The organism is Photobacterium ganghwense, assembly GCF_017329545.1.
GTDB classification, from domain to species: Bacteria; Pseudomonadota; Gammaproteobacteria; order Enterobacterales; family Vibrionaceae; genus Photobacterium; species Photobacterium ganghwense.
Window position 1 is genome coordinate 1726517 of the sequence record NZ_CP071325.1, and the last position, 57671, is coordinate 1784187.

51 protein-coding genes and 1 pseudogene (1 of these 52 cut by a window edge) are annotated in these 57671 nt (G+C 48.6%); 25 read left to right on the plus strand and 27 right to left on the minus strand.

Annotated elements, in window-relative coordinates; translation table 11 throughout:
* From FH974_RS08000 to FH974_RS08015, 4 genes are all read right to left on the minus strand, one after another.
* Window positions 1-639: the 5' portion of a lipocalin-like domain-containing protein gene (locus FH974_RS08000; protein ID WP_047886705.1), read on the minus strand. The gene continues 27 nt to the left of window position 1, outside the view; the window shows 639 of its 666 coding nt (coding positions 1-639); it begins with the start codon at window positions 637-639; the stop codon falls past the left edge of the window.
* A 237-nt stretch (window positions 640-876) separates the two neighbouring features.
* On the minus strand, window positions 877-2877 hold the full coding sequence (gene prc, locus FH974_RS08005) for a carboxy terminal-processing peptidase (RefSeq protein WP_047886704.1): 2001 nt from the start codon (window positions 2875-2877) through the stop codon (window positions 877-879).
* 17 nt (window positions 2878-2894) lie between these two features.
* A complete protein-coding gene (gene proQ / locus FH974_RS08010; RefSeq protein WP_047886703.1) occupies window positions 2895-3542 on the minus strand; it encodes an RNA chaperone ProQ in 648 nt (215 codons plus the stop codon).
* 109 nt (window positions 3543-3651) lie between these two features.
* A complete protein-coding gene (locus FH974_RS08015; RefSeq protein ID WP_047886702.1) occupies window positions 3652-4110 on the minus strand; it encodes a GAF domain-containing protein in 459 nt (152 codons plus the stop codon).
* A gap of 83 nt (window positions 4111-4193) precedes the next feature.
* On the opposite strand from FH974_RS08015, the gene FH974_RS08020 reads away from it, so the two are divergent.
* From FH974_RS08020 to FH974_RS08045, 6 genes are all read left to right on the plus strand, one after another.
* Window positions 4194-6026, plus strand: coding sequence for an ABC transporter ATP-binding protein (locus FH974_RS08020; RefSeq protein WP_047886739.1), 1833 nt, complete (start codon window positions 4194-4196; stop codon window positions 6024-6026).
* 139 nt (window positions 6027-6165) lie between these two features.
* Window positions 6166-7395, plus strand: coding sequence for a paraquat-inducible protein A (locus FH974_RS08025; RefSeq protein WP_047886701.1), 1230 nt, complete (start codon window positions 6166-6168; stop codon window positions 7393-7395).
* Window positions 7343-9970, plus strand: a complete 2628-nt coding sequence (locus FH974_RS08030) for a PqiB family protein (RefSeq protein ID WP_047886700.1) — start codon at window positions 7343-7345, stop codon at window positions 9968-9970. The genes FH974_RS08025 and FH974_RS08030 overlap by 53 nt, the downstream gene beginning before the upstream one ends.
* A 118-nt stretch (window positions 9971-10088) precedes the next feature.
* Window positions 10089-11519, plus strand: coding sequence for a 16S rRNA (cytosine(1407)-C(5))-methyltransferase RsmF (gene rsmF / locus FH974_RS08035; protein WP_047886699.1), 1431 nt, complete (start codon window positions 10089-10091; stop codon window positions 11517-11519).
* 507 nt (window positions 11520-12026) lie between these two features.
* Entirely contained in the window at window positions 12027-12614 is a 588-nt protein-coding gene (locus tag FH974_RS08040; RefSeq protein WP_047886698.1) for an FMN-dependent NADH-azoreductase, read from the plus strand.
* Between the two features lie 210 nt (window positions 12615-12824).
* Window positions 12825-13301 (plus strand): hypothetical protein, encoded by a 477-nt coding sequence (locus FH974_RS08045; RefSeq protein ID WP_047886697.1) that lies wholly within the window; start codon window positions 12825-12827, stop codon window positions 13299-13301.
* A gap of 109 nt (window positions 13302-13410) precedes the next feature.
* On the opposite strand, the gene FH974_RS08050 is transcribed toward FH974_RS08045, so the two are convergent.
* Complete coding sequence (locus tag FH974_RS08050) at window positions 13411-13722, minus strand: DUF496 family protein (RefSeq protein ID WP_047886696.1); 312 nt, start codon at window positions 13720-13722, stop codon at window positions 13411-13413.
* A gap of 460 nt (window positions 13723-14182) precedes the next feature.
* Here FH974_RS08050 and cspE (FH974_RS08055) point away from each other — a divergent pair, with 460 nt between their 5' ends.
* From cspE (FH974_RS08055) to FH974_RS08070, 4 genes are all read left to right on the plus strand, one after another.
* Window positions 14183-14392 (plus strand): transcription antiterminator/RNA stability regulator CspE, encoded by a 210-nt coding sequence (gene cspE, locus FH974_RS08055; RefSeq protein ID WP_047886695.1) that lies wholly within the window; start codon window positions 14183-14185, stop codon window positions 14390-14392.
* 373 nt (window positions 14393-14765) lie between these two features.
* The gene (cspE, locus tag FH974_RS08060; RefSeq protein WP_047886694.1) at window positions 14766-14972 is read left to right on the plus strand and encodes a transcription antiterminator/RNA stability regulator CspE; all 207 of its coding nucleotides are present in this window, start codon (window positions 14766-14768) and stop codon (window positions 14970-14972) included.
* Between the two features lie 423 nt (window positions 14973-15395).
* Window positions 15396-16976, plus strand: a complete 1581-nt coding sequence (locus FH974_RS08065; RefSeq protein ID WP_047886693.1) for a bifunctional metallophosphatase/5'-nucleotidase — start codon at window positions 15396-15398, stop codon at window positions 16974-16976.
* Between the two features lie 87 nt (window positions 16977-17063).
* A complete protein-coding gene (locus FH974_RS08070; RefSeq protein WP_146149648.1) occupies window positions 17064-18761 on the plus strand; it encodes a hypothetical protein in 1698 nt (565 codons plus the stop codon).
* Between the two features lie 59 nt (window positions 18762-18820).
* Here FH974_RS08070 and FH974_RS08075 read toward each other — a convergent pair whose 3' ends face one another.
* From FH974_RS08075 to FH974_RS08095, 5 genes are all read right to left on the minus strand, one after another.
* Complete coding sequence (locus tag FH974_RS08075) at window positions 18821-19171, minus strand: ethanolamine utilization protein EutQ (RefSeq protein WP_047886690.1); 351 nt, start codon at window positions 19169-19171, stop codon at window positions 18821-18823.
* A complete protein-coding gene (locus FH974_RS08080) occupies window positions 19168-20484 on the minus strand; it encodes an NAD(P)/FAD-dependent oxidoreductase (RefSeq protein ID WP_047886689.1) in 1317 nt (438 codons plus the stop codon). Before FH974_RS08080 ends, FH974_RS08075 begins: the two co-directional genes overlap by 4 nt.
* Before the next feature lie 11 nt (window positions 20485-20495).
* A complete protein-coding gene (locus FH974_RS08085; protein ID WP_047886688.1) occupies window positions 20496-21968 on the minus strand; it encodes an FAD-dependent oxidoreductase in 1473 nt (490 codons plus the stop codon).
* Between the two features lie 208 nt (window positions 21969-22176).
* Entirely contained in the window at window positions 22177-23610 is a 1434-nt protein-coding gene (locus FH974_RS08090; protein WP_047886687.1) for an aldehyde dehydrogenase family protein, read from the minus strand.
* A 2-nt stretch (window positions 23611-23612) separates the two neighbouring features.
* The gene (locus tag FH974_RS08095) at window positions 23613-24800 is read right to left on the minus strand and encodes an aromatic ring-hydroxylating oxygenase subunit alpha (protein WP_047886686.1); all 1188 of its coding nucleotides are present in this window, start codon (window positions 24798-24800) and stop codon (window positions 23613-23615) included.
* 322 nt (window positions 24801-25122) lie between these two features.
* Between FH974_RS08095 and FH974_RS08100 the strand changes: the two genes are divergently transcribed.
* Window positions 25123-26883, plus strand: a complete 1761-nt coding sequence (locus FH974_RS08100) for a BCCT family transporter (protein ID WP_047886738.1) — start codon at window positions 25123-25125, stop codon at window positions 26881-26883.
* 133 nt (window positions 26884-27016) lie between these two features.
* Here FH974_RS08100 and FH974_RS08105 read toward each other — a convergent pair whose 3' ends face one another.
* From FH974_RS08105 to FH974_RS08115, 3 genes are all read right to left on the minus strand, one after another.
* Window positions 27017-27943, minus strand: coding sequence for a LysR substrate-binding domain-containing protein (locus FH974_RS08105; RefSeq protein WP_047886685.1), 927 nt, complete (start codon window positions 27941-27943; stop codon window positions 27017-27019).
* Between the two features lie 336 nt (window positions 27944-28279).
* A complete protein-coding gene (locus FH974_RS08110; RefSeq protein ID WP_207103664.1) occupies window positions 28280-28690 on the minus strand; it encodes an OsmC family protein in 411 nt (136 codons plus the stop codon).
* Window positions 28691-28921: 231 nt separating this feature from the next.
* Window positions 28922-29131, minus strand: a complete 210-nt coding sequence (locus tag FH974_RS08115; RefSeq protein ID WP_047886683.1) for a DUF3955 domain-containing protein — start codon at window positions 29129-29131, stop codon at window positions 28922-28924.
* Window positions 29132-29552: 421 nt separating this feature from the next.
* On the opposite strand from FH974_RS08115, the gene FH974_RS08120 reads away from it, so the two are divergent.
* The gene (locus tag FH974_RS08120) at window positions 29553-30101 is read left to right on the plus strand and encodes an AAA family ATPase (protein WP_047886682.1); all 549 of its coding nucleotides are present in this window, start codon (window positions 29553-29555) and stop codon (window positions 30099-30101) included.
* A gap of 188 nt (window positions 30102-30289) precedes the next feature.
* Here the strand turns inward: FH974_RS08120 and FH974_RS08125 are convergent, their stop codons facing one another.
* Window positions 30290-31126: an MBL fold metallo-hydrolase gene (locus FH974_RS08125; RefSeq protein WP_047886681.1), complete on the minus strand. Its 837-nt coding sequence runs from the start codon at window positions 31124-31126 to the stop codon at window positions 30290-30292.
* 454 nt (window positions 31127-31580) lie between these two features.
* Between FH974_RS08125 and FH974_RS08130 the strand changes: the two genes are divergently transcribed.
* From FH974_RS08130 to FH974_RS08170, 9 genes are all read left to right on the plus strand, one after another.
* Window positions 31581-32027, plus strand: coding sequence for a hypothetical protein (locus tag FH974_RS08130; protein WP_047886680.1), 447 nt, complete (start codon window positions 31581-31583; stop codon window positions 32025-32027).
* 612 nt (window positions 32028-32639) lie between these two features.
* Window positions 32640-33071 carry an SRPBCC family protein gene (locus FH974_RS08135; RefSeq protein WP_047886679.1) on the plus strand — a complete coding sequence of 144 codons (432 nt, stop codon included), beginning with the start codon at window positions 32640-32642 and terminating at the stop codon, window positions 33069-33071.
* A gap of 343 nt (window positions 33072-33414) precedes the next feature.
* Window positions 33415-34839: an exodeoxyribonuclease I gene (gene sbcB, locus FH974_RS08140; protein WP_047886678.1), complete on the plus strand. Its 1425-nt coding sequence runs from the start codon at window positions 33415-33417 to the stop codon at window positions 34837-34839.
* Window positions 34840-35170: 331 nt separating this feature from the next.
* Complete coding sequence (locus tag FH974_RS08145) at window positions 35171-35698, plus strand: hypothetical protein (RefSeq protein ID WP_053061916.1); 528 nt, start codon at window positions 35171-35173, stop codon at window positions 35696-35698.
* A gap of 103 nt (window positions 35699-35801) precedes the next feature.
* Window positions 35802-36143: a CidA/LrgA family protein gene (locus FH974_RS08150; protein WP_047886676.1), complete on the plus strand. Its 342-nt coding sequence runs from the start codon at window positions 35802-35804 to the stop codon at window positions 36141-36143.
* Window positions 36140-36820: a CidB/LrgB family autolysis modulator gene (locus FH974_RS08155; RefSeq protein ID WP_047886675.1), complete on the plus strand. Its 681-nt coding sequence runs from the start codon at window positions 36140-36142 to the stop codon at window positions 36818-36820. Before FH974_RS08150 ends, FH974_RS08155 begins: the two co-directional genes overlap by 4 nt.
* A 284-nt stretch (window positions 36821-37104) precedes the next feature.
* Window positions 37105-37992 carry a cytidine deaminase gene (gene cdd, locus FH974_RS08160; RefSeq protein ID WP_047886674.1) on the plus strand — a complete coding sequence of 296 codons (888 nt, stop codon included), beginning with the start codon at window positions 37105-37107 and terminating at the stop codon, window positions 37990-37992.
* Window positions 37993-38148: 156 nt separating this feature from the next.
* A complete protein-coding gene (locus tag FH974_RS08165) occupies window positions 38149-39048 on the plus strand; it encodes a DMT family transporter (protein WP_047886673.1) in 900 nt (299 codons plus the stop codon).
* A gap of 303 nt (window positions 39049-39351) precedes the next feature.
* The gene (locus FH974_RS08170) at window positions 39352-40326 is read left to right on the plus strand and encodes a TAXI family TRAP transporter solute-binding subunit (RefSeq protein WP_047886672.1); all 975 of its coding nucleotides are present in this window, start codon (window positions 39352-39354) and stop codon (window positions 40324-40326) included.
* Between the two features lie 263 nt (window positions 40327-40589).
* On the opposite strand, the gene FH974_RS08175 is transcribed toward FH974_RS08170, so the two are convergent.
* On the minus strand, window positions 40590-40994 hold the full coding sequence (locus FH974_RS08175; RefSeq protein ID WP_047886671.1) for a hypothetical protein: 405 nt from the start codon (window positions 40992-40994) through the stop codon (window positions 40590-40592).
* 404 nt (window positions 40995-41398) lie between these two features.
* Here FH974_RS08175 and purT point away from each other — a divergent pair, with 404 nt between their 5' ends.
* Entirely contained in the window at window positions 41399-42574 is a 1176-nt protein-coding gene (gene purT, locus FH974_RS08180) for a formate-dependent phosphoribosylglycinamide formyltransferase (protein WP_207103170.1), read from the plus strand.
* 228 nt (window positions 42575-42802) lie between these two features.
* On the opposite strand, the gene FH974_RS08185 is transcribed toward purT, so the two are convergent.
* Together FH974_RS08185 and FH974_RS08190 are read right to left on the minus strand one after the other, a co-directional pair.
* Window positions 42803-43444, minus strand: a complete 642-nt coding sequence (locus FH974_RS08185) for a thiopurine S-methyltransferase (RefSeq protein WP_047886669.1) — start codon at window positions 43442-43444, stop codon at window positions 42803-42805.
* A 425-nt stretch (window positions 43445-43869) separates the two neighbouring features.
* The gene (locus FH974_RS08190; RefSeq protein WP_039461086.1) at window positions 43870-44163 is read right to left on the minus strand and encodes a hypothetical protein; all 294 of its coding nucleotides are present in this window, start codon (window positions 44161-44163) and stop codon (window positions 43870-43872) included.
* A gap of 219 nt (window positions 44164-44382) precedes the next feature.
* Here FH974_RS08190 and FH974_RS08195 point away from each other — a divergent pair.
* A pseudogene (locus tag FH974_RS08195) lies at window positions 44383-44784 on the plus strand (nitrous oxide-stimulated promoter family protein); the annotation flags it as partial.
* Between the two features lie 168 nt (window positions 44785-44952).
* Here the strand turns inward: FH974_RS08195 and FH974_RS08200 are convergent.
* Window positions 44953-45318: a hypothetical protein gene (locus FH974_RS08200; RefSeq protein ID WP_053061915.1), complete on the minus strand. Its 366-nt coding sequence runs from the start codon at window positions 45316-45318 to the stop codon at window positions 44953-44955.
* 199 nt (window positions 45319-45517) lie between these two features.
* Here FH974_RS08200 and FH974_RS08205 point away from each other — a divergent pair, with 199 nt between their 5' ends.
* On the plus strand, window positions 45518-47035 hold the full coding sequence (locus FH974_RS08205) for a multiheme c-type cytochrome (protein WP_242551805.1): 1518 nt from the start codon (window positions 45518-45520) through the stop codon (window positions 47033-47035).
* 250 nt (window positions 47036-47285) lie between these two features.
* Here FH974_RS08205 and FH974_RS08210 read toward each other — a convergent pair whose 3' ends face one another.
* The 5 genes from FH974_RS08210 to FH974_RS08230 form a co-directional block, all read right to left on the minus strand.
* Window positions 47286-47867, minus strand: coding sequence for a GNAT family N-acetyltransferase (locus FH974_RS08210; protein ID WP_047886735.1), 582 nt, complete (start codon window positions 47865-47867; stop codon window positions 47286-47288).
* A gap of 117 nt (window positions 47868-47984) precedes the next feature.
* Entirely contained in the window at window positions 47985-48539 is a 555-nt protein-coding gene (locus FH974_RS08215) for a GNAT family N-acetyltransferase (RefSeq protein ID WP_047886667.1), read from the minus strand.
* 50 nt (window positions 48540-48589) lie between these two features.
* Window positions 48590-49684 carry an ABC transporter permease gene (locus FH974_RS08220; RefSeq protein WP_207103699.1) on the minus strand — a complete coding sequence of 365 codons (1095 nt, stop codon included), beginning with the start codon at window positions 49682-49684 and terminating at the stop codon, window positions 48590-48592.
* A gap of 35 nt (window positions 49685-49719) precedes the next feature.
* Window positions 49720-50649: an ABC transporter ATP-binding protein gene (locus tag FH974_RS08225; protein ID WP_207103172.1), complete on the minus strand. Its 930-nt coding sequence runs from the start codon at window positions 50647-50649 to the stop codon at window positions 49720-49722.
* Window positions 50642-51595 (minus strand): HlyD family secretion protein, encoded by a 954-nt coding sequence (locus tag FH974_RS08230; protein WP_047886664.1) that lies wholly within the window; start codon window positions 51593-51595, stop codon window positions 50642-50644. The genes FH974_RS08225 and FH974_RS08230 overlap by 8 nt, the downstream gene beginning before the upstream one ends.
* Window positions 51596-51915: 320 nt before the next feature.
* Between FH974_RS08230 and pdxY the strand changes: the two genes are divergently transcribed.
* On the plus strand, window positions 51916-52770 hold the full coding sequence (gene pdxY, locus FH974_RS08235; protein ID WP_207103173.1) for a pyridoxal kinase PdxY: 855 nt from the start codon (window positions 51916-51918) through the stop codon (window positions 52768-52770).
* Window positions 52771-52902: 132 nt separating this feature from the next.
* Here the strand turns inward: pdxY and FH974_RS08240 are convergent, their stop codons facing one another.
* The 4 genes from FH974_RS08240 to FH974_RS08255 form a co-directional block, all read right to left on the minus strand.
* A complete protein-coding gene (locus tag FH974_RS08240; protein ID WP_207103174.1) occupies window positions 52903-53364 on the minus strand; it encodes a methyltransferase family protein in 462 nt (153 codons plus the stop codon).
* Window positions 53365-53573: 209 nt separating this feature from the next.
* Window positions 53574-53999, minus strand: coding sequence for a hypothetical protein (locus FH974_RS08245; protein WP_207103175.1), 426 nt, complete (start codon window positions 53997-53999; stop codon window positions 53574-53576).
* 158 nt (window positions 54000-54157) lie between these two features.
* Window positions 54158-55438 carry an SGNH/GDSL hydrolase family protein gene (locus FH974_RS08250; protein WP_207103176.1) on the minus strand — a complete coding sequence of 427 codons (1281 nt, stop codon included), beginning with the start codon at window positions 55436-55438 and terminating at the stop codon, window positions 54158-54160.
* A 117-nt stretch (window positions 55439-55555) separates the two neighbouring features.
* A complete protein-coding gene (locus FH974_RS08255; protein WP_242551806.1) occupies window positions 55556-57454 on the minus strand; it encodes an RICIN domain-containing protein in 1899 nt (632 codons plus the stop codon).
* Window positions 57455-57671: the final 217 nt, after the last annotated feature.

Genomic DNA, 57671 nt, shown 5'->3' on the forward strand with positions numbered 1-57671 from the left:
CCCGAACAGCTTGTTAGTCAGAGTCAGGGTGTTACTGCCTAACCGGAATTGACTGTCGTGCTGGCCGTCTTCAAAAATCAGCACGATTTGATCATCTTCGATGTAGTAAATTCCGCGATGTTCGATTTTCTTGCCATTTTTGCCAGACACTTCTGCTGAAAACAAAAAGTCAGGACGAAGCGATAATGATAACTGAGTGACAGCATCTCCCACATCCTGGCCGCTGATGCGCGATGAACGCCAGTTGCCCGCCAGATGTTCAGGAGCCAGTTTTGTGAATCGCGCACCATCTAATAAAAACTGGTTGTAGCTCAGCATGTAAGTATGCTGTTGCTCAGGCTGGCCGCGACTGCGAAAGGTTACTGTTGATTCATCAATGTCGTAAATGCCGCTCCATTCTTCAACATTTCCGTCTACCTGCAACAGACGAATCACATAATGGTAGTCTGATTTAAACTTGATGTTCATTGCACGATAGCTGCTCCCTTCGCTTTCTACGCCCTCTTCCGTGTTGCTAAACCAGTACCAGTCACCAAGCAGCAACGGGTAATCAAATTCTGTCAGGTCAGCCTTTGCCTGCGCGGTGCCAGTCAAGGAAGCCAATAACATTGATACTGCCACTAACAATGATCTCACCATAGCGATTCCCTCGTGCAGAGTAAAACGGCCAGAATTTTGACATCTACCTTTTAACCCTAGCCTTCATTGCCAGGAATGGATGAGAAATATGATTAATATCACGGTTATTAGGCAAGGCGTCTCAGCTATGAGACATGGTTTTAAAATAAAAATCGGACAAGAAAGTCTGATAAATCAAATAGAAAAGCGGCACCCTAAGGTACCGCTTTCGAAGGTTATACAGAATCTGTATGCCGTTTAGCTCTGTACGCTGACAAGATCAGCGGTTACAGCAAGGGCTTCGTCCAGATACGCATCCGGCGCTTCGTAGTCTTTCGGCACATCATCCAGTTTGGCAAACGGCTGCTTGCCAAGTGCTTTCTGACGCTCGTTCAGACGAGTCAGACGCTCAGTATCTTCTTTATTCTGCTCCGCAATACGCTTCTTCTCGTTCAAAGAGATGGTGTTAATGTCCTTCTCTTCTTTATAACGATCGATGTCTTCCTGAATAAAGCCGAACTCCATATCCTTGTCGATACGTTTTTCGTGCTTGGTTTTCAGTGAAGGCAGAATCGGCGAAAAGTTATACATCTTCGAGTATTGCGCCGCTTTGATGCTGTCCCACGGAAGTGCGTTATCTTCGACGCTTTCACCGGTTTCAGACGGATCTACCGCCGTCGGGAATGGCACATCCGGAACAACACCCAGATTTTGTGTACTACCGCCGTTGATACGGTAGAACTTCTGAATGGTGTACTGAACGTGACCCAGCGGTTTATCAAACAGATCATAGATATGGTTCAGCGAACGGTGTTGCTGCACCGTACCCTTACCAAATGACTGCTCACCCAGAATGACCGCTCGTCCGTAGTCCTGCATCGCAGCTGCAAAAATCTCGGATGCTGACGCACTGTAGCGGTTAATCAGCACCGTCAGAGGACCATCGTAGTAAACACGATCATCTGAATCACCGTTGACTTTAACCCGGCCATAGCTGTCACGCACCTGTACAACCGGTCCGCTGTTCATGAACAACCCGGTCAGTGCCGTCGCTTCCGTCAGTGCACCGCCCCCGTTGTTACGCAGGTCGATCATCACCGCATCCACTTGCTCATCGCTAAGCTTCGCCAGCTCTTTCTTGGTATCTTCTGCCAAACCCACATAGAAGCTTGGGATTTCAATCACCCCAATCTTACGGCCGTGCGAGATTTTCACCTCTGACTTGGCTGCACGGTCTTCCAGACGGATTTTGTCACGGACAATTGTGACATCGTAACTTTTGGCATTGTTACCTTCAGGCAGGATCTCAAGCTTAACCTTGCTACCTTTAGGGCCTTTGATCAACTGCACAACATCATCAAGACGCCAGCCAATCACGTCCACCATGTCTTTGCCGTCCTGCGCCACGCCGATAATGCGATCACCGGCGGCCAGTTTCTTCGAGGCTGAAGCCGGACCACCAGCCACCAGCGAACGAATCACGGTGTAATCATCGACGACTTGCAGAACCGCCCCAATCCCTTCCAGAGACAGATTCATTTCTGACTGGAATTGTTCGGCGTTACGAGGAGACAAATAACTGGTATGCGGATCGACCTGACGCGCAAAAGCGTTCATGTAGATCTGGAATACGTCTTCACTGTGACTCTGAGTCAACCGCTTCAGCGCATTGTTGTAGCGCTTCTCAAGCGTTTCTTTGATATCAGGCCACTCTTTACCGGTCAGTTTCAGGTTCAGCGCGTCGTATTTAACGCGTTTGCGCCAAATCTCATTCAGTTCATTACGGTCTTTCGCCCAGTCCAGCTTGGAACGGTCGATCACCATGTCTTCATCGATATCAAATTTGATCTCACGATCAAGCTGATTCAATGCAAACTGGTATCGGTCATAACGACGCTTGAGCAGCGTATTGAACATATCAAAGGCAGCAGAGGTTTCGCCCCGTTTCAACTGATCATCGAGTTGGGTTTTCCACTTTTCAAACTGCTTGATATCTGAAGCGGTAAGGAAGCTTTTGTTGAAATCCAGCATTTCGAGATAACGATCAAACATGCCGGCAGAAAAGTTATCATCAAGTGAGAATTGCTTGTAGTGAGAACGAGTAAAGCGAGAAGCAACCCGCTTACTGGCAGTCGCATGCTGCTTTTCGGGTTCTAACTGAGGAATGTCACTTAATGAGTATTTGGCCTCAAGGGCCTGAGCTGAAGCTGCCAGCATCATGCCGGCAGCAATCAGTGAGAAACGGTATCGACATTTCATGCGTCGAACATTCTCCTTTATGAACGAAGGTGCTCCGCTTTCACTACCATGGTCAGACCATTTGATAGTCGCACTCGCACGTCGTCCTTACTAATTTCAACGATAGTCGCCGGCATGTTTCCGTTGCCCATGTTCACACTAACGTCTTTGCCGACAACAACTTCATCAGCAGCCAGTGCACGGGTCGTTTCTGCAGGCTTTTTATTTAGCTTAGTCGTTTTTTGCTTGGTGTTCTTTGGTTTAGCAGTTTTGGCGCGAATTTTTTTCGCTTTAGCTTCACCGTCTTTCTCACCCGCTGCCGCTTTCGCTTCAGCTTGTGCTTTACGACGTTCACGAACCTTGGCTTTGCTTTCTTCAAGTGCCTTTTGCGCGTGCTCAACATGTTCTTGTTCTAGCACACCGCACTCGTTGCCATCAAGGTCTACACGACTTACGCCTGCTTTCACACCGTGAAGATAACGCCAGGAAGAAGTGTATTGACGAAGCGCTGTACGCAGCTGAGTCTTGCTTACCTTCGGGTCATCACTAAGGCGCTCAGCCAGATCCTGGAAGATACCAATCTTCAGAGGCTTGGCTTCACCTTCAACAGTAAAACATTTCGGGAAACGCTCAGCAATATAGGCAATCACTTCTTTACTGTTCGTTAGCTTTTCAGAGTTTTCCATGGACTTTCCTGACACATGCGAGTCTTCCCCGCAGTTAGTACATAAATCAAAAAGAAATTGTTCCGCTATTATAATTACCTAACGCCGAAAAACCACCGAAAGCATCTAATTAGAGTCTTTTTTGTAGTTCTTCCAACATATATACCAAACCGTCTTCATCGGATTGGCTAAATCTTGATAATTTTGGACTATCAATATCCAATACACCGTATAGCTCACCATTCACATGAAGTGGAATGACAATTTCGGAATTGCTGGCTGCGTCACAAGCAATGTGGCCTTCAAACTGATGAACATCTTCAACACGCTGCACTTTGTCTTCCGCAATCGCAGTACCGCAAACACCACGGCCAACAGGAATACGTACACATGCCGGTTTACCCTGGAACGGCCCCAGAACAAGTTGATCCTCTTTCAGAATATAGAAACCTACCCAGTTAATATCTTCTAACTCCATCGCCAGCAGCGCACTAATATTAGACATATTAGCGATCAAATCAGGTTCACCTTCAACCAGCGCGACGGCTTGCTTCGTTAGTGTGTCGTAAAACCTCGTTACATTTTCCATGGCTTACTCCTTATATAGCCGTTAAAATGACACCAATATTAGTAATAGGAATCATTATCATTGTGAAAGAAAATTCGAAACAAATGATTAACTGGTCTTGGCTGATAAAGCAAGCAAAACATCATAAATCAAGACTGGTTGCTGCAAACGTTATCGCTCTTGCTGCGACTCTGATCAGTGTCCCTATTCCGCTATTGATGCCATTGATGGTGGATGAAATTTTATTGGGTAAGCCCGCCGACGGTATCCGCTTTCTGAACCTGTTTCTTCCTGAGTCCTGGCAGCAACCCACCGCTTACATTTTACTGGTTCTGCTGTTTGTAGTGCTGATGCGCATTTCCAGCCAGGCGCTGAACATTTTACAAAGCCGTCAGTTCACCCTCGTAGCGAAAGATATTACCTATAAAATGCGCCGCCACCTGATCGACAAATTGGGTCGCATCAGTATGCGTCAGTACGAAGAACGCGGCAGTGGTGGGATCACCTCTCACCTGGTAACCGATGTGGAGACCATCGACAAGTTTGTAGGTGATACTCTGAGCCGCTTCCTGATTGGTTTACTGACCGTCATCGGCACAGCCATTATTCTGCTGTGGCTCAACTGGCAATTGGGGCTGTTTATTCTGCTGGTTAACCCCCTTGTTGTTTATGCCTCTAAGCTGATGGGCAACCGCGTAAAAACGCTGAAGAAACAAGAAAATCAGTCCTTTGAGCGTTTCCAGCAGCGGCTGGTTGAAACCCTTGACGGTATTTATCAGCTTCGTGCTGCAAACCGCGAACGTGATTTTCTGGCTCAATTGAAAAGCAGCGCCAATGACATTCGCCGCGATGCCGATAAATATGCCTGGCAATCTGAAGCCGCCGGGCGTATTTCCTTCCTTTTATTCCTGGTCGGTTTTGAACTGTTCCGGGCAATGGCAATGATCATGGTGCTGTTCACCGATTTGACCGTGGGTCAGATGTTCGCCGTGTTTGGTTACCTCTGGTTTATGCTTGGGCCGGTTCAGGAACTGCTGGGCATTCAGTTTGCCTGGTACAGTGCATCCGCAGCGATGCAACGCCTGAATGGCCTGCTGTCTATAGAAGAAGAACATCGTCCGGTGCAGAAAGTCTCACCGTTTAATCGTGACAAACTGGTGGATATCGACGTCCGGAATCTACGTTTTTCATACGATGAAGATAAAGAAGTACTGCGAGGGCTGAACCTGACTATCCCTGCCGGCAAACGTGTTGCTCTGGTGGGCTCTTCCGGTGGTGGCAAGTCGACGCTGATTCAGCTGTTACTCGGTATCTACCAGAAAGACGGTGGCGAGATTCTGGTGAACGGCCATCCGATCGAAGATGTCAGCTACGAAGCCCTGCGTGACAGGATGGCAGTGGTCTTACAACATCCTGTTCTCTTTAATGATACGATGCGCCACAACCTGACTCTGGGTGGTGAGTATAGTGACGAGCAGTTGTGGCAAGCTCTGAAAATTGCCCAAATGACCGACGTAACCCAGCGCCTGACCGAAGGGCTGGATACGATCATTGGCCGTCAGGGCATCAAGCTTTCCGGCGGGCAACGCCAGCGATTGGCTATCGCACGTATGATTCTGACCGATCCTGAGTTTGTGATTCTGGATGAAGCGACTTCTGCCCTGGACACCGCGACGGAAGCGGCACTGCACACAGCACTGAATCAGTTTTTGGCGGGTCGCACGACGCTGATTGTGGCGCACCGTTTATCTGCCGTTAAACAAGCCGATGTAATCTATGTGCTGGAAGATGGTCAGGTCAGTCAAAGTGGTACCCACTATGAACTGGTCAACCGGGAAGGGCTGTATCAGACCCTGTATGGCAGCGTTCAGTCTGCTGAGCCGGTAAATTCTGAGTCACCGGCCACACTCTCAGTAGCCAGAGCTAACTTAAAATAATAATATAGCGTTCATTTTTAAGGGCTTAGTCCATTATTGTTTTACCAGTACTGATAAATCGAATGATGGGCAGGCCCTTTTTGATAAAAATTGCCCAAGCCTTAACCAAATTTTGGGATTGTTAAAGGATTAAACCCTCATGACAACAGCGAGACGATGTCCCGGTTGCGACCTGCCCGTTATGCCGCAAGTTGCCCGACACGGACAAAGCGCTTACTGCCCGCGATGCCAGACCCGGCTTTATCGCGGCAGTACTGTTCGCTTTACCGGCGAACTCGCTATTGCCTGCGCCTGCCTGATACTGTTCATTCCGGCGCATTTTTTTCCGTTGATCACCATTCGTCTGTTCGGGGTTATGATTCCGGCAACACTGCCATCCGGCACCCTGACGTTGGCCAGTGATTTTCCGGCGGTTGCTTTACTGATCCTGTTTTGCAGCTCGATTGCCCCATTTCTGGTCAGCACTGCGGTTATTACTGCCCAGCTTGGCCTGAAGTTTCGCAAGTTCGGCTTATTCCATCGCTCACTGTGGATTCTGGAACATCTCAAGCACTGGGCCATGTTCGATGTCTTTCTGGTCAGCCTGGGCGTCTCCTGCTTTAAAGTGCAGGATTATGCCGATATTTTTGTCGGCCCTGGTTTGTACTCTCTTGTGCTCCTCCAGTTACTGATGGGGATATTACTGGCGCGTCTAAGCGTCAATCGCTACTGGGAAGCCTGGCAGCCTGAGACCGACCATAAGCAAACCGAGTTTTCGTTACATTGTCACAGCTGTCATATGACACAGGGCGACCACAGCCATTGTGTGCGCTGTGGTGAATCTCTTTACAAACGTATGCCCCATTCCATCCAGAAAACCTGGGCATATTTACTGGCCGCTACCGTCTTTATTTTTCCGGCCAACCTGTATCCGATTTCAATCTTCCTCAATAACGGTAAACGTGTTGAAGACACCATTTTTTCGGGAGTCGCGACACTGGTAAAAACCGACATGGTGGGCATCGCCATCATCATTTTTGTTGCCAGTATCGTGGTACCTGTCGCCAAGATCCTTGGGCTAGGATTCATTCTGCTGACCATCCAGTTCAAGCGCAAAGTTAACCATCTGCAACGAATGAAGCTCTACCGCTTTATTCAGTGGATTGGGAAATGGTCGATGATGGACTTGTTTGTTATCTCGATCATGGTGACGCTGATTGACCGCGACCAACTCCTGGATTTCACGCCCGGCCCGGGGGCAATTGCCTTTGGTGTCGTAGTGGTGCTAACCATGCTTGCCGCTGAAAGCTTAGATTCTCGTCTGATATGGGACAACTATGAACAACGGACTCAACAACCAACAACCCGAACCGGTCAACATCAAGCGTGATCGGGGCATCTCGCCGCTGTGGATATTACCGTTACTGGCATTAATGCTGGCCGGATGGCTGATCTATCAGGCGGTCAACGACGCCGGTGAGCGCATTCGTATTCACTTCAACGATGCCGCCGGTCTGGTCGCCGGGCGCACGACGATCCGCTATCAGGGGCTTGAAGTGGGTATCGTCCGGGATGTTAACCTATCTGATGACCTGCAAAGCATTTATGTTGAGGCCGATATTTATCCTGAAGCCGTTCAGACCCTCAAAGAAGGCACCCGTTTCTGGCTGGTGAAACCCAAAGCGTCGATAACCGGTATTTCGGGGCTCGATGCACTGGTTTCCGGTAACTACATTGCCCTTCAGCCGGGTCAGGGAAAATTCGCCAATGAGTTTAGCGCGCTGGACAGCCAACCGGCAGATACCCCGGTAGGCGAAGGACTGAAAATCCAATTACGCGCCCCTAGCCTCGGTGCACTGACTATTGGTTCCCAGGTACTGTACAAACAGATCCCGGTTGGTGAAGTGTTCAACTATACCCTGAGCAAAGACCGCAAGCGCGTGGTCATCGATGTGCTGATCAAACCGGCCTATGCGAGTCTGGTCACAAATAAAAGCCGGTTCTGGAATGTCAGCGGTATGAGCGCGAACATCGACTTTAATGGTGTCGATATTCAGTTTGAAAGCCTGTCAGCCATGCTCAGCGGCGCAATCGCATTTGACTCGCCTGACGAAGGACTGGCCATTGAGGCTAATCACCTTTTCCGTCTCTACCCGGATCTCAACACTGCCGGTCGTGGTATTGCGATCAGCGTGGCTCTGCCTGAAGACAACAACATCAGTGCCAGTGGCGCACCGATTGTTTACCGTGGACTGAAGATTGGACAGATCTCAGATGTTCGTCTTGACCACGACCGCAAGAAAATCATTGCTCAGGCGGCGATTGACCCAAGCATGAGCGATCTACTGACCACTGGTTCAAAAATGCTGCTGGAAGAAGCTGAGCTTTCTCTTAACGGAGTAAAAAACATCAGCAACCTGATCCGTGGCAATTACCTGACGCTGATTCCCGGCGCCGGTGAAAGTACCCGAAAATTCGTTGCTATCAGCCAGGATGAACTGCAGGAGCAGCAACCGGGCGTGGCCACCTTCTCACTCTACGCTGAAGACAGCTATGGGATTAAGCGCGGCACCAAGATCCGCCACCGCGGCCTGGAAGTGGGTCGGGTGAAATCTGCCCGTCTGCAAGGTGATCGCGTACGTTTTGACGTGATTATCATGCCGGAATACACCGCACTGGTTCGCTCCGGCAGCCGCTTTTACATTGACGGCGGTATTCAGGCTAACCTGAGCACTCGCGGGCTGGACGTGAACATCCCGCCAGCCGATCAGCTCATTAATCAGAGCATTTCGTTTACCACCAGCGGGAGCCATAAAATTCAGTCAACGTACCCGCTTTACCGCAGTAAGCAACTGGCAACGCTGGCCGCAGAGAAAGCACAAGGATTCTCCAGCTTTACCCTGTTTGCCGAAGAGCTGCCGCCTGTTACGGAAGGTTCCCCGGTGTTGTACCGCAACATGCCAGTGGGTGAAGTGCAAAACTACGCCCTCACCCGTGACGGCGTCACCATTGGTGTTCGTATCAGTAACAGTTACCGGCATTTGATCACGCCTGACACCGTATTCTGGAATCGATCCGGCGTCGAAGTTGAAGCCGGATTATCAGGAGTGAAGCTAAAAGCCGCCCCTATTGCTGCTCTTGTTCAGGGTGGGATTGCCTTTGACAATATCAGCGGTGTGGCGAACCGGGTCGGCAACCGATACAAGCTGTACAGCAGCCTGCAGGATGCGCAGGATTTCGGCCTGCTGATTACCCTGACAGCCGACGATGCCAGAAATATCACGACCAACACCGATATTCGTTATCAGGGGGTCAATGTCGGTAAAGTGATTGAAACCCACCCGGATTTCAACACCGGCAAAGTGCTGATTAACGCCCGCCTGTTCCCGCAGTATGCGAAAACACTGGCGAAGAAAGACAGTTACTTCTGGGTTGTGACGCCAAAAATCAGTCTGAGCGGCACCAAAAACCTCGACTCTTTGCTGAGCAATTACATTTCGGTTGCCCCGGGTACCGGTTATTACGCCCAAGACTTTACCTTAGGTACATCGGAGCGCATCAATTCCGGGCTGACAGTAATTCTGGAAAGCGAAAAACGCAATTCAGTCTCTGTCGGAACCCCATTGCTATACCGTGATGTTCAGGTGGGCCAGGTGGTGGATGTTGCATTGGGCGATCTAGCAGACCGCGTGATCATTAAGGCCCATGTGGAGCCTGACTTCGATCATCTGGTACGCACCAATACCGTGTTCTGGAATGTCTCCGGTCTGGATGTGACAATCGGGTTGACCGGCGCATCCGTGCAGAGCGGTACCGTCGACAGCCTGATTAGAGGTGGCATCGCCTTTGCCACTCCGGAAGCGCAACCGCTGTTGCCGCGCGCCAAAGGTGATACCCACTATCTGCTGCATGACATTGCCAAACCGGAATGGCACACATGGCGAACTGCAATACCAAGACATTAAGTCCTTGGCATCTGTTCACATTTTATTGAAAAGGAGCGCACAGGCGCTCCTTTCTTTTACGACAAGCACCACAAGTGGTAGACTCTGCGGCCATTGCCAGATAACTGAGATTCCCATCTTGCATCCTAATATTTTTATCCCGGACGCTTTCATCGAACAAATTCGCCAGATCATGCCTGAGCACCTCAGCATGGATGAATTTATCGCTATCTGTAAAACCCCGCTTCGCCGCAGCATTCGAGTCAACACACTGAAAATCAGTGTCGACGATTTTCTAGCCCGCATAGCCGATAAAGACTGGACCCTGACGCCGGTTCCATGGTGTGACACCGGCTTCTGGATTGAACGCGAAGATGAAAACACCGTCTCACTGGGTAACACAGCCGAACACATGGCTGGCCTGTTCTATATTCAGGAAGCCAGTTCCATGATGCCGGTTGTCGCATTGCTCAAAGACAACGACCGTCTGGACTGCGTGCTGGACATGGCGTCTGCTCCAGGTTCAAAAACCACCCAAATTGCCTGTGCGATGCAAAATCGTGGCGCATTAGTGGCCAACGAACTGGCAGCCAGCCGTATTAAAGTGCTCCATTCCAACCTGCAGCGTTGCGGGGTTCATAATGCGGCGCTGACCCATTTTGACGGTTGTGTATTTGGTGGCTGGGCACCTGAAGCGTTTGACTCCATCCTGCTTGATGCTCCTTGCTCCGGTGAAGGAGCCATTCGCAAAGATGATGATGCAATGGAAAACTGGAGCCCGGAGCACGTAGAAGAAATCGCGGCCATTCAGCGCGATTTAATCATCAGTGGTTTTCAGGCGCTGAAACCGGGGGGCGTAATGGTCTATTCCACCTGCACCCTGAACCTGAGTGAGAATCAAAAAGTCTGTCACTTCCTGAAAGACACCTTCGGTGAAGCGGTGGAATTTGAATCACTGGCTGGACTGTTCGACGGTGCCGACAAAGCACTGACGGAAGAAGGCTTCCTGCATGTTTACCCACAAATTTATGACAGCGAAGGTTTCTTTGTTGCCCGTATTCGGAAGTTGGCTTCTGTCGAATCTCCGGAAGTGAAAAAACGCAAAGGCAAATTCCCGTTCAGCCAGGCCAGCCGCAAAGAGGCAGACGAGATTGCCAACCAGTTCAGGCTGGATTTGGATCTGTCGATTCCTGAGGACAGCGAAATCTGGCTAAGGGATAAAGAAGTCTGGCTGTTCCCAGCCAAACTGCATGCTCTTCTGAGTGAGATCCGTTTTCAACGTATCGGTATCAGGCTGGCAGAGACCCATAAGAAAGGCTATCGTTGGCAACATGAAGCCGTGATGACACTGGCTAGAGGCAATGAAAGCACCGCTGTGGCGCTTAATGCTGAGCAAGCCAAAGAGTGGTTCATGGGACGCGATATTCGCCCGGATATGCCTGCCGGCAAAGGCGAGGTTATTGTCACCTATCGCGACTACCCGATTGGCATCGGTAAATGGGTCAGCAACCGAATTAAAAATGGCCTACCGCGCGAGCTGGTGCGTGATACGAACTTATTTGAGATCTGATGTTCATTGCTGACACATAAAAATGCATGTTGTCACTGGCGGGTATACAGACAGTCAACAGAATCTGGCTATTAGGCTGAAATATTTGTTAACTATCAGAGTTGAATGACATTCTAAGCAGTGATACTGGCAAATTATACTGCTTGAACTACCATTGATAGTGTAATTGATCTCCATTTACTAACCAGTTAGCGCAAGGCTCTCACGAGCCATTCCCCTAAGCCCGAAACAGGAGTCGTTTCGGGCTATTTTTTACCTTGTCAGCCGCCCCCTAGCTATTCAGTTTTTTCCACCTCGTATCTGAAATCACATTAAAACGCTGTCTTGAAAACAAAATCCGCTGGGCCATCCGCCAAAAAATTAATTGAAAATCAGATAGCTACATGGATTGATTTGTAATTCAATTTTTTTGAACAAGTCGCGCGATTTTTTCCGCTATCATCCTCTGCGCCTGACTCTTATAGTGCTCATCAAGCACTACTGATTGAGATATTAAGGAATAACATCATGGCAAACGTACTCGTACTGAAATCAAGCATCCTGGGTGACTACTCACAATCAAACGGCCTGATTGATCACCTGGTTGATTCGTTACAAGGCAGCAGCATTGTAGAGCGTGATCTGGCCTCTAACCCACTGCCGGTACTGGATGGCGAGATTGCCTTTGGCCTGCGTGGCGGTGAAGAGCTGAGCCAGAAGCAGCAAGATGCATTGGCGCTGTCAGATACACTGATTGAAGAAATTAAAGCCAGCGACACCATTGTTATTGGTGCGCCAATGTATAACTTCTCTATCCCTACCCAGCTGAAAAACTGGTTTGATTTGATTGCACGCGCCGGTGTGACATTCAGCTACACTGAGAATGGACCAGTTGGTCTACTGACCGGCAAAAAAGTGATTGTGGTTACCACTCGTGGTGGTATGCACAAAGGCGGCGCAACGGATGTCATGGTGCCTTACCTGAAAACATTCCTGGGCTTTGTGGGCCTGACTGATGTTGACGTCGTGTACAGCGAAGCACTGAACATGGGTGAAGAATTGGCTGCCGAAGGCATCAAACAAGCCAAAGCAGAGCTGGATAAACTGACCGCGTAAATACGCAACACTTATCCCTCGCTATCCACCATTTTTCTATTAGGCTGAGCGTTCCATTTGCCATCGCCTTACCCGACCAGCTACCTAGCCAACATCATTCGGGTAAGGCTTTTTTCTTCCTCACTCGCAACTTTTCATTAACGCTCTACAACTTCTTCCGAAATCGTTTAAGGTCTTTCCCAATCACTAAACAAACGGAGAGCCCCATTCATGCTTTCAACCAATCCGTTTTCAGGTACTGACGCTGATCGTACCGCCATTTGGAATATGCTGGTACAGCGGGATATACAAGCTTACTGCCAGGCCAACTGGCAACTGGTAGAAAAGGACTTTTTGGCCAACGAATTCTTTGCCGTCAATGCCGGTAATCAAGCAGATCCCGGCAAATGGAACCTCGCGTTTTCAAGTCTGGAACATTACCGGGACGAATGGCTGCGTCAGGCTAAACTGGCATCAGACACTGAGTATGCTGAACCGCTGGAGGACGCTGTCCATGCTGCTACCCGGCTTGAAGAAATTGAAATTGCGGATGGCAGGGCGATTGCTCGGAAGCAGTTTAACGGCGAGATTAAGAAAACCAATGGTGAGGTAGACATTTTACTGTGGCAAACCCTGTACTATCTGAAGAAAACAGAAGACGGCTGGAAAATCTGTGGCTTTACCGGCTACCTGCCATATACGGCCTAACCACCCGCTGATTCATTGAAACAAAAAACCCGGCAACGGCCGGGTTTATTTAAGCGTTAAAGCAAGTCTCTACACGTGTATAAAAACAAGCCTCAAATTAGCGCCAGGCTTACACGTTGTGAGTGGCCAGATCAGCTTTCTTCAGCTCTTTAATGCTCTTGCTGACTTCACGGCGCTCTTTCGACAGCTCTGCACTGATGATGATGTGGTCATCCACACGATCTTCGTAATCCGCTTTCATGTTTTCGATGATTTCAACAATCTGATCGTGGGTCATGTCTGACTTGATGTAGTCCATCAGGTTTTCAAGAAGCTCAACACGCTTACGGTTGTCGCGAATTTTACGATCGTTATCCAGGATCTCGCGTTTCAGCTTGTTCTTACGGCGAGTTTGGCGAACTAGCTCTAGGATAGTGTTCATTGTTTGTCCTTATATGAATCTACAAAACCCAACTGACCCCGTTATAGCAGAAACCGCAGATGTTACTCAAGTCACATTTTAGCCAATCAGGCTGAATTTGCCCTATCTTTGATTTTTCTCAGAATTCATTAACAAATTTAATAATACCGTCTGATATCAAGTTTTTATGAAAAGGCTGTCTCTATATACAGTCTCAGGCATGGACTGTTTAACAATCTTGTATTTCCTCACTTTTATCCTGTGAATTTAAGCACAATTTTCTCAGAATTAGATTTGCATTTAGGCCGGGTATGCCTAGGCTTGAAGAGACCAGTAATGTTTGGCAGTGACGCAACACCGTTAAGAATCGCTTCATCTTGCAATACTTTCAGAAGTACAGAAGAGCAAAGGGATTCATCAGTTGTTTTCAAGGTTAAATAGTATTGGCATGTATGCAGATGTAAGTTATTCAGGAGTCACCATGTCTAAAGCAACAGGTACCGTTAAGTGGTTCAATGAAGAAAAAGGGTTTGGTTTTATCACGCAAGACAACGGCGGTGCCGATGTGTTTGTTCATTTCCGCGCCATTACTGGTGATGGATTTAAAACTCTTGCAGAAGGCCAGAAAGTCAGCTTCGATACTGAACAAGGGCCAAAAGGCTTGCAAGCGGCAAATGTAGAAAAGATTTAATATTTTGTTCATTTCTGTCGATTTTAAAAAGGGCAAATGATGCCCTTTTTTACTTTATAGCTACTTTTCAGCACAAAAATTCATTTTTATTTTCTTTTTCACTATCTTAACCTACAACCGACCTCACATTTTTCCCCTAAATCGTTATACTTTCAAAGTATTTGCTTGCCACACACTTCCGGCTGTGGCCTAATATTCCTCGGCCTGTAATGCAGTCCTATTTATGTTACAAAGTGAAATAGAAACTTCGTTCCACCGCTTTACACAGCGTCGTCCTGAAGCATTCAACGTTCTTTTGTCCATAAGTAATTCATTATGCTGGCTTAAGTGCGCAATCTAGCGTGACATCTATATTATTTTCAGGAGACACATCATGTCTAAAGCAACTGGTATCGTTAAGTGGTTCAACGACGAGAAAGGTTTTGGTTTCATCACTCAAGACAACGGTGCTGACGTTTTCGTTCACTTCCGTGCTATCACTGGTGAAGGCTTCAAATCTCTGGCTGAAGGCCAAAAAGTAGCATTCGACGTTGAGCAAGGCCAGAAAGGTCCTCAAGCTGCTAACGTAGAAAAAATCTAATTTTAGTTAGATTAAAGAATTTTTAAAGGGCGTTTTTAACGCCCTTTTTTATTTTCCGATTACCCTCGCCGCTTTCTTCTTTTCTTACCCGTTTCTTTTTCACATTCCGGGCAATCTTCATTATTCTCCCACCCTCGGTGAAATACGTCTTCTTGGCGTTTTTTAGCTTTTACTGTCTACCCTTCTCACTCCAATACCCGGGCTGACGGCAAGCGACTCTGCAAACCGTTATCAGCAAGTGGCCCACAAGTGCAACTACACGCAATTAAATGACAAGCACATAAAAACCACTCAAACAGTAACTTTTGATTTTCCAACCACCTGTCAGCGGCATAAATGTGATCCCACGCAATCTGCCACCTGGGGACATTTTTCTATAGTCAGCACGCAAACTGTTAATCAACACTTTAGGATGATCCCACAATGAAACTGACTTCAAACACACCGCTGGCAGCAGGTTTGCTGTTTACGTTAGCCACTCTGTCCGGACAAGCACAGGCCGAGATTAAAGAAATTACTCTGCTCCACACTAACGACATTGAAAGCGTGTATGAGCCTGTTGACGCCTTCTGGAATGATAATATTGAACGCATTGGCGGAATCCCTTACCTCGCCAGCCTGATTAAACAGGTACAGGCAAAGGAGCCAACCAGCTTTCTGATGGATGCCGGTGATATTTTTACTGGCTCTCTTGCCAAAAAAACGCAGGGTAAACTCTCTTTTGACCTGTACAATGCCATGGGGTACGACGTCATCACATTGGGCAATCACGAATTTGAGTACGGTTGGGAGACCCTGCGCGATACCATGCCGAGAGCCAGCTACCCTGTGTTGAATGCCAATATTGTGTATGAAAACGGTGATGTACCATTTGCCCAGCCCTACACTATTTTAGAGCGCGACGGCGTACGCATTGGCGTTATCGGCGTCATGGGTGTTGATGCATTCTACAACACCATGTGGAAAGGCAACCGTAAAGGGCTCACCATTAAAGACCCGACAGAAACGGTACAATACTGGGCCGATAAAATTCGTGATGATGTGGACATGATTGTTGTGCTGACTCACCAGAACAAAACAGCCCCCATGCAGACGGATAAAGAAGCCGATGATGAAGTTCAGCGCGGCTTTGACGAAGACTACGCAATGGCAGGCAAACTTAAAGGCGTGGATGTGATTTTCGGCGGTCATTCTGATCACGGCCTGTGGCAGCCTGTTGTCCACCCTGACACGGGCACCGTCATCGGTCTCACGTTTGGCCAGGGCAAATACTTGGGCTACACCAAGTTCTCCGTTGACACAGATAAACACGATGTGAAGCTGCTCGAAGGCAAACTGATTCCGGTTGAATCGAACAAGCTGCCACGCGATCAAAAAACAGGGGCTCTCATTGACCACGCCCGGGCAGCATACCCGCAATTGGCGCAGGAGATCGCCACCATTGACGCAACGGCATATCGCCGTTATTACCGTGAATCCAATATCGGTAACCTTATCGCAGACATTATGAAGGATGCCGGTCAGGCAGATATTGCGATGATCAGCTCTGGTAGCATCCGGGCCGATCTGAACAAAGGGCCGGTGACCATGGAAAAAGTCATGGATGTGTTCCCGTTTACCGACAAGCTGTCAGTGGTTTCCATCAACGGTGTCCAACTGAAAGAACTTATGGAGTACAGTTACACACTGCCGTACGGTCTGGCACAGTTTGCCGGTATTCAGTCAACCTATGACAGTACTCGCCCTGAAGGAAAACGCCTGATCTCGCTGAAAGTTAATGGTGAACCAGTTAAAACAGATAAGATGTACCGGGTCGCGACATACTCTTATGCTGCCAGCGGCGGAGATGGTTACCACATGTTTGCCAAAGGTCAGCTAGAGTCAGAAGGTAAGTCGGTAACTCAGGTACTGATTGATGGATTCAAACAGCGTCAAAAACTGAACGTACCTGAGATTGGCCGCCAGACAGATGTTAGCCGTGAGCTAGCGGCTGCCGGCCAGTAAGTCCTGTTGAGCCCATGCAGACCATGGGCTCAATACATTCTCCCCAGCCATGTCATCAAACAAGTTCTGTACACTAAGAGGTTTACGGTGTTTCGTAGCGAATTCAATGGTTGTAAATCCTACGGGTGCGATAATCTCGGCAATCCCGATCTCGCTCTTTACACTTATTCCGAAAGACTGGGCTATCCGGCATACCACTGTCCGCTGTGTGGTGCCTATCCTCCCGTTCTGCACAATGCTCCCATTATTCAGCTCACGAAGCAGACATATTCCCCGGTCGCAATGCATTTACACTGGCCCCGCTGTCGCTGCACACCTCAGCGTTTCGCGTTTGAGGCTAACGCCAAAGATGTACACCACGCCAACTTCGCGACAAAACTAGCCAGTCAAACACTGACCAAGCAAGAGCCTGCTCGATGGATCAAATATGGCCACACCAGTTCCGGTACGCCCCGAGTGCGCTGCCTGCAGTGTTTGGGAGTCACCAGCTTGCTCAATCCTTTGTCGCTCAGTCGCAGCCTACAGCCGCTTCTGACCGCGTTACTGGTCGCGTTCCGCAATAACGAACCGCTGGAAACAGCCCTGACATCACTTTCACTGTCGAACAAAGTCCTCTATGAAAAATTAGGCAAGCTGCAACAGTTGTTGGAACATGCCAGCCGTTGCTACGAGCGCCAATGGTTCTCCACATTACCCACTATTACCATACAGACACACAGTACGGTCAGCCATTGTCGTTCAGGATTGCAAGGTTATGACAGTACCGCATGTTGGTATCTCTCCACAGCAGAAAGCCGCACCGGTTATCAAATATTGATCAGTGATAATTTACTTCTGAATAACGTGCGTAGCGATGCTCACCAAACCGGCAGGTATTTATTGGATTATGTGGAACCGGATATGGCCGCGACTCAGTCCGTGTTTGAGAAAGCCAGGCTCACCTATGAAAGAATCATGTCGCGCAGCCAATTTGATCAACGGGGATATTGCTTACAGCAACACGCCGCCAGCAAAGAAGGTACGGTTTTGCGACCTGTTTACAGCGCCCACGCCCACATGCAGACCTTACAGGCACTGCTTCCACCCAACAAACCGTTGGCACTAGTACTTGAACATGAAAGTTTTCTTCGCGGAGCCGCCATTACCACCTTTGCCGAGTCAGTCCGTCTGCAGACTACACAGCTGTACTATTTACATGCGCTGCCTCGCTCAATACATTCAGAAGCGACCAAACACTATCTGGCAAACAACAATCAACAGCCTGTGAATAAACTGGTCAGCGATATCCAGCAAAGCAATTTACATCCGATAAATGTACAACAGAGCAATTTACAGCAGAGCGATAAACAGATTTTGAGCTGGTGGCAGGAAAGCTGGCACCAGTATGATCATTACTTTCCGGCGAAAAGTGGGTCAACAGCCTGGTCGCTGGGAATTGGCGTGCTCACCGGAAAGACTGCTAATGAGAAAACCACAAAAGGAACCGCTACCGAGCAGTTAGCTTCGTTGCTGGTACCGACACATCCGAAGTGGCATGAAGATTTCTGGTCCACATTTGAACAGTGGCTGCCGGAGCAACAGCGCCGTCGATTGTCCCATCAGCGCGTGTCACAGTGGCTGGGTATTTTCCGTTATCTCTATAATTTTTGCCAACAACCCGCCAGCAATGGAGCCGCGCCTGGTTCTAACAATCATGTTGTTCCGGCAACTCGTACTAAACCAACATTTGAACCAACGCACATCGCGAGTATCGCCGAATACATTAACAGCCAGCCCCTGAAATAATCACACTAATGATCGAACTGGGACTGGCTGTTTCTGCATCATCCTAAAAATAAGGCTAATTACTGAATACTATGCAGCTCTTTCCAATTCCCTGGATGGACCACATAGCCAAATAGTGCATGACCGCCATAAACCAGCTCTGTGCCTTCCGGAATCCATAACATCTGCCCCGGATACACCTTATGGATTTCCCCGTTGGCGGTCAGCTCAAAACACCCTTCAATGACGAAGACCACTTCGTCATACAGAACTGTCCAAGACACTTCGGCCCCTTCCCACCGGGCAAAACCAACACCAATATTGGGAGACACTTCAGGGCTCAGGGCGCGAGCCACATACGCCATACCCGGTGAATCGCCACGTACACTAAAATCGAGTGTTTGGCTATCAATCACTTTTACTTGCTTCATAGCTCACTCCGACTTTGCCATTTTGCCAGTTGAATTCGGCTTTTCACGCCCATACCAAGAAGAGGTTCCGGCGGATTTAGACTTGGCATTCCTGTCACTTGCTGAATATCTTTCAACGCAGAGGAGTATTCACCCGCGACAAGGTCTGCCAATAAAGTACCGGAGATCGTCCCCCAGGCTGCGCCCACACCGTTATCGCAGGCACTGGCATAAACCCCATCATCCAGTTGACCAAAGAAGTTAGTAAAGTTACGGGAAATCGCGTAAACGCCACCCCAAGTGTGTGTAAACGGTACGTCCTCCAGCTCAGGATATCGTGCCAGGAAAACCTGCCGATGATCATTTTGGATCTGTTGTTTTACTCTATCACTCACACTGGCGCCGTACTTCGGTACATGCTTATAAGTGTTACGGATTAGAATCCGACGATCCGCCGTCATACGTAGCGTTGTACCGGCATGATCGGCAGGAGTCAGCCCCCAGTTTAACTGTCCACCGTAACGTTGCATCTCTTCATCGGTCAGTGGCCGAGTCCAGCTGGCAAATGTCATTACCGGCAGCAATCGGTTTTTCAGGTACCCAAATTCGCGGGTAAAGATACTGGTACCCAGTAGTAGCTCTGGGGTTTTCACCACACCATGATCGCCCTGCAGCACCCAATGCCCGTTTTCTTTGTACAAACGACGTATTGGTGAATTCTCAAAAACTTCAATATTCTCAGGCAGACTTTCCCCCAAGCCGCGTACTAATGCTGCTGGCTGCATCAGGTAGCCACCGGGTGTATAAATAGCTCGACTGTAATAGTTCGTCCCCAGCACTTTTGCCAGCTCAGCACCATCAACATGTTCAAACGGTTCACCTAAATCTTTCATCAGGTGTTCAAAATGGTCCAGGTAAGCTTCACCTCGAGACCCAACCGCCCCCTGATACTTACCGACGGCCGACCACTGACAGTCAATGCTGTACTGCTTCACCAACTTCGACAGCTGTGAAATAGCAGAGCGGTTAAGGGATAACAACTTTTGCTTATGTTCAGGATTCGGATGCTCCAGCGCAAACTTGTGTGGCAAATCGATCACGAAACCTGAATTACGCCCGGAAGCTCCCTGCCCGATACGCTGGGCATCGATTAACAATATGCGGGCATAAGGGCTATGTTCAGCCAGTCTTCTTGCCATTGCCAATCCGGCAAAACCGGCGCCCAGCACCACATAATCTGTAGATACTTCGCCGTTAAGTTGAGGCTTCACGGGCGTTTGTGGCAGCGCCTGATACCAGCCACAAGTATTATCGTCATTGGGTAAGTGAATCATTTTTCCTCCACTCACGCTGCTGTTTGTTTAAGGGACAATTGTCCCAGCCATTTTGCCCGCATTGACTGAGCATGCTTGCCTAACAAGGCAAATCCGGTCATTACCCCTTCAGGTGTATAAAATGCGGCTGTCATATCTTCACCCTGTTGCTCGATGATCCATTCCCCGTAAGCAGGAGTTGAAACAGGGAAAACAGAAAGTGGCATCAACGGGGTTTTGACTATTACCGGGGTCGCCGACAGTATTACGGGAGTCACTTCACCGAGCAGACTTTTTGCCATAGACGGGATAGCCTGATTAATTGGCGCAATATACGGCTGCCAACCTTGAGATGTTTCGGCGCAATCGCCCAGCGCAAATATATGCTGGTCACTGGTTTGGCCATAGCTATTAACTATGATCCCACGTCCTGTTTCCAAACCCGCTAACTCGGCCAGTTGCACATTGGGTTTCAAACCGACGGCGCTGAGTATTAAATCGGCTTCAACCTGCTTTCCGCTGTTAAGATGTAAGAGGTAATCGGTTTGGTCTGCACTTGTTCTCTGAGACGGCTCGATAAAAGAAATGCTGTCTTGCAATGCCCACTTGACCCCACGACTTGAAAAGGTGGCTTGCAAAGCTTCGCCAAGCGGTTGCGGTATCAATCGCTCCATCGGCCACTGCCCCAGACCGATGACCGTTACGTCAAAACCGCTTTCGATTAGATCGTTGGCAAACTCGCAGCCGATTAAACCGTCCCCCAGAATGGCTACTCGTTTTTTCTCTGCCAGGTGTTGGCGAAAATGGCGATAATCCACTAAATCATTGACACTGAAAACACCGGAACAATCACCGCCGATAGGAATCGCTATTGGTGAAGCACCCGTTGCCAGCACCAAGCGACTATACGCATAAGTGCCGATATTGGTATGCAGTGTGTGATTTTCACGATCGATATGCTCGACGCGGGTATGCGGATAAATTCGAATGTTAAGGCGGCTTTCCCACTCCAAAGCACTTTCGCTTTGCAGGCTTTCGCCATCTTTACCCACAGCCAAAGCATTTGACAGAGCAGGCTTGCTGTAAAGTGCCCCATCATCTGCAGTGAACACGGTGATGGGCACATCGACTGACTGCGCCCGAAGTGCAGCGGCCAACTGGTAGCCACTGTGACCACTACCGATAATGACAATAGGTTCAACCGCAACAAACGACGATGGATTGACTTCCTGCTGTGAAGGTTGCTCGGCAGGAATCATCGATTCAGATGAACCTGACGGGTCTGCTACTACCTGTTCTGCGACAGCAGTGACATCAACAACTGACTCAGCTTCGTCCCTCGTAATTTCAATCATCTCGAAGTCAGCTTTACTTACCAGGCAATCCGGACAAAGCCAGTCATCCGGTACCTCTTCCCAGCGCGTTCCCGGAGCAATGCCATCTGCTGGCCACCCTTCAGCTTCATCATAAATCAAGCCGCAAATGATACAGAGCCACTTTTTCATCACTTTGTCTCCAAACTACCTTGTTCTGCTTTTACCGCATTGTTCTGCATTTTCCGCATTGCTCTGTCAGAGCAGTCCGGTGGCAATGAGCAACCTGCTTGTTGCAGGCTGTTCGGCACAACCTCTCCCTCACCGGTACCGACGCCTTCCTTACCCGTCCCGTTAATCAGGTTGACGCCGGGCCGGTGAAAGAGAGAATTGTTTCGGGTTACTCGTTGTCGTGTTGCAATCGAATTGCGATATTGCGGGTATGGACATAGCTGTAAATCGCCTCTTGTCCTTTTTCCCGGCCAAAGCCGGACAACCCAACACCACCAAATGGTGTTTCAATTCCACCGGCAAACCACTCATTAATGAACACCTGGCCACCACGAAGTTGCTGCGCCACCCTCAAGGTCTGATTTAGGTTTTCACCGAATACGCCAGCAACCAAACCAAAGTCGGTGCCATTGGCGATATCTACCGCTTCTTTTTCGGTTTCAAATGATGTAATAACCAATACCGGGCCAAACACTTCTTCCTGAGCAATCTGCATATCCGGTGTTGCTTCTATCACCGTCGGCGCCACGAAGTAGCCTGACAACTCTGGGGCATAGCCACCGGTCAGAATGGTCGCACCTTCCATTCTGGCTTGCTCAATCATTGCCAGCACTCGCGATTGCTGATCTTTGGAAACCAATGGTGTAATGTCCGACTGGCTTTCACCCTGACCAATACTCAGCCCTTCAGCCAATGCCACAACCGCCGCTTTCACTTCCTCGTAGCGCTCTTTTTGCACCAACAAACGCGACATTGCTGAACACACTTGTCCGGCATTGAAGAAAATCCCAGTCTGAACACTTTTCAGTAAAGTCCCCAACACAGCATCGTTGAGCACAATGGCAGCTGATTTCCCACCTAATTCCATAACCGATGGCGTAGCGCGCTGCGCCGCATCTTTGAGGATCCGCTGACCGGTTGGTACTGAACCGGTAAAGACAATCTGATCCACTTCTGGATGCTGCACCAGATGACTACCCACTTCCGACCCTTTACCACACATCAGGTTAATAGCCCCTTGTGGAAAACCAGCTTTTTCGATGGCTTTGACCAACAAGGTCATCGCCAGCGGCGAGATTTCTGGTGACTTGATAACCACCGCATTACCTGCCGCCAGTGCCGGAGCTAAAGAACGGGCGCAAATCGAGACAGGAAAATTCCAAGGCACGATCTGCACCGACACACCAAACGGCACGTACTGGGTAAAATCGACATAGTCTTTGCCAAGCGGGATCGAGGTGCCTTCCAGTTTATCTGCCATGCCTGCGTAGTATTCGAAGTAGCGGGCCGATTCCAAAAACTCATCTTTGGCATCCTGCAGTGACTTACCGTTTTCACGACAGGCCACCAGCCCGCCTTCGTCTACCATTTCGCGAATAGCGGCTGCGGCTTTCAGCATCCACCCGGTTCGGACTGCCGGGCGTACACCCGACAGCACCCCCTCATTAACACAACGGCGAGCTGCCGCCATGGCACGGTCGGCATCAGCAATACTGGCCTGCGCAATGGTTGCGAAAGGCTCTGCCGTGCCTGGGTTCATCACCGTAAGGGAACGTTCAGCATCACACCACTGACCATCGATGTAGTTAAGGTAATGCATCATGATCAGTCCTCCATGGCCGATTTCACTTGCTTCGCCAACCAAGTCTGGAAAAAGTGTGTCGGTACATCCATCTCCGGTGAGAATACGCCGCCACTAAAGCCAGGAGAGTGACGTCCCTGCTGCATCCCTTCTACAGCACCGATATCTTCACCGAACACAACACGCCATGATTCAACGGTAGCGGTACGGCAGGCTGCAAACTCATCCTTGGTTGCTTCATCGCCGACATAGAAAATGCGCAGATGCTCAACACTCTTCTCGGCAGAAATTGGCTCTATCATCATGGCAAATGCATGATCCGCCTGAATGCCCAGGAGCACGTTCGGAAACAGCGCAACATATTCCGCATGACGCAGCTTATCTTCCGGCCAACTCGGGAATTTAGGCAAATGCGTGCCTGCCGTGTCAGACAGGTTATAAGCCAAGCTACCTTGACCGGCAAAACGTTCGTCAAACAGAATGTTGTAGTGATCTTCAAGACGCGAATAGCTGTTCAGACTTGGGTGAACCCAAGGTAGGTGGTACGCTTCACAGTAGTTTTCAACGGCCAGTTTCCAGTTGCTATTTACTTCAATTTCCAGGTTTCCGCCCATATTCACGCGGCGCAACAGGCCCAAACCGTCATCCCCCAGAAAGGTCTTCCAGCGTTGCTCAAGCGGGGCAATGTGCTCCGAAAAGCTTGGAGCTTCACCTGACAAATTGACGAACACCATGTCCATCCATACAGCAGAGCGCAGCGGCTTCAGACCGTGTTTCTCACACTTAAAACGCTCATCTTTGTGTTTTGCAATTCCGCCAATGTGCGGTGTGCCTTTCAGGTTACCGTCAAGGTCGTATGTCCAAGAATGATATGGACAGCGAATCATTCCCTGTACTTCGCCTGCTTCATGCACCAATTTCATGCCTCGGTGGCTACAAACGTTGTGGAACACCTGCACTTCACCCTGACGATTTTTCATCAGCAAAAGAGGCAGATTCATAAAATCGATTGGCATGACATAGCCGTTTTTTATCAGATCAGAAGCAAATCCAATACATACCCAGGTATTGCCAAATACATAATCACGTTCAAAGGTGAAATACTCAGCATTGGTGTAGGCGTCGTTTGGCATACCTGTCGCTTCGCTGATCGGATTCAGAACGTTTTCGACCAGCTCAATAGGGATAATGGTTTGATTGACATTGCTCATATTCTTATCTCCGCAAAATAGAGTTGCTTCCAGTGCTCACAATATCGTGTCGCGTTAATGGAGAAGATTCTGGTTAACAATGCCGTAACAAACAAACGACTTTTTTGGAGGGTGTTAATGAGATTTTGTCATTGATGCATTGATCTCGAACAATTAATTTATCCACACTAATAACAAGACTATTATTTGCATGATTAATTATCATCAATTGATGATAATTAATCAGTTGAAACACATTTCCGCACTCACTACCCTTTCGAAAATTAACAATAACGTAACAACACTAAAAGCACTGAACAGCAAAGAACTGAGAGGGATGTTTATGAGAGCAACATCAGGGATACTGAAAGGGCTAAACCCTACTGTTACGATTGCATCAAAAATAGTAGTAATAGGATTTGTACTTTTCTGCGCCATTCTCGCTAATCAGGCCGGACAATATTTCGAAACGATTTCCGGCATTTTATTGCAGAATATGAAGTGGTTTTACATTGGTCTGGTGTCACTCGTTGTCGGATTTCTAATTTATTTAATGGTCAGTCGCTATGGCCATATTCGACTGGGTAAAGATGATGAAAAACCGGAGTTCAGCTATTTGTCATGGATTTCGATGCTGTTTTCCGGAGGTATGGGAATCGGCCTGATCTTCTGGTCAGTCGCCGAACCCATGTGGCATTACGCAGATAATCCATTTACGGAAGGACTGACCAATCAATCAGCAGCGACAGCAATGAGACTGACATTTTTCCATTGGGGTCTGCACCCTTGGTCAGTCTTTATCATTGTCGCACTGGCATTGGCTTACTTTTCCTACCGTAAAGATCTGCCTTTCACTCTGCGCTCCATCCTTTACCCGCTAGTGGGTGAACGTATTTACGGCCCAATCGGGCATACCGTGGACATACTGACCGTTGCAGTAACCGCCTTTGGTATCTCACAAACATTAGGCATGGGCGTTATACAGATTAATTCCGGGTTAAATCAGGCATTCGGGTTTGATATCAGCCTGGGAACACAGCTAATTATTATTGTGACGCTGTGTACCTGCGCAGTAGCATCGGTTCTGTCTGGGGTAGGTAAAGGGATACGTCGCCTGTCAGAGTGGAACATGATTCTTTCACTGTTATTGGTGTTGGTAGTGCTATACATAGGGCCAACGCGTTATATTTTAAACACGATGCTGGAAAGTACCGGTGCCTATGCGCAGAACCTTGTAGGGATGAGTTTCTGGAGTGATGCGCAGAATGATTCTGGCTGGCAAAACTGGTGGACAGCCTATTATTGGCCATGGTGGATGACATGGGCACCGTTTGTCGGCATGTTTGTGGCACGTATTTCGAAGGGACGTACGATTAGAGAACTGATTGGTGGTGCCTTGATAGTACCAACCCTGATCACTTTCCTGTGGATCTCTGTTTTTGGTGGCGCAGCACTGAAAGTGGAGCAAGATGCCCGTATCGCTTATCAAAATAAGGTTGTCGCCGCCCAAGAAGCTAACCAGCCAACCCCACCCGCTTTTACCGGAGGTCCAATTCTGGAAGCAACAAAAGCCGATACAACTCGTGCCCTGTTTACCTTGTTTGATAATCTGGATACTGACCTGTTTGGGAAACTACTTAGTACTCTTGCCTGTTTGTTGCTTGGAACCTATTTTATTACCTCGGCAGATTCCGGCACACTGGTTTTGTGTACACTTGATGCAGGTGGCGACAGTGAGCCTCCGAAATCAATTCGGATTTTATGGGGTATTATGATTGCAGCCATTGCCGGCGTGTTGCTATATGCAGGCGGACTGAAAGCTATGCAGACGGCCTCTATTATTGCAGGCTTCCCAATTGCTATCTTTATCGCGGTGATGAGCCTTACACTGTTCCATTGTATTCGCCGGGAGCCTAAACCGTGGGCAATGCTGCCTGAACATGTACACCCAGAAAAAGATAAATTAGACGGGCCAGTTGAACCATTGTCAGAACCGAAGACAGAACTGAATACTGCGACAGCAACAGCAACGGCCGTTCAAGCAAATCTGGCTGATAAACCGGATACCGATCTCGCAGTGGACCAGAAACCTCTCTTAAGTTAGCCGTTTGATTCAAAAACGATTATGTAAAACAGACGCTTCATAGCATGCGACGACATTTGCATGCGACGAAATAAAAAGCTGGAATATATATTCCAGCTTTTTATATTCAGAGCTTCAACCTTATTCCAGGAGTCTAAACCAATCCTTTTTGTCCCACTCCATCGGGTAGTTGTCGCAACAACCACTCACGAAAAAGTTTGACGCTGGATGGTATGACTCCTCTTCCTAACGGCTCCAACATTGAAAAATTCGATGGTGTCGACAGAACGTGTTCAACAGGCCTTACCAAAGCTCCACTTTGCAAATAGTCGTCAACCAGCGATCCCCAGGCCAACGCTATACCCTGCCCATTAATAGCTGCCTGCAGCAACATTGGATAATTATTAATGTTCACTCGATTTCTGGGAGTATAGTGAGGCAGACCAACAGATTGGAACCACTCTTCCCAGTTAATCCAGTCACGCTGTGATTCTTCCAGATATAAAAGGGTTTTATTAAAGACATTCTCGTGCTCGGTCGGATGACCTATTTTTTCCAGATATGTAGGGCTACACACAGGAAACACTTCTTCAGAAAATAACGTCGTCACCTTCATTTCCGCAGGCGGAGTACGACAATAAAATAAAGCTATATCGCAATCCAAACGTCGTAAGTCCAGAATATTGTCCGAAGCCAAAATCCGAAGATCAATATCTTCATGGTCATTCTGAAACTCAGCTACTTTTGGAAGCAACCATAGCGCAGCCATCGCATTGGTCGTTGCTACGGTTATCTTTTGATCACCTTGCCATTTTTTAACATCACCGGTCACTTGCGCAATGTCCATGAGTGACTGGCTAATCGAATGGTAATATTGCAGTCCGGTCGGAGTAAGATGAATACTACGATTGGCTCGGGTAAACATCGCTTTTCCAAGGTACTCTTCAAGCTGGCGAATTTGTCGGCTAATCGCCCCTTGGGTCACATTGAGTTCATCAGCTGCCATGGTAAAACTTAGGTGTCGAGCTGACGCTTCGAATGCAATTAAGCTGTTCAAAGGAGGTAACGGTTTGATTTTCATTGTACTTCCAGTAAGGCGTGTTCTGTAATTATTATGATTTCTATGCCCTTATCGGCATGAAGAACATCAGCACATTCTGAGCGGAATTCACTAAACAACAATTGATAAAAGTAAAAAAGGAGACTTGAGTCATAGTTAACCCAAGTAAATTCGCACTTTTTCGCAAGTCGCATCCTTTGACCGAAAAAGTGAGGTCAATACATAGAAAGGGTCTTAGGCAGCTAAAACCCATTACTGTATGCAAGGTTCAATGTTATCTCGTTATAACGATAGGAATTGTGCTCTTCCTATAAGCAATACACCGACCTAATTGAAGAAAACAAACAGCACACTTTGCTAGCATTTCTCAGTTTCAACGATTTCAACCGTATAAGAGATTGCAATCTTTGGCTGCAGCATCAAGCAGACATGGCAGTACTTATTGATAGCATCTGATGCAATTTCAGAAATTTGTGATTCAGACACATTGTCCCCATCAACCACAAAATGCAAATTGACGGTTTCATATAAGCGCGGCGAAGATTCTGTCAGTGTGTAAGTCACCTGATTGCGAAAAGATTTCAGGACTACACCCTGCTCTTGCAATCCCATGACGACATCCGTTGCACTGCATGTTCCAAGGGCTGACAGTAGCACTTCTGTCGGACACGGCGCAGACTGGTTATCAGCATCAATATTCAGCGAAAAGCCACCGGATGTTTCAACGTTAAACTGGCAATCCTGTTGCCACTGTATTGTCAGACTCATTTCTTCCTCGTAATACACTCTCAGATGGGTATGTGGGTACGCGTTTCGCATACCAATCGTGCCACAATGACTATCACACCATACGCACATGATTGAGTAAACGGTAATTTCGAGCAGTCTTTACTTTCTCCCCTCAGGCCTCTGAAAAACAAAGCTTCAAAGTAACTAAACGTCTGCGGCCAAGGGCTTATAATCAGCAGTAAAAACCATTGTTTGTCATAGGGGGGATTGTTAACCTGACTTTCGGTTTCGGACTCGCGTTACCAGACAAGCCACAATCGACAGCAGCAAAAACAGCCAGAACAGTGGAATCAACCCGAACGACTCCACCAATTGACCGTTTTCAGCCACATACGCACCTGTCATGTTGTATCCAACCAAACAGCCTAAACCAAGAATTAAAAAGGTCAGAGATAACCAGTATTTTTTCAAAATCGTCATGAACTACTCACTCAATAAACCGGAAAGAACAGTCCTTAAGACTTGCTGCGAGCGCCAGAGTTCACGAGCGAATACCCAGACTTCAAGGGATTGACACGGTACTGACAAAATTTGCTACTATTACCGCCTCCCGTTGTAACGTTATCGAACGGTAAGCAAGTCGCTTCCCCATCACTTTCATCGCGGCTTTATTCTTGATTACAGCCACATCACGCTAACTGGATTATGATGGAAAGATATAACTCTTCCGTTCCAGCATTAATCCGCCTCAGTTGTATCAATCTCACTTTATCAAGCTAGCTTTGATCAATCTCTTTTTCACCAGCCTTGCTTTCATTTGCATTTTCGTTACGCATCTTTCCTGAAAATCCCGTTTTCTTTTCTCTCTAATTTTCATCTACCATTTTTAAGAGGTTCATCCATGAGTCAAAACGTCATTTTTACCGGTAGCCCCGGTTCGGGTAAAACCACAGTGATTCAAGCCTTAACTCGGAGAGGGTTTAGGTGCTCGGAAGAAGTCGGTCGCGCGGTTATCCAGAGCCAACTAAAGCATGGCGGCGACGCCCTGCCCTGGAAAAATAAAGCTGCGTTCCGTGATGCGATGGTTCAAGCTGAATTGAATAACTACAACGCTTATCAAGCGCTGCAAAACACCATAATTTTTGACACCGTCTTTTTTGATCGCAGCATCATTGACTGCGTGGGTTACTCTAACCTCGAAAACTTGAGCGTTCCGGTTGAGTTAGACGTGCTCTGTCAGTCATTGACATACCACAAGCAGGTTTTCATTTTCCCGCCGTGGGAGGCCATTTTCACCAATGATGCAGAGCGTAAACAAGACTATGCCGAAGCGGTGAGAACCTACGAAGCCATGGTCGCGACTTATACCCAGTATGGCTACACACTTATTGAGGTTCCCAAAGTACCCGTCACACAGCGTGTCGCGTTTATTCTCGACAGGCTGGCTTAAAATAAAAGCGATGGGGAAATGAAACGATAAGGGGCAAGAACTGATGCTGAAAACTGCTGGTCTACCAATGGGCTAAACCAGCGGTCTCCTGATGAACCATCTCAATAGTTAAAACCAACCACTCTCTTCTGCTGTTGATCATTACTACTATTGAGCACCACTTCATTCTCTGTTTTTTGTCTGAGTGCTCAGCTATAACTAAGCGATAAGCCAACACCCACATCTAATACATCAGAAAATTTTGAGAGCTTAATTTTGTATTCCAGACTGGTACAGTGACACGGATGAATATTGCTGATTGTATTTTCTTCAAAATACTTAAGCGTTCCTTTCGATTGAAGGTCACTGGGTGAAATCAAATGAAAGCCACCTATAACATCTACAATTCGGTCATCATTACAGACTTTCTTAGCATATTCGATAATGTTGCAGATACCCGCATGGGAACAACCAGTAATGATCACTAAGCCTTCAGGGGATATATACACCAAAGAAGAGTCGTCTTTGACGTGATCATCAACCAGTTGTCCATCCTTCTCACACAAGCCGATGGGATCGATATTCTCGAAATCATTCCCCCTTTCGATTTCTCCCAGGTAGACAAGGTTTTCAGTAATCCAAACCGGTGCTTTCGATAGCTGAATGTCATAGTACTGGCTCAGTGTCTGCTTATCCAAAATCGAGCCAATGCCATCACCGTCATACTCTTTGTGTGAAAGTGCATCAGGATGGGAAATAATCATTGGCTTGTTAAAGCTAACGCCTGCATCCTGCGCTTGCGAATAATGTTTAATAAGAGGAACAAGGCCACCGGTGTGATCATTATGACCATGCGAGAGCACAATATAATTAACGTCCATCAGCGATTCATTCATTTTTTCAGCATTTTGAATGAAGACGTCTGAGTAGCCAACGTCAAACAACAACTTAACATCACCCTCTGTGATCAAATAAGAGACACCTGGCTCTCCCAGATAGTACTTATCAATAATTGTGTTGTTATCAACCAGAACTTTTAGCTCCATCCTGCGCTCCCTTCCATCATCTATCGCGTATTATTTGAACTGGCATCAAAGCATATAAAACAGAATGCGTAAATGTGCTCACCGCTATTTTCTACAGCATCTCTGTCAACTTTTCGCATACAAAAAGCACTGAGCACTGAAGCGTCTCTGACAACAGGTGATGCTCACCACGATGCAAACTTGTGTTCTGCGTGAGCAATCAATACGCCTCTACTAAAAAGATTTAAGTGATACAGCTCTCACATGAAAGCCAATGAGGCACAATTATCACGTTAATCATGCAGCATGACAGACACCTAAGAAAATAAGCACATTAACGCATACTTTGGCTATGTGATAATACGTGAGTTCAAGAAATGGATGATTGCCTTTAAACAGGCTTGTCAAGAAAAGGACCAACTGATCACGGACAAGTCACCCACTCGTTCATGATGAACATTAATGAGGGAGCCACATGAATATATTGAAAATTGCCGGAGGATTAACAGCTCTCGCTGCTGTCGCCCACATAGCGATTATTGTTGGTGGTGCGGATTGGTACAGATTTTTCGGCGCCGGGGAAGAGATGGCAACATTGAGTGAACATGGGTTTCTCTACCCTGCGTTATTAACCGGTTTGATTGCCACAATGCTTGCGATTTGGTCAGCCTATGCGTTCTCCGGGGCGGGTGTCATCCGGTTACTGCCATTTACCAATAAAATATTGGCACTCATTAGCATCGTATTTTTAGTTCGGGGGATTTTCTCGATTCCTGCGGTTTTGCTGTCTAGTTCACCCTATATGCTTGAACTAGCTGATAAAATGCCATTTATGGTTATTAGTTCTCTCTATTGCTTGCTCTTAGGTTCCTGCTTTGGGTACGGCGTGTATTGCCGAACCAAGCATCAAGGTCATGCCTAAAACATGTAGCACTAATAGTGGTACTTTTAGTTTTCGCTTTTCCTGGTAATCCGCCCTCATGCATTAACGCAGCGAGCTCTTTACTCATTATTAATCGATGAATTAAAAGTAAGTTAACTTGAACAACGTCATTCTCAGGGAATATAAAGACAGTGATTGGCCGGACACCTGTGCAATTCATGATAAAGCCCGGCTCATTGAGCTTAAAGGTTCGTGCGACGAAAGAGCATTTGTACCACTCACCACCGATGAATGTGATTTGTAGAATTTCTATTTATCCAGAAATTTTGTTGCTTGCATCAACGATAAAATTGTCGGATTTATGAGTATACCAGAGAGCGAAGTCGCGTGGCTTTATATCGCTCCCGATGAGTTCAATAAAGGCATTGACCGTAATTTTCTCAAATACGGTTTAAAGAATTATTGATGACAAAGCGATTACCTATGTTCTCGATGGTAATCACACTGCTCGCAAACTGTATGAAAGTGAAGGTTTCAAGCTTAATGCGGTATTTGATAGTACTAACACTAACAATGGCTACCCGTGCACGGTACTAAAGCTGTCACATTGAATAAATCCAAACTGTCAACCATAAGGATAGGATTAGTAAAATGGAATTTAATGAGAAAATAGTGATTAAAGCGTTGCCTGAAAATATCTATCCTTTTTATTCGCAGGTGAGCGAATGGAAAAATTGGGATCCTGACGTGGTTTACTCATCTATTGAAGGAGATTTCACCCAAGGTGCTACCGGTACATTAAAGCCCCAAAAAGGGCCAGAAGCGAAAATCGTTTTCACCGAAGTCACACACAATAAATCGTTCACAACCATTACAAAACTGCCCTTTTGTACAATCACGTTTGTACATTTATTAGAGCAAGTTGGGGCAGATACCGAAGTCACTCATGCAGTCAATTTTACGGGTTTCCTGTCTCCTTTATTTGGACAACTGATCGGAAAACAAATTAAGAGAACACTACCAAACACCATGCAAGGCTTAAAAAAGGCTGTTGAAATGTACAACGACGAACAAGCTGCATAATCATTCGACATACTGAAAGGCGATAACCTGTAACTTCCCCTACTCGAAATCATGCGGGTGGGTTCATCCACATGTTTACTGTCCCAAGCTCTTAGCCCGATAGCGCATACAACAATTATATTCCCACCAAGCATCATCCCTCATCGAACATAAGAAGCCTGCGTCATTTAAGGGCCTAGCTCATCCACAACTATCATAGCTGGCCGTGTTTCAGAGTGGCTTAAATTATCGCCGTATGTATATAGCAGGTTCTGTAGATGCTTCCAAAATCAAACCCGCACCCAACTCAAATATTTGTTATTATGAGGGCAGACAACACTTTTACCTGTGTGTATTGATAATAATGAGTAACAGCAATAACCAGCCAACATTGTTTTGGCTCGATTATGAAACCTTCGGTGCCAGCCCGGCGAATGACCGTCCGTGTCAGTTTGCGGGTGTGCGTACCGATATGGATCTGAATGTGATTGGTGAGCCGCTGGTGATTTATTGTAAACCACCCGTGGATTACCTGCCCTCTCCTGAAGCCTGTCTGATCACCGGTATTACTCCGCAGGAAGCCCACCAGAAAGGGCTGTCCGAGCCGGAGTTTATTGCCCGCATTCATGATGAGCTGTCTAAGCCGAATACCTGTGTGATTGGCTATAACAACATTCGTTTCGATGATGAAGTTACGCGCTATACCCTGTATCGCAACTTCTTCGACCCATATGCCTGGAGCTGGCAGAACGGTAACTCGCGTTGGGACATGCTGGATGTGATGCGCACCTGTTATGCGCTGCGTCCGGAAGGTATTACCTGGCCGACCAATGAAGATGGTTTTCCTAGCTTCAAGCTGGAGCACCTGTCGGTCGCCAACGGTATTGAACACGCCAACGCGCACGATGCGATGGCTGATGTGTATGCGACCATTGAGCTGGCGAAGCTGGTGAAACAGCATCAGCCAAAACTGTTCAGTTATTTCTTTGATCTACGCAACAAGCGTAAATTACAGAACCTGATCGATATCGTGGAAATGACACCGCTGATGCACGTTTCTGGTATGTTTGGCGTGGAATGCGGCAATACCACCTGGATTGTGCCGATGGCGTGGCATCCGGATAACAAGAACGCGGTAATTGCGGTCAATCTGGCAATGGACCCAGCGCCGCTGCTGGAGCTGTCTGCCGATGAGCTGCGCGAACGTCTGTACACCAAGCGAGCGGACTTAGGGCCGGATGAGTTGCCAGTGCCTCTCAAGCTGGTTCACATTAATAAGTGTCCGATTCTTGCACCGGCTAAAACCCTGCGTGCTGAAGATGCGGCGCGTATCGGCATTGACCGTGAAGCCTGTCTGAAAAACCTGCAGCTATTGAAGTCTCACCCGGAAGTGCGCGAGAAGCTGCTGGCTATCTACAGTGAAGATCGTGAGTTTACGCCGAGCGATAATGTGGATGCACAGTTATATGACGGTTTCTTCTCTGATGCGGATCGCTCCACACTGGAAATCATCCGTAAAACGCCTTCTGAAGAACTGGGTAAGCTTGAAATCAATGTCAGTGACAAGCGTATCAAGCCGCTGTTGTTCCGTTACCGCGCCCGTCACTTCCCGATGACACTGGATTATAAAGAACAGCAGCAATGGAAACATTACTGTCAGGACTTCTTTGAAGCCAAGCTGCCTGGTTACATGCAGAACCTGGAAGCTGTGGCGATGGAACACCAAACCAGTGAACGGGATATGAAGATTCTGAAAGCAGTGTATGACTATGTAGAGTCACTGGTGTAAAGAATCAGATAGTTCGCTGTTTTTATGGTTCACCGGCAGCACTAAGTAACCAACAGAAAATGCTATAAAAACTACTAGCCTCTTCCTGCAAGTGCAGCAAGAGGCTTTTTTCTAAGACAATATCCTTAGAAGTGAAATTGCGCATCCCCCCTTCACCGCTCACACTTAAATCAGACCGGTGTAATCAACACCTTATTTCCGTTGTCTATTGGCCCTGCTGCTGGGCGTATTTACCGCAAAACCAGGTTGACCTGAGATCACCTGTCAGGTTGTGCGGATTCATTAGGACACTGTCATTCATGGATTCGAAGTTTGAATTGAAGTAATTGATATGGCAACCAGAACTCTGACACGCTGTTACCGTTTTCCTGACGTCGACTTCGAGCCTGACCTGCGTTTGCTGGTGTGGAAAGACAAGTCAGAAACGTCGCTGACTCAGCATGAATCCCGCCTGCTGGAAGTGCTGTGCTATTGTGCGGGGGAAGTGATCAGCGCTGAACCTTTGTATGAAAAAGCCTTCTCTCAAATCGACCCCTACGAAGATGCCAGCGGGCAACATTATGACATCAATGCTATTTTTCATTCACTGACGGATAAGCTCAATAGAGACGGCAAACTGGCAATTCCAATTGAAGTTTTGCCCCATTATGGATTCCGTGTGCCTCTACCGGACAAAACATGCCGGACGGTACATCAGAACCAGTTGAAGCCTAGCCTTCCGGCCCCGGAAGAAGATGTCCCGCCTCCTTACGAAGAAACCCCGACCGAAAAAATCGTGAAATACAGCGTCTGGCACAAAATCTCTGTGGCAATACTGACGCTGGCCGGGGTCGCCATGATCGTGGCCTCCACATTCTGATTTTGCAATCTAACTTCCATGGTCCGAGCAGGTCATTTTAGTGTGGTCTGCGTCACATTTATTTTGTATGATGAATGTGTGGATTCCTGATAGTGAATGGCTCATGGCGTATCTCCGTTCTTTCTTTGTCATCTTTATTTGCCTGATGTTGGGCAAAGGTATTCAGGCCCTGACTGGTCTGGCAATTCCCGGCAGTATCATCGGGATGTTAATCCTGTTTACTGCCTTGTCGATGGGTTTACTCCCCGCTCATTGGGCGATGAAAGGCTGCCACGTACTCATCAAGAACATGGCACTGCTTTTTGTACCTGTCGGTGTCGGACTGATGAATTATCTGGACCTGCTGACAGATAACACGCTAACTATTTTGCTCAGTACCCTAGGCAGCAGCCTGGTGGTATTTATGGTGATTGGCATTGCTACACACTATAAGGAAAAACAATGATCTGGCTTCTGACTACCGTTGTAGTGTTTTACACCGCACGGCTTATCTCCAAACGTCTACAGCACCCGATTGTTAACCCTTTACTGATTTGTCTGCTGGTGATTATTCCGCTTCTGATGTGGTTGCACGTACCGTATGAAACCTACTTTGAGCAGAACAAATGGATTAACGCCCTGCTGGAACCCGCAGTGGTCGCTCTGGCCTTTCCATTGTACGAGCAACTAAGCCAGATTCGCGCCAAATGGAAAGTCATTTTTTCCGTGTGTCTGGTTGGCAGCGTGTTATCCATGCTGACTGGGGCGGGTATTGCTTTCATGATGGGTGCCGACGCCCAGCTGACGGCATCGATTCTACCAAAATCCGTAACGACCCCCATCGCAATGGCGGTCGCCGATCAGATTGGCGGCGTGCCTGCTATCGCTGCAGTCATGGTCATTATCGCGGGCTTGTTTGGTGCTGTTCTGGGTTATCCGCTGTTTTCCCTTTTCGGCGTGAAAGCACCTATCGCCAAAGGACTGACCATGGGCACCGTGTCTCACGCGCTGGGCACGGCAAAGGCGGCAGAAGAAAATTATCAGGAAGGCGCATTCAGCTCGCTGGCACTGGTTATTTGCGGCGTCATGACATCAATTCTGGCGCCATTATTGTTCCCACTGCTCACAGCGGTGTTTCAATAGTGCTAATGTTTCTTAGCATATTTCTTTTTAGCGTTTTCTTAAGTGCACAGGCTCAATTGATTCACTAGGATCAGCCAAACTAAGAAACAGGTAAAATGAGTGGGTAATCGAATACAATCTCTAACTCACTGATAAATATTGCACTTTGAAAATTAACTTGTGTGAACTCACTCTCAATAATGAAAACAATGAAACAAACAAAACAATAACGTGATCAATATCACACAACAAAGTAAGGACACAGCCTACAATATTTCTCCATACACAAGACGGAGTGATAACTCATGCACACTAAAGTAATGGATGCTTTAGGCGCTTTACCCGCTGATTTAGCATCGGCCATCAAACCGATCGTGGAAGCGGATCATTTTGATGCAACTCTAAGCCCTGAGGTGTTTGCTCAGTTGCTGTCACAAACTCAGATGACAGACACTGAATTACGTGTTGCATTACTTCCGCTTGCCGCCGCTTATTCAATTACCCCCATTTCGCATTTCAATGTAGGCGCAATTGTGCGCGGTTTGTCCGGCACTTTGTACTTCGGCGCCAACATGGAATTTGTTGGTACCAGCCTGTCGCAAACGGTTCATGCTGAACAATCTGCTATCAGCCACGCCTGGGTAAAAGGTGAAACTGGCCTGCAGGACATTACCATCAACTACAGCCCTTGCGGTCACTGTCGCCAGTTCATGAACGAGCTGACGTCAGCGAAAGATCTGATTGTGCAACTGCCTGAGCGCGAGGCAAAAAATCTGCAGGAATATTTACCTGAATCGTTCGGCCCTGCCGACCTGAACATCACCGATGCCCTGCTGGCAACCGTTGATCACGGCATGCACACAGAAGCAACCGAAACACTGGTTCAGGCGGCCTGTCAGGCGGCAAACCGTGCCCACGCGCCATACACCAACAATTTCAGCGGTGTTGCGCTAAAAGCCAAAGACGGAAACGTTTTTGTGGGCATGTACGCAGAAAACGCAGCTTTTAACCCGAGTCTGCCTCCGCTGCAAGTCGCTATGATCAATATGAACATGGCTGGCTACCCGCTGGCTGATATAGAGGAAGTCGCTTTGGTTGAGAAATCGGACAGTACGATCAGCCACCTAGCTGATACCCAGACCACTCTGGAAGCGCTGAATCCCGACATTCCTCTGACTTACGTCGCGGTGTAATCCATCGTAAATACGTAAAAGTCATGCTTAAAATCAGAAAAACCGCCGTAATGGCGGTTTTTTTATACTTTTGTGTCAGCAACCAAAGAAAGCGGTTTCTTATCCTTCCTCTCGCGGGTATGATTTTTCAAGTTTTTCATTACCCTATCAATTTGAATGTCACACCAACATAATCCTATTCAGGGTGCCAGCTGGATGCTGATCGCCGGACTGGCTTTTGCCCTGGTTAACAGCCTGGCACAGTATGTCAGTATCAATTTCGGCATCCCTTCAACCACTGTCGCACTCATTCAGTACGCCATTGCTCTGGTCGCGATATTCCCTTGGCTTCGGACGCTCGGGCTTCGTCGTGCACTACGCACTCAGCATTTTGGCATGCACTGCCTGCGGGTTTTCCTCGCGGTAATAGGTATCCAGCTCTGGCTATGGGCGCTTGCCTATCCGGTTCCAATTTGGCAAGGCATTGCATTACTGATGACTTCACCGTTGTTTGCCACGATTGGTTCTGGGATCTTTCTGAAAGAAAAAGTCGGCACGGCGCGCTGGGTAGCTACCCTGACAGGTTTTCTGGGGGCGATGCTGATTCTTGAACCTTGGGCCGACGGCTTTAACTGGGCCAGCCTGTTACCGGTCGGTGCCGCGTTCTTCTGGGCCAGTTACTCCCTGATGGTGAAGAAGATGTCAGCGTATGATCCACCGGCCACTATGGTGGTGTATCTGCTGATTCTGATCACTCCCTTCAATATTTTTCTGGCTGTACCTGATTTCACAATGCCCGATACTGGTTTCAGCTGGTTGTTGCTGTTCGGAGCGGGTCTGATGACAGCACTGGCACAATGGGCTATCGCTAAAGCCTATGCGGTGGCAGATGCGTCGTTTGTGCAACCTTTTGACCATGCCAAATTGCCGTTGAATGTACTGGCAGGCTGGCTGGTCTTTGGCTGGGTGCCACCAGGACGCTTGTGGCTGGGCGCAGCCATTATAATTGCCTCGGTGGCGTTCATTACTCAGTGGGAGAATAAGAAAGCGGCGGGTCAACAGGCTGCAAAAGCATAACGCTGTCTGTCGGTCGCAGTTTGATTGCATCGCGCGCTGTCTCACTTTTCTTCCCCACCGTCTGCGGGTGTCAGTAAGGGTTTTAGAATCTATGGTTTCAGAAGCTGTAGTTTCATAGCCTAAGCTGACTCCCACAGACGACAGGGATTGTCTTAATCCCACGACAAGTCTCACTCTCTCACCGTCTAGACTCAGACCTAATGTCGTTTGCTGAACATTCTCTGTGAATCAAACCACTCTTGATCAGCAAACACAACGTAACACCCAACCCTTCTTTCCTCTGCCCGTATCTGCGAGGTCATTATGAAACGGTTCCGCACGCTGACTATCGCTTGTTTGTCCTGCTTCAGTTTGCTTTTGGCCGCCTCCGCCTTATCCGAAACCTTTATCACAATTGGTACCGGGGGCGTAACCGGCGTGTACTACCCGACAGGAGGCGCTATTTGTCGGCTGGTGAACAAAGACAGACCGGTACATGGCATTCGCTGCTCCGTCGAATCCACCGGTGGTTCAATCTATAACATCAACAGCATTCGTGCCGGTGAGCTGGATTTAGGTATCGCGCAATCTGACTGGCAGTATCACGCGTACAACGGTACCAGCATTTTTGCCGAGAAAGGCCCGTTCAAAGCGCTGAGATCTGTCTTCGCCCTTCACCCCGAACCCTTTACCGTGGTTGCCAGAGCAGATTCAGGGATTAAAACGTTTGCTGATTTGAAAGGAAAACGGGTCAATATCGGCAATCCCGGTTCAGGACAGCGTGGCACGATGGAAGTGTTAATGAAGGCCATGGGTTGGTCGCAGTCCGATTTCAGCCTGGTCGCTGAGTTAAAAGCGTCGGAACAGTCAAAGGCCCTTTGCGATAACAAAATCGATGCCATGGTGTATACCGTGGGGCACCCAAGCGGTGCCATTAAAGAAGCCACGACGGCCTGTCAGAGTGTGATTGTGGATGTTTCAGGGCCGGTGATCGACAAGCTGATAGCAGAGAATAATTTTTATCGGGTAGCCACCATTCCCGGCGGTATGTATCAGGGAAATCCAAAAGACGTGCATACGTTTGGTGTCGGGGCGACACTGATCTCTTCAGCATCAGTGGATAAGAACATCGTTTATCAGGTCGTGAAATCTGTTTTTTCAGACTTCGAGACGTTCAAGAAGCTTCATCCCGCGTTTACCCTGCTGAAGAAAGAAGAGATGATCAAAGACGGACTGACCGCTCCCCTCCATGACGGCGCGAAACAGTATTACATTGAAGCCGGGTTAATGAAGGAATAGCGACACAACTCGCTGTTTACGGTAAATCGGACTGCGCAGAAAAGCAGGATGTCAGTAGTCTGAAACCGATAAGCTGCATACCGGTAAACAGAATCCCGGTAAACAGAATACCGAAAACACAAGAAACAAGGGAATAGACATTCCACAGCACCCTCATTCTCTCCGAAACCGGAAAGAATGAGGATGGAACTCATGCGAAAGACTCTATAGAACCGGCTCGATTATACCTCAGAGTCAGTCGCATGAATCACGGATAACAGCTATCAAAAACGGTAACGAATACCCAGCGCGCCTTCAAGATCCGCATCAAAATCTTCAACCATGTACAGTGTCGGGCCCAGTTCACCGTAAATCTCGAAACGCTCGACCGGCACTTCAAAACCAACACCGGCACGTACGCCCAGTTTATTGTGTTTGTCGTCCACATACTGCCCGCCTACGAAGGTGTAGAAATTGTTCATAGACGGATCATTGGCCAGAGAACCCAGATTAAAGGTTTTATCTACCGCCACACCAAAGTCATCCACCCCCAGCGAGAAACGCAGATCGTGATGCTTGTACTGGACACCCGACATCGGGCTACCGAAGAAGGCACCAATAGACTGAGCCGCATGAGCCGACAGCGGCAGCGCCGCTAACAAACTTAAACCTAGAATTGCTTTTTTCATGATCCACTACTTTTTATTGCTGAATTTATGCTGGGTAATCTAGCCGCAAAAATGTCCTAATTCGAGGCCAGACCGGCAGGAATGACAGAACTTTTACAATTCTGCACACCGTTTTGCAGCTGCACTTTTCAGCATACGAACAGACAAATGCTCCTCGCCTGTAGCGTGTATCAACCATGTAGATGAAATACTCTCCGCTATTCCTGTCAAGCCATTTGACTGCATCACAACAAAATACAGCCGCCGCACCTTGCCATACTTTTATCGCCTAATCTGTTTTACCATTTCTTTATAAATCAAGGGGGGATAAACAACAAAGCAGGTATAACACACGCAAACGTTTGCGTATTTCATATAATCCGGTATCATGCCGACTATTCACTGACACTCGGTAAGGATTTTCGATGATTGGTTCAGCTACCCGTTTAAACGCAACCCGTGTTCTTCTGCTTGGCTCTGGTGAGCTGGGGAAAGAAGTGGCGATTGAATGTCAGCGCCTCGGCCTTGAGGTTATCGCGGTTGACCGCTATGCAGATGCCCCGGCCATGCAAGTGGCTCACCGCAGCCATGTGATTGACATGCTTGATGGTGCCGCCCTAAAAGCGGTTATTGAGCAGGAAAAACCGCATTACGTGGTACCGGAAATCGAAGCCATTGCAACAGATATGCTGGTTGAACTGGAAGCGCAGGGACTGAACGTTGTTCCTACGGCCAACGCGACCAAACTGACCATGAACCGTGAAGGTATCCGCCGTCTGGCTGCCGAAGAGTTGGCTCTGCCAACCTCGCCGTACGCGTTCTGTGATCAGTTTGAAGAGTTCACTGCAGCCATTGAGCAAATAGGCATGCCTTGTGTGGTCAAGCCGATCATGAGCTCGTCAGGCAAAGGTCAGAGCGTGGTGAAAACCGCGGCAGACATCGAGAAAGCCTGGCGCTATGCGCAAGAAGGCGGACGAGCAGGCGCTGGTCGGGTGATTGTCGAAGGCTTTGTCGATTTCGATTATGAAATCACCTTGCTGACAGTCCGTGCTGCAGATGGCGTGCATTTCTGTGCCCCTATCGGCCATCGTCAGGAAGACGGGGATTACCGCGAATCATGGCAGCCACAGCAAATGTCTGAAGCGGCGTTGCAAGCCGCTCAGGCAGCAGCAGAAAAAGTGGTGAACGCGCTGGGTGGATACGGTCTGTTTGGCGTTGAACTCTTCGTAAAAGGTGACAAAGTGCTGTTCAGCGAAGTATCGCCCCGCCCTCACGATACCGGGATGGTCACACTGATTTCCCAGGAGCTGTCAGAGTTTGCTCTGCATGTTCGTGCTTTCCTGGGACTGCCTATTCATTCGATTACACAATATGGCCCGAGTGCGTCAGCTGTGATTCTGGCTGAAGGCATCTCTGAGAACATTCGCTTTGATAACCTGGCAACGGCGTTGGCCCGTCCGAATACTCAGGTTCGTCTGTTTGCCAAACCGGATATTCATGGTCGACGTCGTTTGGGTGTGGCTCTGACCCGTCGTGACAGCATTGATGGTGCCGTCAATGATGCCGTAGCGACCGCTGCGGATGTAAAAGTGATCCTGTAACTCAACCTTACATCAAAACTGTGCCATAAAGGCCGCACTCGAAAAAGCAGGCATTACTAATCTGGCACTAAAGCCTGGTATTTTAGCTTGCATTGAGATCTAGGCATTAAAAAAGGAGCCCTCGGGCTCCTTTTTATGATTCTGATTCGCATGATTTTACGACGGGCTCATAACCAATTCGTGATTACACTTTCAGGTTATTTAGCCACTTACCACGTAATCCGTCTTTTATAACGAAATCAACCAGGCTTCTTCTGCAAACCGGCTCACCCCACGTTGGATACGCGGATGGTTCTCATCGCCTTCTTCGCGTGACAGATGACGGATCTGGTAGCCTTCGAACAAACGCTCCACTTCTTCCTTCGCCACAGAAAACGGAGGGCCGTCCATTTCATGCTGCGGGTAATCCACTGTAACCAGCAGAATACGGCCACCCGGTTTAACCAACGACAGCAGCTTTTCCACATACATCTGACGCATTGCTTCCGGCATCGCAATCAGTGCTGCACGGTCATACACCACATCAGTCGGTTCAATGCGCGTCGAGAAAAAGTCACCGCAGTAAATGGAAATTTCATCAAACTCATACAAACTCTGGCCATTACCCAGTGGCGTTACCAGCGGGGTATACAGGTGCTCAGAGAAGTAAGCGCGAACCGCAATCTCACTCAGTTCAATGCCAATTACCTGATTGTGTTTTTCCGCCAACCAGGTCATGTCCAGTGATTTACCGCACATCGGCACCAACACGACATCTTCGCGCATTGCCTTTACCTCCGGCCAGAAGCGTTCCAGCATTGGGTTGGTATCATTCTGGTGAAAACCGATGCGGTTTGCCGCCCAGCGGCTGTGCCAAAATTCTGCATCCATTGATTTCTTCTCATTTATTCAGGCTGACTGGCACGTTTATACCAAACTTCATCCACAATGGCTAACCGAGTGACATCACGCTGCATAAAAGAAAAACGCGATGCAACGCTTACATGACCCCAGCTCTTAGACCTTCTCAGCCGCATTCTGAGACCGTTTTAGCGACTCAGCCCCTGCATCCCACAGAGTCACGGCCAGAACGCCACCAGCATCGCTTCAGAGAGCACTTATCACACAACCACGCACCATTTCGGACAATAACCAACCATCCTGGTGAAATGACTGCGCTAAATGCCAGCCAACAAAAAAGGATGCCTGGGCATCCTTCTTCGCTAATGGAATTTTGCAAGGGCAAAAATCCATTAAAAATTATTTCTCAATTTTCTTTTATGAGAGTCATTGAATAATCGATGTTATCTATCGAATTAAGAAATTCGGAATAGCTTGATCGAGTCACGACGAACAGTTACGCCACGGAAAGTTACTGGCTCCAGCAGGGTCATCAGCTGCTTAGAAACGAAGAACTTGCCACCGTAGCTACGATCGCCACCACGATTTACCCAATCTGCAAATTCATCTGCCAAGCTGAACATAGAGTTTCCAACAAGCAGAACCAACACTTTTGCGACTTCACTGTCATTCTGTTTATTAAACTCCGCGTCGCGAACTTTCTTACGATATTCCTCGACGATTCTTTCTAGGCACTCAAATCTGCTCATATACACCACCATAAAAAAAGAGGTGCGGATACTACTGCTCAAACCCAACGAAATCAACCCATTCAGCATGCTTTCATGACAGAATTCCGTGAATTTTTCTTTCTATTAACATCGGCAACCCAAATTACGCGAAAAATTAAGATTTAGGTCAAATTATTACCGCCACTTTAAAGTTATATTTTACATATAAGTTTAAAGCAATGACGTCGAAGGTGAGTCATGACTAACCAGGCCCCCTCCCCTGTACCATCCCCGGTTTTGCTGGGCAGTCTCGATACCGAATTAAAAACCATTCAAGCTATGGTGAAAATCTATTGCCGGGATCACCACGGGCCAACGCTGTGCGATAGCTGTCGCGACTTTTTACACTATGCCCACACCCGCTTGGATCGCTGTCCTTACGGTGAAAATAAGCCAACTTGCCGAATATGCCCGATCCACTGCTACAAAGCCGATTACAAAGCCCTGTCTCGCACAATAATGCGCTACTCTGGTCCGCGAATGTTGCTTCGCCACCCTATCCTGGCAATCCGCCACCTGATTGCGGAAAAAAGGCCGGTGCCAGAAAAACCGCAAGACAAAGCCTCTAATCGCCACAAACGCAAAGCACTGGAAGCGGAAAACACCAGAAACCAGAAACCAGAAACCAGAAACCAGAAACCAGAAAAGATAATCACACGCAGTAATCCGGCGCCGACTAGCGATTAGCCGCCAATCGCGTAAAAATCGACAACAACAAAAAAGGGTCACCCTCGGATGACCCTTTTGTTTGTTGTGAATCAGCAGCGTTTATCGGTAGTAATCAACGACCTGAATTTTGGTCGGTGAGTCATTCGCCACCAGCGCCATCGAGAAACGATTACCACCCAGCATTTGCACCGTCGAACCTTGCGAACCGGTAACACTCACCCCTTCAATTTTGTCAAAGCTACGTGTTTCGCTGTAATGCATATTCACAGTCAGTGTAATGTCTTTGTTGGATGACAGCTCAAACTGACAAATACCGGTTACGCAGTACACATTCAATTGCTCGTCCTGATACTGCATGGTTTGTACGTCTTTTACCGGGTTTGCTGTGATCTGCAATTTCTCACCACATCCGGCAAGCAGCATTGTCAGGGCACTCACAGCGACCAACGCCTTTAAGTACTTCACGAATTTTCCCTCAAAAGATAACAACTTGCCTCCAGTATACCTCAATCGCATTTGGATGCGGTCAGATAATCCGTACAGATACACCTAGTATTTATGCGTGATTACAAAACAAGACACACAGTCTCAGCCTTGTCTTTCCTACACTCATCATGACTGTTTTTCTGGGCAGTCACTATTAGGACACCAAAAGGATACCCTCATGAAAACAATGAGCTACCGGCACACGCCCGATGTTCGGGGCGTGAGGATAACTATTGTTCAGCATATGGTTCTGCGTATGGCGATGTGGATGATGAATAGCTTAACTCAACGCATGATCTGGGGGCTGCTGTTATTACCTTTTGTAGTACTGGCGCAGCACCCGACGGGGAATGAAAAATGGCTTCATCCCCATAAACCTACCTCACAGGCTGAGATTGATGCCCAAATGCCGTTTTACCCCTCTCGCGCCAGCACCGGCGGGATGGATCTTAAACCCGAAATGTTTGAAGACCCGCAAGTCTGCAAAGGCTGCCATCAGGAAATTTACCGACAGTGGAGCCAGTCGGTAATGGCAAATTCCTGGGATGACCCTATCTATCAGGCGCTCTTTAAACGAGCCAGCGAAGCCACCAAGGGTGAGATCGATAATTTCTGTATCGCCTGTCACAGCCCAATCGGGATGACCAGTATGAAAGCGACCTCCGCCATGATAGGCAGTGATCAGACACTTCCGGGCGTGAACTGTGAGGTATGCCATAACATTTCTGAACTGTCAGGGCACGACAACGCCGCTTACGTCTTAACCCCCAATCGGGCAATGCACGTAAAACTGGGGCCAAGAACCGATGCCGAATCGCCGTACCACAAAACCGAATTCTCTGATTTACACACCCGCTCCGAATTCTGCTCCGTTTGCCACAATGTCACCCACCCGATGAACAGCACCCCGATTGAACGCACCTACGATGAGTGGCAGGAAAGTGTGTATAACGAGCAAGGAGTCCAGTGTCAGGATTGCCACATGACTCCAGGGCCGGGTACGTCAGACAACCCGGGTAAATCCGCCATCATGGGAAAAGATCGCAAGCACATTTACTCACATGATTTTTCCGGCGGTAACTCGACGTTACTGGAGCACCTGGGCCATTCGGAAAGTGCTCAGTTGTCCCGGGACATGCTGCGCTCTGCCGCAACCATTGAGTTCATGAACTTGCCGAGCCATGTTATTCCGGGCGAACCGGTAACTATTAAGGTCAAAGTGACTAACACCGGTGCCGGACACAAATTGCCAACCGGCTTCCCGGAAGGCCGTGAAGTTTGGATCGATTTCAGTGCTAGTCACGACAAAAACCGTCCGCTGTATCGCTCTGGTGCTGTCGTTAACGGCGAAACAGAGGCCGGAACCCGTAACTTTAAAGTCTGGCTGGGAGACAAAAACGGCGACATTGTGGATCTGAACGTCTGGGAAGTTGACCGGGTTCTGGCAGATAACCGGATCCCCCCCAAAGGCTTTGCCATTGTCGATTACACGTTTGTGGTCCCTGAGGACAGCAAAGGCAAGCTGACCCTTGCTGCCAGTCTGAAATACTGGCCTTTCTCTCAGCATTTGGTCGACGAACTATTGGGCGCAGGCAAAATGAAAGTGGATATCGTGGAGATGACGGCGGCAACCACAACACTGGCTGTCAAAAATGAGCCTTTGCCAAGTCTGATTGCTCAGGATAGCCACCATTAACTTTATTGATTGCTTTCATTCACTTAGCAATCAGCACGGCATAACGCTTAATGATAAAACTTGGTAACTAAGAATAAGCTGAGTAGCTAAGAATAAGCCGGGCAACGAAAAAGGATACTTAGTTATCACTGTCTTTAAGCCCAGCGTCCTTCGCATTTGCCCCGTGTCCCCTGAGTAATGGGGCAAATGCGTAGCTGGTCCAGCCAGGCAGTTAAAACTAAAGACATTCAAAGCTTATGCCTTCAGTTCCTTACTGGCTATTGTTGTTAACCAGCCATTCGTCACGGGTAATGCGATACAGGCAATGGCGTTTTACAGCATTAGGTTTATCCAATAAACGGGGGTGGTCAAAATCCTGCCCCGTGTTGCTCATACCAATTTTTTCCATCACCTTTTGCGAAGGAATATTTTCCAGCGTGGTAAACGCATACACTGCGTCGGCGATGTTTTGTTCGAATGCAAAACGCAAGGCTTCCCGAGCAGCTTCCGACGCATACCCATTCAACCAGTGAGATTTGGCCAGACGCCAGCCAATTTCCACAAAGGGCGTATTGGGAATAGCAACGCCTTCTTCCTGAAAATGCAGACCGACAAAGCCGATAAACTCACCGGTTTCTTTGAGCTCTGCTGCCCAGAATCCCCAGCCGCGCTGGCTAATCAGCCCCTGAATTCGGCTGGCCCCTGCATCGCTTTCTTCCCGGCTCAGCGGAGCGGGAAAATAACGCATCACCTCTGGGTCTGCGGTCATCTCAGCAAAAACCGGCAGGTCTTCAGCCTTCCAGCTTCGAAGTCGTAATCGTTTAGTTTCCAGTTCAAAAATTCGCTGCGTCATAATCAGTCCTGATGCCAAAATGTGGTGAAGTGAATGGCTCATCCCTCTTACTCATCCCTACGATGGGAGAAATTCGCTGAGGGTTCGCACAAAATGATAATGCATGGCACACTTGAGTTAACTCAGGGATCCAGAACTGGATTGAGAGCGGTAAAAACCGTAAACCGCATGGTTCAGAATACGATCGCCAACTTTTTCTTTGCGAGTTATGATGCCTTCCAGCGTCATCCCTAATCGCTCACACACGGCCCTGCTCGGTATATTGTCTTCGGCAGCAGAAATCTGGACTTTTTCCATCGCCAGTTCACTGAACGCATAATCGATCAGATGTCGGCAGCAACGTGTCATGATGCCCTTACCCTGGCAGGACTCCGCCATCCAATAACCAATCTCGGCTACCTGAAGCGTAGGATTAATGCTGTTGAAGCCCACGTTTCCAATGATCTCGCCGCGGTATTCAATTGCGCAGTTCATGGCAACGCCGTCAGCATATTTGTGCAGCGAACCTGCCACGAACTGCCGAAAATCCTCTTCGGTTGAACACACTGCCGGCCAGGCCAGCCATTGAGAAAGGTACGCTTTGTTCTCCGCCGCCAACTGGACATAGCGGGGAACAAAACGCTGGTGTACCAGACAAAGGTTTATTTCATCATCAAGCTTCCATTTGAACAAAATGCATCTCCTTTCATAACAATATTTTCACGTTATATCAGGGTATTGCATTAATCCAGTGATTTCTTGAACCGCAGTGAAGCTACAATCAGACCGATAATGGTAAAGCCTACCAGCCACACCGCATCGCGCCACAGATCGGCCAGATCAGCCCCTCGTAAAATGATCCCACGGATCAAACGAATGAAATGGGTAGCCGGCAACGCTTCTGAAATCCATTGCGCCGGAATCGGCATGGCTTCATACGGAAAAATAAAGCCGGACAGCAAAATCGATGGTAGAAGGATGAACACTGTCATCTGCATCGCTTGCAACTGGGTTTGCGCCACGGTTGAAATCATCAGGCCCAGTGTCAGGCTGGCGGCGATAAACAGCAGCGTCCCGAGCAATATCTGGCTCAGGGGGCCATTAATCGGTACATCAAAAATGAAATGCCCCAACCCGAGAATGATGGTGACCTGAATCAGACCGACAAAAATATACGGAATAATTTTGGCGATCATCAGCTCCAGCGAATGTACCGGTGTGGTAATTAACAGCTCCAGATTGCCGCGTTCACGCTCGCGCACGATGGCCGCAGAAGTGAAAAGGATCATAGTCATAGTCAGGATCACCCCTAACAACCCCGGCACAATATTAACCGCCGAGCGCCGTTCCGGGTTGAAAAACAGGGCAACCTCAAAAGTTTTGGGCGGCGGTGGCTGATAATTAACCAGCTCTCTGAGCGGCATAGTCTGAAGCTGGAGCAGTGCGGTACTCACCATGGTGTCAGAGCCGTCCACTAACCACTGACCGACCGTACGCTGTTGTGCCACTCGCTGCGTCAAATCTTTAGGCAGCACCAGCACCCCGCGCACCAGCCCCTGATTAATGGCTTCCTCGGCTTCAGCCACCGTCGGATACCGATGGATCACATGGACCACCTGTGTCGCTTTCACCGATTCGGTGATCATCCGTCCCAGTGCCGATTCACTCTGATCAACGATCGCAATCGGGATATTACGGACATCCGTATTGATGGCGTAACCAAACAACAGCAGCTGAATGAGCGGAATCATGACAACCATGCCAAATGTAATTCTGTCCCGCGACAACTGGCGGATCTCCTTGCTCATGATGGCTTTCATTCGCAGCAGGCTCATCACACAGGCACGCAGAAATGTGACCTTCTCTTCCACTCTCATTGCCGTCCCTCCCCGCCGGTGGAGGTGACAAACACATCTTCCAGACTCGGTCGTGCCAGATTCAATTGTTCAGGACGCAGTTCAGGAAACCGACTGGTCATCCAGGCAATCGGATCTGCCACTTCTTTTCGCACCAGCACCCGCAGTCTTACGCCCAGCTGAGCGGCAGAGCGCACTTCTGCACATTTCAGCAATCGTTCCTTAAGCTGACGGAGCTGACTGGCTTCCACTTCCACCACGTTCACGCCCATTTCCTGCATCAGCCGTTCTGGCGGACCATCGGCCCGCACCACGCCAGATTCCATGATCGCCAGAGCGTGACAGCGTTCAGCTTCATCCATGTAATGGGTCGTCACCAGTATCGTGGTGCCCTGATCGCATAAATCAAACAACTGCTCCCAGAATTCACGCCGATTTTCGGGATCCACCGCAGAGGTCGGTTCATCAAGAAACAGTAGATCCGGCGCATGCATCGTCGCTGCAGCCAGTGCCAGTCGCTGGCGCTGACCACCACTCATTTCTCCGGCGCGCTGTCTGGATCGCTGATCCAGGCCATAGGTCACCATCTGCTCCTGAATACGAATCCGGCGCTGCCGCGCCGGTATGCCATAGATTTCACCGATAAATTGCAGGTTTTCAAATACCGAAAGGTCATCGTACAGCGAGAATTTCTGGGTCATGTAGCCAATACGGCGACGTAACAATTCTGCTTGTCTGGGAATCGACAAGCCAAGAACTTCCACCTCGCCAAAAGTCGGACTGAGCAACCCGGTTAGCATCCGCAATGTCGTCGACTTACCGCACCCGTTCGGACCGAGAAAACCATAAATACTGCCTTTCGGCACCTTCAGGTTCAGCCCTTCAACGGCGGTAAAATCGCCGAACTTTCGGGTCAGTCCGCTGGCTAAGATGGCATAATCACTCATCCGGCATCTCCACCTGCGCCGGCACCCCGGCAGGCAGTGAACGCGCCGAGTCCGGCAGATCAATTTCCGCCAGATACACCAGTCGGGATCGATCCTGCTCATTGAGGGCGTAGTAAGGGGTGAACGCCGGTTCGGTGGCTATCCAGCGAAGCGTGCCACTGAATGGGTCACTGACACCGTCGACATACACGGTCAGGCTATCACCAACGGTCAGTTTCACCCGATACGGCTCTGGCACATACACTCGGGCATACGGTACTGTGTCGGCCTGAATCGCCGCGACAATGGCATTGACGGGCACGCGTTCACCGACATTGTACGGCAGGCTGTCCAACACACCGTTTCGGGTCGCCACTACAGTCAAATCGTCGAGTACCTGCTCCTGCAGGGCAACTTCCGCATGGGCAGCAGCCAGCGCGGCTTCGGCCTGTTTTATATCTTCAGGGCGCTCCCCGCTGGTTAACTTCGCCAGATCTTCTGACGCTGACGCCACATCGGCACGAGCGGCATCCCGCTCTGCCCGGGCTTTGTCTCGCTCGGCGTAACTCAGCAGTTTCTGATCCACCAACCGGTTAACACGCCGGTAATTTTGCTCGGCTTCCCGTAACGTTGCTTTGACGCGTTCAAGACGGGCCGCCGAGGCCGCAATGTCTTCCGGTCGCTCGCCATTTGTCAGTCGCAACAAAAAAGCTTCTGCCTTGGCCTCTTCCGCCCGGGCCCTGGCCAGAATGGCCACTTGCTGCTTGGTGTCCAGTTTGACCAGTACCGCGCCTTGCTGGACGTAATCCCCTTCCGCTACCGGCTGCTCACGGATAATCTCATTGGCTGTTGCGGTCAGAGTGACCCTGTCACGCTCAATCGTTCCCAGTGCCTGCTTTGGTGGCTGACTGTCGCAGCCTGCCAGCGCGATCATCGCGACTCCCAGCCAGATTCCCTTTATTCCCATACGCCAACCGTGCTCTGTTGTCTATTTAGCAAAAAGTGTAGCGGGATTGCCCGTAAATAGAGTGGGTTAGATTCACACTCTGCGCATAAAGAGGTGAATGAAATGTCACTTTTACAACAACCTCTCCGTTCTGCGCATACTTGAAAGGCATCAGAAAGCTGAGAACATGCCACCGCCGTCTGACACAGGTACTCTCGCCATAACCAACTGCCACAAAACATAAAAACGCTAACAAGCGCTTTTTTGCGGGAAAAGATTGTGATACACCATGAGTCACTTTATTATCCCACCGCATAAACGTACCCCTACAGGATTTATTAATGAAAGGTATTCTCTCGATTCAATCCCATGTCGTATATGGCCATGCGGGCAACAGCTCGGCCGTGTTTCCGCTTCAGCGCATGGGCTTTGAAGTCTGGCCGATTCATACCGTTCAGTTTTCTAACCATACCCAGTACAAGGAAGGCTGGACCGGGCGCGCGTTTGATGCGCAGGACATTCACGCATTGGTCAACGGCATGTCTGCCATCGGCCAACTGGCCAATTGCCAAGCCGTGATCAGTGGTTACCAGGGTAGTGCCGAGCAATGTGCCGCGATTGAAGACACCGTCAAGAAAGTAAAAGCTGAGAATCCGGCCGCGCTTTACGTTTGTGACCCTGTGATGGGTGCCCCAGACAAAGGGTGTATTGTGGCTCCTGGTATTGCCGAGCAGCTGATCAACACCCTGATGCCAATGGCAGATATCATCGTCCCGAACCAGTTTGAACTGAGCCAGTTTGCCGGGATGGAAATCACGTCACTGGGCGATGCCATTGAGGCGTGCCGTGTTGCGCTGAACAAAGGACCGAAGATGGTGGTGGTTAAACACTTACACAGCGTGTCGGACGAGATGTTTTCAATGATGCTGGCAACAGAAGCCGGTTGTTGGCTGGCACAGCGCCCTCACCTGCCGTTTGATAAACAACCGGTTGGCGTGGGTGATCTGATTTCAGCCCTGTTCACCGGTCAGTTCCTGGCACAAGGTAATGCCGTGGAAGCTTTCGCTCACTGTAACGATGCGTGCTACGCGGTGCTGAAAGAAACCGCCGCCCGTGGCGAATGGGAACTGCAAACGATCGCGGCACAAAACGAGATCGTGACACCGGCGGAACGTTTTACCCTACAGGCGCTGTAACCGCTTTTTTCTTGGCTAAACTGTGGCGGTAAAAACGCTAGCCATCATAATGCCAATCAGCAGCAAAAAGCCCTGCATTGTAGCAATGCAGGGCTTTTCATTTAGAGCACAATCACTGTCCGAGTCAACAGGTCAGAGCCAACGCCTAACCTGTTGCAGGTATTGTGGATAGGAATCCGGAAAAACTTTTTCCAGCATGCGCTCTTCCGGCTTGATCTGAAACTGGGTCAGATACCATGCAAAGCCGACACTCAGCATGATACCTGCCCCACTGGCCAGCCAGCATGACCATGCCAGTAACATCAGTAAAAAGCCCAGATACATAGGGTTGCGGGTCACACGGTACACACCTGACGTCACCAGAGCTGATGAGGCATCCGGAGTCATTGGGTTCACCGTGGTTTGCGCACGTTTGAAACTAACAACACCGCCCCATGCTACGCCAATACCCGACAGCATAAGGATTACAGCCAGCCATTTCCCGCTCACCATCAGTCCACTGACCGGAGGAACGTACGCCGCAGCAGCACCTACCGCAATACCAAACACCAGTAACAACACCAAAGGTGGTATACGTAACTCTAATGATTTCATCGTTTATCTGCATCCATTCTCAAACAACTTGTAACCTTTCTGTATCTTACTTCAGAGCCTTACTTCAGTGCCGAGCTTCAAAGCTGAGCTTCAAAACCGAGCTTCAGCGCTTTCCGTTTTCTCTGCGCTTTCAGCATTTTTACTGAAGCTGGGCTGGGTAAGGTCAACCTTTCTTTTTTCCTGGCTTTGGCTCCGGGAACGCATGACCATTACTGCTCAGAAGGAGCTTCGCAGTATTCCTCAAATGCCTCTGCTGTATTCTCAAAACCGATTTTCTCAGCAAGCTCCCATGGGCGTTCGCACTGCTGGGTTGACTCACACCAGCTATAACCCGCCGAGGCTTTACACCCGTGTTCATCACTGTCGCCGCCCACTTGATTGTCATCAGCCTTCTCGTTTGAGCTGGCTTCTGCGGCAGCTTCCGGTTGTCCCGTCGACTCTGGTACATCTTGCTCCGGGGTATTGGCTTGCTCAAGGCCGTTTGCTTGTTCAGGACTGCTGACTTGATCAGCGCCGGGCGCTGGTGATGACTGACTGTCCTGAGCCGGTTCACCGCACCCTGAAAGCATCAATGCCAACGCAAGCCATCCCGCACCATACCATTTCACACCGTTTTTGCTATTCACCTGGTTCATTTCTGACTCCTGAATATTGACCAAATTGCGATGTTAAGACACTGAATCAGTGTAGTTTTATTTTTGAAAAGAAAAAAGCCACTCGTAGCGAGTGGCTTGTTATTATTTTCGTTTAATACGGTTTTTGCGGTTTAGACAATATCCTCGGGAAACCGCAATCAGTAGTGGAACCGATCCAATACCGCGTCCGCAACTTTCTCAGCAATTAACCGGTGTGTACTGGTCGTCGGGTGTGTCACGCCCCAGAACACATAGCTGTCAGAACCGTAGGTCGCGCAGTCATTCCTCAGTGAATGACTCATCAGGTAGTCTTTCGCGGAGTTTCGGTTAATATCCAGACACGAATCCGTGGCATTACGGAAACCAAACTGCTGCGGGTTCGCGGTCAGCTCTTCAAACAGACGGTGCGTGTCAAACAGTGCCACATTGACCCCTGCCATCTGATACTTCATCACCTCGGCTTTCAGGAAGGTGTTGTACGCTTCGATTTTCTGTTTCACTTTCTGCGCTTCGGCAGGATCCGCATATTTAAACTGCGGTGCTTTCGACGCATCCGGCAGGCTCAGAATGACAATGTGCTGCGCGCCATTGCTGGTCAAGCGATCCATTGCCTTGGTGAAATCACGACTAACGTCTTCAACGGAGCGGTTATAATTCACGAAGTCATTTAACCCGAACTCCATCGTAAACAGCGAGTTTTCCGGTCGGTAATTCTTCGCCATCTTCATGTAAGTCAGATAAGATTCAACCTGATCATGAATCCCGGACAACAGTAAATACTGAGTGTCGCCAGCGGCTCCGCCGACGGCCCAGTTATACATTGGCAAGCCCATTTTTTCTGCCAGGTATTCCGTCCAGACAAAACCGTTTGAAAAATGGCCCAGGAACCAGGTATTGCTGTTCGGGAATGTCCATTGTGACGCGTTGAAGAAATTCCCCGTATCCGAAATGCTGTCACCCAGACTGATCACTTTATTGATTTTCTCTGGCTGGTTCGGCTTATCGTTTGTCCAGAATGTGTGGTTATAGGAATAACGCATATCTGAAGCAGAGAATGTCAGATCCCGGGTGTCATGCTCAACCCCAATGGTCTCTTCACAGCGATCTTTGATGGTTTGCTGCGGTGTGTCCGTGAAGAACATATTCATCAACGACACGGAAGAGTACCAATATCCCGGCACAGTGTAATAGCTGCCGTCCGGATTTTTCGCCCACTCCCACTGTGTGGCAGAATCATCATGGTTGTAATGCGGACGATACCAGCAACGTACATAGGTGTAGGTATTGTCATTCTGCACCTGGCTGATTTGAGCGGCGGTAATTTGCTCGGCACGTACCGGCATTTCAGTGGCCATTATGGCGTCACCGACTGGCCACTCAGCGGCGGACAACAGAGTTGCGGGTAACATTAAAGCGATGGATAAAGCTGTTTTTTTCATTCTTATTTTACGTGACATTCTTGTTTTCCGTGAATAGATATCTTGCCAACATCTAGCCTGGCAACGTGACAGCCTGACCACATAGAAAGCTGGCAGACTGTCAATGGTCATACACGTTTATGGTCGAACGGTGCTGAAATCTGTAAACCGACTGGTATACAGAATCCCAACGGGTTTCTCGGCGGTATCGTCCAGCGTCACAATGGCCGGTTTTGCATCCGAAGCGCCTGCACTGGCATCAATGGCGTTGATCGTACGGTCATGATTGACGGTATACAGAACGTCATTGGCAAAGCTGTTCGGCTCTTGCCAGTACCAAACCTGGCTGTTCGGCGCGTAATCAGCATGACACTGATTGCTCAGGGTCAGCTGACCACCTGCACTGTCGAGACAGTGATCCAGAAACTTAACGCTGCGGTAACGTTGCTCCTGGTCATAAACGAACGACTGCGATGTGGCACCTTCCACACAAGATGTGAACGAGAGCTGTTTGTCTTCTCCCACAGTCAGGCACTGCGCACTGTCCTGGCTCAGATACGTCGATTTGATCGTGACGGCATCAGCCCCCAGGAACCACGGACTGTTCCAGTCAACACTGAGCGTAAACTCATCGTGGTAAGCCAGTTTTTCAAAGTCGCGGTTTTCCTGCCAATCTGGATCAAACGAGGTTTTCTCTTTCCATAACTGACTGCCGGAGGCATAGCGACGACCAATAATCCAGCGGTTGTGGCCAAACAACGCCAGCCCCTGCACCGTGGTTTTCACGCTGATATCTGATGCTCCTTCCACCTCTGGTTTCGCTGCGACTTTGGCAACAAAATCAGGTCGCATCCCACTCACTGCCAGAGGGTTATTCTGCTTCAGCTTGTCAAAGTCCCACGGTTCACCGTATTTATCGTCATAGTCCCAGCACCAGCCATCAGCGGTTCCTAAATCACAGAACCCCTGTTCTGCCGGTACTGCTGAGCCATAACGGTTATTGACGTAACGAATACTGTAACCGTCCGATTTTGTATCGGTGACCAGAGAAAACTCTTTCTTGTTGGTAATGGTGTATTTATCGCGAAACGTGTATTCAATGTCTTTAAGCGGTATCTTTGCCGAAAAACCTAAACCTAATTTAATACTAGTGCTGGTTTCTTTTTCTATTTTTGAATCAACCTGATCCTGCATACGCGGATATAAATCATTAAAATAAATCTGTCCTGATTTCAGTTTTTCTGCATCATGGACAAGAATATCTACATTTACCGAATCGAGATATTCGTTATACACATAACTGGTACTGCTGTTATGGTTCCAGCGGTAATAAATACTGGACCAGTCATTTTCCAGCCCCATATCAATGCCTGCCCCTTCGGCCAGTACTACTTCCACATATTTATCTTTATCACCAGAGCGAGAATAAAAGGGCGACTTACTGTAATAGCGCACTTTATATTTCAGTGTTGCGTTACCATCGCCCTCACGCTCCACTGTAAAACGGCGATGAAGGACAAATTCCATGACATTGCCATTTTCTTCTGCCAGCGCACGTTTGACACGACGAGATGGGGTCTGCTCAGCAGATTGCCCCAGATCATGTTCCAGTTGCTCGACCAGATAATCGATATCCAGGTCATCCAGTAGATATATTTCACGTTTGCGAATCTCACCCGGACGGGTGATCAGTAAATAACGGGTATCAACCCCGATACCGAGCAGGCCCATCGTAAAGTGTTTGCGCTCTGCCTCATCCAGGTGACCGAGGTTCAGAGCCAGATAGTCACAATCCGCGGGAATCATCGTTTCGTTGCCAAACAGATGGCATTCCTGACGGTAGTACGCCGTCGAACTTTGAAACGCGTCTGCCACGGGGTCTGGTAAACCCTTGTTCGCTAATGCTACTTCCGGTGAAACAGAGACAGAATAAGAGGTTTCCGGAATAGCGTCGGTAGACGGAGTTACAGCCAAGGCGGGACCAGCAAAAAAGCCCCCTATCAGTGCGAAGCCAAATGCCGCTTTTTGACCACTCAAGTAACGAGCCGAGTGATGAGGGAGATGATAAAAAGGTTTGTCACGGCCGCGGAGCGTAGCGCTTCGAATAGCCCTGAATAGCGTGTTGTGTATGACCATAGTTATTTCCAAGGTTATTGTTATTCACATTCGTAAGCAGAATGTGGGCGGATTTTATGCTCCGCCGGAATATACAACTACGGGCAATATTCACATTTGAGTGACTGCTGTAAAAATT

Excerpts from the sequence above, each read along its gene's own strand:
- FH974_RS08225 (WP_207103172.1), bottom strand. The coding sequence starts at position 50,649 with ATGAGTGATTATGCCATCTTAGCCAGCGGACTGACCCGAAAGTTCGGC.
- FH974_RS08030 (WP_047886700.1), top strand. The coding sequence starts at position 7,343 with ATGAACAACGGACTCAACAACCAACAACCCGAACCGGTCAACATCAAG.
- FH974_RS08155 (WP_047886675.1), top strand. The coding sequence starts at position 36,140 with ATGATCTGGCTTCTGACTACCGTTGTAGTGTTTTACACCGCACGGCTT.
- FH974_RS08165 (WP_047886673.1), top strand. The coding sequence starts at position 38,149 with ATGTCACACCAACATAATCCTATTCAGGGTGCCAGCTGGATGCTGATC.
- FH974_RS08105 (WP_047886685.1), bottom strand. The coding sequence starts at position 27,943 with ATGAAAATCAAACCGTTACCTCCTTTGAACAGCTTAATTGCATTCGAA.
- sbcB (WP_047886678.1), top strand. The coding sequence starts at position 33,415 with ATGAGTAACAGCAATAACCAGCCAACATTGTTTTGGCTCGATTATGAA.
- FH974_RS08040 (WP_047886698.1), top strand. The coding sequence starts at position 12,027 with ATGGCAAACGTACTCGTACTGAAATCAAGCATCCTGGGTGACTACTCA.
- FH974_RS08135 (WP_047886679.1), top strand. The coding sequence starts at position 32,640 with ATGGAATTTAATGAGAAAATAGTGATTAAAGCGTTGCCTGAAAATATC.
- FH974_RS08045 (WP_047886697.1), top strand. The coding sequence starts at position 12,825 with ATGCTTTCAACCAATCCGTTTTCAGGTACTGACGCTGATCGTACCGCC.
- FH974_RS08190 (WP_039461086.1), bottom strand. The coding sequence starts at position 44,163 with ATGAGCAGATTTGAGTGCCTAGAAAGAATCGTCGAGGAATATCGTAAG.
- FH974_RS08120 (WP_047886682.1), top strand. The coding sequence starts at position 29,553 with ATGAGTCAAAACGTCATTTTTACCGGTAGCCCCGGTTCGGGTAAAACC.
- FH974_RS08125 (WP_047886681.1), bottom strand. The coding sequence starts at position 31,126 with ATGGAGCTAAAAGTTCTGGTTGATAACAACACAATTATTGATAAGTAC.
- FH974_RS08065 (WP_047886693.1), top strand. The coding sequence starts at position 15,396 with ATGAAACTGACTTCAAACACACCGCTGGCAGCAGGTTTGCTGTTTACG.
- FH974_RS08130 (WP_047886680.1), top strand. The coding sequence starts at position 31,581 with ATGAATATATTGAAAATTGCCGGAGGATTAACAGCTCTCGCTGCTGTC.
- FH974_RS08175 (WP_047886671.1), bottom strand. The coding sequence starts at position 40,994 with ATGAAAAAAGCAATTCTAGGTTTAAGTTTGTTAGCGGCGCTGCCGCTG.
- FH974_RS08170 (WP_047886672.1), top strand. The coding sequence starts at position 39,352 with ATGAAACGGTTCCGCACGCTGACTATCGCTTGTTTGTCCTGCTTCAGT.
- FH974_RS08015 (WP_047886702.1), bottom strand. The coding sequence starts at position 4,110 with ATGGAAAATGTAACGAGGTTTTACGACACACTAACGAAGCAAGCCGTC.
- proQ (WP_047886703.1), bottom strand. The coding sequence starts at position 3,542 with ATGGAAAACTCTGAAAAGCTAACGAACAGTAAAGAAGTGATTGCCTAT.
- purT (WP_207103170.1), top strand. The coding sequence starts at position 41,399 with ATGATTGGTTCAGCTACCCGTTTAAACGCAACCCGTGTTCTTCTGCTT.
- FH974_RS08230 (WP_047886664.1), bottom strand. The coding sequence starts at position 51,595 with ATGGGAATAAAGGGAATCTGGCTGGGAGTCGCGATGATCGCGCTGGCA.
- FH974_RS08090 (WP_047886687.1), bottom strand. The coding sequence starts at position 23,610 with ATGATGCATTACCTTAACTACATCGATGGTCAGTGGTGTGATGCTGAA.
- FH974_RS08145 (WP_053061916.1), top strand. The coding sequence starts at position 35,171 with ATGGCAACCAGAACTCTGACACGCTGTTACCGTTTTCCTGACGTCGAC.
- FH974_RS08095 (WP_047886686.1), bottom strand. The coding sequence starts at position 24,800 with ATGAGCAATGTCAATCAAACCATTATCCCTATTGAGCTGGTCGAAAAC.
- FH974_RS08150 (WP_047886676.1), top strand. The coding sequence starts at position 35,802 with ATGGCGTATCTCCGTTCTTTCTTTGTCATCTTTATTTGCCTGATGTTG.
- FH974_RS08075 (WP_047886690.1), bottom strand. The coding sequence starts at position 19,171 with ATGAAGCAAGTAAAAGTGATTGATAGCCAAACACTCGATTTTAGTGTA.
- FH974_RS08240 (WP_207103174.1), bottom strand. The coding sequence starts at position 53,364 with ATGAAATCATTAGAGTTACGTATACCACCTTTGGTGTTGTTACTGGTG.
- FH974_RS08050 (WP_047886696.1), bottom strand. The coding sequence starts at position 13,722 with ATGAACACTATCCTAGAGCTAGTTCGCCAAACTCGCCGTAAGAACAAG.
- pdxY (WP_207103173.1), top strand. The coding sequence starts at position 51,916 with ATGAAAGGTATTCTCTCGATTCAATCCCATGTCGTATATGGCCATGCG.
- FH974_RS08250 (WP_207103176.1), bottom strand. The coding sequence starts at position 55,438 with ATGAAAAAAACAGCTTTATCCATCGCTTTAATGTTACCCGCAACTCTG.
- FH974_RS08025 (WP_047886701.1), top strand. The coding sequence starts at position 6,166 with ATGACAACAGCGAGACGATGTCCCGGTTGCGACCTGCCCGTTATGCCG.
- cspE (WP_047886694.1), top strand. The coding sequence starts at position 14,766 with ATGTCTAAAGCAACTGGTATCGTTAAGTGGTTCAACGACGAGAAAGGT.
- FH974_RS08110 (WP_207103664.1), bottom strand. The coding sequence starts at position 28,690 with ATGAGTCTGACAATACAGTGGCAACAGGATTGCCAGTTTAACGTTGAA.
- FH974_RS08085 (WP_047886688.1), bottom strand. The coding sequence starts at position 21,968 with ATGAAAAAGTGGCTCTGTATCATTTGCGGCTTGATTTATGATGAAGCT.
- FH974_RS08210 (WP_047886735.1), bottom strand. The coding sequence starts at position 47,867 with ATGACGCAGCGAATTTTTGAACTGGAAACTAAACGATTACGACTTCGA.
- FH974_RS08020 (WP_047886739.1), top strand. The coding sequence starts at position 4,194 with ATGATTAACTGGTCTTGGCTGATAAAGCAAGCAAAACATCATAAATCA.
- FH974_RS08100 (WP_047886738.1), top strand. The coding sequence starts at position 25,123 with ATGAGAGCAACATCAGGGATACTGAAAGGGCTAAACCCTACTGTTACG.
- FH974_RS08185 (WP_047886669.1), bottom strand. The coding sequence starts at position 43,444 with ATGGATGCAGAATTTTGGCACAGCCGCTGGGCGGCAAACCGCATCGGT.
- cdd (WP_047886674.1), top strand. The coding sequence starts at position 37,105 with ATGCACACTAAAGTAATGGATGCTTTAGGCGCTTTACCCGCTGATTTA.
- FH974_RS08080 (WP_047886689.1), bottom strand. The coding sequence starts at position 20,484 with ATGATTCACTTACCCAATGACGATAATACTTGTGGCTGGTATCAGGCG.
- FH974_RS08205 (WP_242551805.1), top strand. The coding sequence starts at position 45,518 with ATGAAAACAATGAGCTACCGGCACACGCCCGATGTTCGGGGCGTGAGG.
- FH974_RS08245 (WP_207103175.1), bottom strand. The coding sequence starts at position 53,999 with ATGAACCAGGTGAATAGCAAAAACGGTGTGAAATGGTATGGTGCGGGA.
- FH974_RS08115 (WP_047886683.1), bottom strand. The coding sequence starts at position 29,131 with ATGACGATTTTGAAAAAATACTGGTTATCTCTGACCTTTTTAATTCTT.
- prc (WP_047886704.1), bottom strand. The coding sequence starts at position 2,877 with ATGAAATGTCGATACCGTTTCTCACTGATTGCTGCCGGCATGATGCTG.
- cspE (WP_047886695.1), top strand. The coding sequence starts at position 14,183 with ATGTCTAAAGCAACAGGTACCGTTAAGTGGTTCAATGAAGAAAAAGGG.